Source organism: Streptomyces sp. Inha503 (genome assembly GCF_047215865.1).
In the GTDB taxonomy this organism is placed as follows: Bacteria; Actinomycetota; Actinomycetes; order Streptomycetales; family Streptomycetaceae; genus Streptomyces; species Streptomyces lycopersici.
The window spans coordinates 10,039,688-10,094,501 of record NZ_CP178360.1; the positions used below are offsets into that span (position 1 = coordinate 10,039,688).

A 54,814-nucleotide genomic window follows, 5' to 3' on the forward strand; every position below is an offset into this window, starting at 1 on the left:
GGTTTCGCGGGCGGCGGGGCGACATCGAGCATCGGTGGAGCGTAACCGACCGGGACCGGCGGACGCTGTGATGTCGTCGGGTTGTCGTCCGATTGTCGGCAGACCGTCGACGGAGGGTTCCGAACCCCGTTGAGAGAGGTTCCGAACCATCCGTCCCACCCACCCCGCACATACCGAAACGCACCGAAAACCATTCGACGCGGACCGAACACTGCGCGAAGATCACAGCATGTTCCGGCTCGCCTTCCTCACGCCGACGTCCGCGGTCGCGGACGCGCCGAAGGCTGCCGTCCCCTCTCTCGCTCCGGCCGCGGTCGCCGCCCTCACCACGGACCCGCCCGCCGCCGTTCCCGCCGCCTGCCTCGACGGCGCCCGAAGCTGACCCTCCTCGGACAACTCCGACGGATCCCCCAGGGGGAGGGTCGGCGAGGTTCTGGGGTCCGCGCTTCCCACCCCGCTGACGAGGAGAGACCGTCGCATGTCCAACATGTCCAAGCAGATCTATGTGCGCACCAAGCCGCATCTGAACATCGGCACCATGGGCCATGTCGACCACGGCAAGACCACGCTGACCGCCGCCATCACCAAGGTGCTGAGCGAGCGCGGCACCGGTGGCGCCTATGTGCCGGCCGACCGCATCGACCGGGCGCCGGAGGAGGCCGCGCGCGGCATCACCATCAACATCGCGCATGTCGAGTACGAGACCGACACCCGCCACTACGCGCATGTCGACATGCCCGGCCACGCCGACTTCATCAAGAACATGGTGACCGGCGCCGCCCAGATCGACGGGGCGATCCTCGTGGTCTCAGCGCTCGACGGCGTGATGCCGCAGACCGCCGAGCATGTGCTGCTGGCCCGCCAGGTCGGCGTCGACCACATCGTGGTGGCGCTCAACAAGGCCGACGCGGGCGACCCCGAGCTCACCGACCTCGTCGAGCTGGAGGTGCGTGAGCTGCTCTCCGCGCACGGCTACCCCGGCGACACCACGCCCGTCGTACGGGTCTCCGGGCTGCGGGCGCTGGAGGGCGACCCGCGCTGGACCGGGGCGATCGAGGCGCTGCTGGACGCCGTGGACATCTACGTACCGACGCCCGTGCGCCACACCGGGGCGCCGTTCCTGCTACCGGTGGAGAACGTGCTGACCATCACCGGCCGCGGCACGGTCGTCACCGGCGCCATCGAGCGCGGCACGGTACGGGTCGGCGACCGTGTCGAGGTGCCCGGCACCGATGTGGCCACGGTGGTCACCGGGGTGGAGACCTTCGGCAAGTCCATGGAGTCGGCCGAGGCGGGCGACAATGTGGCGCTGCTGCTGCGCGGAGTGGCGCGGGACGCGGTGCGCCGCGGCCATGTGGTGGCCGCGCCCGGCAGCGTCGTGCCGCGGCGGCGCTTCACCGCGCGGGTGTACATCCTCTCGGCGGCCGAGGGCGGTCGGCGGACCCCGGTGTCCACCGGCTACCGTCCGCAGTTCTACCTCCGTACGGCCGATGTGGTCGGCGCCGTGGACCTCGGGGCCGCCGCGGTGGCGCGCCCCGGTGACACGGTCACCATGACGGTCGAGCTCGGCCGTGCCGTACCGCTGGAGCCGGGCCTCGGCTTCGCGATCCGCGAGGGCGGCCGCACGGTGGGCGCGGGCACGGTGACCACCGTGCTGCCGTAGCCGTCACCGGCCCCGCTCGTCCGCCTCCCCCGTGCGGGGGTGGCGGACGAGCGGAGGCCACGGCGTGGGTGCGACGGCACAATGAGAGGGTGAACGAGCCGATACCCGTGAGCCGTGCCGTGGACGGCGGCACCGCCAAGCTGATGCCGGACCTGGACCGCCCGCGCGCCTGGCTGCTCACGGTGGACGGCGCCCCGCAGTCGTATGTCGACCTGGACGATCCGGGCCATCTCGAATTCGAGTACGCGCGGCGGATCGCCCATGTCCTGGACGCGGCCGCCGACCCCGGCACCCCGCTCGACGTACTGCACCTGGGGGGCGGGGCGCTGACGCTGCCTCGCTATCTGGCCGCCACCCGCCCCGGCTCCCGGCAGGTGGTGATCGAGGCCGACCGGGGGGTGCTGGAGCTGGTCGCCGAGCACCTTCCGCTGCCGTCCGGGGCGGGCGTCACGGTGCGGACCGAGGACGCCCGGACCGCGCTGGAGACCGCGCCCGAGGGGTCGGCCGATGTCATCGTGGCCGATGTCTTCGGCGGTTCGCGGGTGCCCGCGCATCTGACCTCCGTCGAGTACGCCCGCGCCGCGGCCCGGGCGCTGCGGCCGGGCGGGTGGTACGCCGCGAATCTGGCCGACGGGGCGCCGTTCACCTTCCTCCGCTCCCAACTGGCCACCTATCGCACCGCGTTCGCGCATCTCGCCCTGATCGCGGAGCCCTCGGTGCTGCGCGGCCGCCGGTTCGGCAACGCCGTGCTGGTGGCCTCCCAGGCCGAACCGCCGGTCGCCGTGCTGGCCCGCCGCACCGCGGCCGACGCCTTCCCGGCCAGGGTCGAGTACGGGGAGGCGCTGGAGCGGTTCATGGGTGGCGCGGCGCCGGTGCGGGACGAGGACGCCACGCCCTCGCCGGAGCCGCCGGACGGGGCGTTCAGCGTGGGCTGACCGGCTCCGCGGCGGCGTTCAGCGTGGACTGACCGGCTCCGGGGCGGTGTCCGTGGCGGCGGCCGGTCCGCCCTCGGCGACGGGCTTGGTCTCGTGCCGGCGCAGCCGCCGTACGTCCGGGACCGTCAGCACCGCCAGCGTCAGCGCCAGGATCAGCGCCGAGCAGCCCCACAGCGAGGCCGCCCGGCCGAACGCCTCCTCGGCCGGGCCCGCGAGCGCCATGGCCAGCGGCACCATGGCGACCGAGCCGAACCAGTCGTACGCCGAGACCCGCGACAACTTGTCCTCGGGGATCTCCTGGTGCAGCGCGGTCATCCAGGACACCCCGAACACCTCGACCGACACCCCGACCAGGAACATCACCACGGCCAGCGGCGCGATCGGCACCGGGACGGCGAGCGCGGCCGACGGCAGCGCGAGCGGCAGTACGCACAGGGAGCCCGCGAGCAGCATCCGGCGCGGCCGCCAGCGCACCATCAGCAGACAGCCCAGGACGGTGCCCGCGCCGAACGCCGCGAGCGCGAGCCCCCAGGGGCGCGCCCCGCCCAGATGGTCCTCGGCCACCAGCGGGCCGAACACCGACTCCGCCGCTCCCACCACCGCGTTGACGACGGAGAACTGGACGACGATCGACCACAGCCAGGGCCGGCCGACGAATTCGCGCCAACCTTCACGCAGATCCCGCAACATGCCGCCGCCGGGCTCCCGTTGGGCGACGGCACGCACGTCGAGCAGTGAGCGCAGCGCGCCCGCGACCGCGAACGCGGCGGCGTCGGCGGCCAGCACCCAGCCGGGGCCGACCACCGCGACCAGCGCGCCGCCGAGCGCGGCCCCGCCGATCTGCGCACCGTTCATGCCCATCCGGAACAGCGCGAAGGCACGGGCGGCCTGTTCGCCGTTGACGCTGGAGAGCAGCATGCCCTCGGCGGCGGGGGCGAAGAACGCCTGCCCGGTGCCGCCGAGCGCGGACAGCACGGCCATCTGCCACAGCCGCGCCTCGCCGGACAGGACGAGCACGGCGAAGACCGCCTGCGAGAGGCAGTTGAGGCCGTTGGCCGCCACCATCACCCGGTGGCGGGGCAGCCGGTCCGCCACCGCGCCGCCGATCAGCAGGAAGACGACCAGCGGAAGGGTGCGGGCCGCCGCCACGAGCCCGACGTCGCCGCCGTCCCCGCCCGCCTCCAGCACCGCGAACGCCGCCGCGATGAGGGCTCCGGCGTTCCCGAGGCCCGTCACCACGGCGGCGGTGGTCAGCAGTGTGTAGTTGCGGCCGGCCCACGCGGGTCGGCGCGGTCGGAGGCGCGGGGCCGGAGGAGTCGTCACATCCGGACTATCCCTGGGGGCGGGCCCCGGCGTCCAACCGAATTCCGGCCGCTACGATCGGAGCGGTCAGACGGTCAGGAGACCTCCGACTTCACCGGCCGCAGCGAGCTCATGATCTTCTTGATGGTGGAGTCCGGGACCTCTTCCTTGGTGCCCTTGACCGAGTACAGGACCCAGGTGGCGAAGTCGCCGTTGGTGTCCGTGTAGGTCACGGTGACCGACTTGCCGTCGGTGGTGCACTTGTCGGTCTTCTTCACCCCGGTGACGGTGGCCGACGCGGTGTAGCCCTCGAGGCCGTGGGCGCTCTTGAACTTCTTGGCGTCGGTGACCTTGCGGGTCCCGGTCTGCTTCTGGTCGAAGGCGGCGAAGACCCAGTTCTCGGCCTCGATCTTGGCGGCCGACGCCTCGCTCTTGGCGCCCTGGGCGCCCTTCGAACCCGCCCCGGCGGCGTGGCTCTTGTTGACGTAGCCGTCCTTGTCCTTGACCGAGCAGTAGTCCTTCTTGTACCTCGCCGGAGCGGACATGACCACGAGCGGCTTGCCCTTGTCGTCCTCGAATCCGGTACTCAGGCCCGGCGATTCGATCGTCCAGTTCGGGGGGACGTCGAAGGCGTTGTGCCGCTTGGGGCTGACCACCGGCTTCCAGCCGGGTATGACCGCCTTGACGTCGGTGGTGTCGCCGCCGGCGCGCGGGTTGTCCGCACCGCCGCCGCCCGGGTCCTCGGTCGGCTCCTCGGAGGCCGGGGCCGAGGTGGAGGCGGGCGTCTTGTCCTTCCCCTTCGACTCGTCACCGCCGTCGCTGTCGTCCTTGCCCAGGACGAGCACACCGGTGATGGCCGCGGCCGCGACGACCGCGATGGCCGCGACGATGGCGATGGTGGTCGTGCGCTTCTTGTTGTCGCGCGGCGGCCGCGGTGCGCCGGGCGGGCCGGACGGAGCGCCCCACTGCTGGCCGGGCGGACCCTGTGGCGGGCCGTAACCGGGCTGCTGCCCTGGCTGGCCGGGCTGCCCCGGCTGCTGCTGGGGCGGCTGCTGATAGGGATTCGGCTGTTGGTATCCCGGCTGCTGATACGGGTTGGGCTGATTGTATCCCGGCTGCTGGTACCCCGGTTGCTGATAGGGGTTCTGATCGTGCGGGTTGTTCTGCTCGCCCCCGGGCGGCTGCTGTCCTGGCCACATGGCCAGTAACGATAGAGGGGGCCGCCGACAGCTGCTACGGCTGCCCCTTGAACTGCCCCTTTCCCCGCTTGCTACTGGGTGGTAACTTCCGGGGCATGTCAGAAACCCTGCCCTCCGTCGGTGAGATGCTCGCCGCCACGGTGCCCATGGTGCGCACCCTGAACCTGGAGTTCCGCGAGGCGTCGCCCGAGCGCGCGGTGCTGTGCCTGCCCGACCAGTCCGACTTCCACAACCATGTCGGCGGCCCCCACGCGGGTGCGATGTTCACCCTGGCGGAGTCCGCGAGCGGCGCCATCGTGCTGGCGGCGTTCGGCGATCAGCTCGGCCGTGCCGTACCGCTGGCCGTGCGCGCCGAGATCGGCTACAAGAAGCTCGCCAAGGGACCCGTCACCGCGACCGCCACCCTCGGCCGGCCCGCCGCCGAGGTGGTCGCCGAGCTGGACGCGGGGGAGCGGCCCGAATTCCCGGTGAACGTCGCGATCACGCGCGAGGACGGGGCGGTTACGGGCGAAATGTCCATCGTGTGGACCCTGCGCCCCCAGTCCTGAGCCCGGCCCCTCCGGGCTCTGAGTCCGCCCTCCCCGGCCCCGAGCCCGGCCCCGGGTCCAGCCCCGGGTCGTCCTCCTCCCTTCGCCGGAGCCGACGCGAGCCGGAGCACGACTTGGGGATGATGGCGACCGCGCGCCGATTGAGTAGGCTTCCCGGCGTGCGCCGCGTCCCGTCCGGCGTACGCCGGGAAGCGGTCGCCACATGGGGAGGAACCGGCGTTGCATATCGAGGAATGGCTCGAGACCGTGCCCGCGGTCAGCGTGTATCTGCTCGTGGGTATCGTCATCGGCCTGGAGAGCCTGGGAATTCCGCTCCCCGGCGAGATCGTCCTCGTCAGCGCGACGCTGCTGGCGGCCTCCCAGGACCACATCAACCCCTACATCCTGGGGACGTGCGCCGTGGCGGGCGCGGTGATCGGCGACTCCATCGGCTATCTCATCGGCCGCAAGGGCGGACAGCCGCTGCTGGCCTGGCTGGGCCGCAAATTCCCCAAGCACTTCAGCGCCGAGCACGTGGCCACCGCCGAGCGCTCCTTCCAGAAGTGGGGCATGTGGGCGGTCTTCGTCGGCCGGTTCATCGCGCTGCTGCGCATCTTCGCGGGGCCGCTCGCGGGCGTGCTGCGCATGCCGTACTGGAAGTTCCTCATCGCCAATGTGCTCGGCGGCATCGTCTGGGCCGGTGGCACCACCGCGGTCATCTACTCCCTGGGCAAGGTCGCGGAGGACTGGCTGAAGCGCTTCTCCTGGCTCGGGCTGGTGCTGGCCCTGCTCTTCGGCCTCGGCTCGATGCTGGTCATGAAGTGGCGCTCCAAGAAGGCCAAGGCCGCGGCGGTCACGGCGGCCGATTCCGAGACCGCCGAGCCGGAGCCGGTCCCGGCCGGGGACTAGGGACGTCCGACGCCACGCGGCGGAGCCGCATATCGATGCTCGGGCTCTGCCGGGGCTACCGGCCGGGGCGCGGAACGTGAAGGGAACGACCAGGTGGGAGAGACGGTGCGCGCCTTGATCTTCGGCATCCACGGGAAGGAGCCGCGGATCGACCCCGACACGTTCGTGGCCCCCACCTCGGTGGTGATCGGCGATGTCGTGCTGGCGGCGGGATCCAGCGTCTGGTACCAGGCGGTGCTGCGGGGCGACGGCGGCCCCATCGTCCTCGGCGCCGACAGCAACATCCAGGACAACTGCACGGTGCACGTCGACCCCGGGTTCCCGGTCTCCATCGGCGAGCGGGTCTCGGTCGGGCACAACGCGGTCGTACACGGCTGTACGGTCGAGGACGACGTCCTGATCGGCATGGGGGCGACGGTCCTCAACGGCGCCCGGATCGGTGCGGGCTCGCTGGTCGCGGCCCAGGCCCTGGTGCCGCAGGGGATGGAGATACCGCCCGGGTCGCTGGTGGCGGGGGTGCCGGCGAGGGTGAAGCGCCCACTCACCGATGAGGAACGGGCAGGCATCAAGCTGAACGCCCAGGTGTACGCGGACCGGGCGAAGCAGTACCGGGAAGCGCTCAGCGGCGGCGAGTAGCTCGATGTGATCGGATGGTCGTCATGGACTGGGAAGCCTTCGCCGAGCGCATGGCCACCATGGCGCGGGATCTGCTGGCGCAGGAGTCCGTGGAGGCCACGCTGGAGCGGATCAGCGCGTGCGCGGTCGAGAACGTGGAGGGCTGTGACGCGGCCGGCATCCTGGTGCTCCACGGCAGCCGGGTGGAGTCCCTCGCCCCCACCGATGGGCTGGTGGTGCGGTCGGACCGGCTCCAGGCGCGGCTCCGCGAGGGGCCCTGCTTCGACGCCGCCCGTCGGCTGGACGGTGAGCGGGTGTTCCGGATCAAGGACTTCACCGAGCCCCGGGAGGGCTGGCCGGATTTCGTCAGGGAGGGCCGCGAGCTCGGCATCGGCAGCATGATGGGGTTCCTGCTCTACACCGAGCGGGAGAACCTCGGCGCCCTGAACCTCTACTCGCGGCGCCCCGCCGCCTTCACCAAGGCCAGCGAGACGGCCGGCTGGCTGCTCGCCTCGCACGCCGCGGTCGCCTTCTCCAGCGCCCGCACCGCCGATCAGCTCCAGCAGGCGCTCCAGACCCGGCACACCATCGGCGAGGCCATGGGCATCCTCATGGAACGCCTGAAGATCTCCGAGGACGACGCCTTCGCGCTGATCCGGCGGGTGTCCCAGGAGCGCAACGTCAAGCTGCGCGACATCGCCCGGCAGATCTGCGAGAGCGGCGGAATCGACGACTGAAGCGTCGGCCAGCGCCGACGCGTCAGCCGAAGCGGCTCTTCCGGCCCGCGGTCTGGACCGGAAGGGCCTGGCCACCGTGGTCCCCCGGGGGTCGCTGCGATGGCGTGACGCCCAGGTACCCCGTGGCCCCAGTGGTAACCCCACCGTCACCTGGATTTCCGCAGGGCCCGCGGGGCGCGGATCCCCTCCTTCGGCCGCCGCACCGGGCGTACCCGTGACCCGTGCGGGCTCCGGGGCGTCCTCACCGGCCGCCAGGTGGTGACGAGGGCCGCGGCCAGCAGGAGTTCGGCGAGGTCGCCGCCGTAGTACATGATCTCCGCACCGCCCCGGACCTCGGCGATCGGGGCGTGGACCTCGACCCAGAAGCCTCCGTACATCAACTGGGCGATGACGGCGTGGGCGGCGATGGCGACGCCGAGGACCACCAGCCGGGCCGGCACCCCCGGCCGTGCGGGCGCCGGATCGGGACTGGCGATGACATACGCGAACAGCCAGCCCGAGAGCAGGAAATGGGCGTGCGTCAGCCAGTGCCATCCGGGGTGGCTCATGGTGGCCTCGTAGACGGGGGTGAAGTACAGGAGCACCAGCCCGCCGGTGGTCAGCAGCAGGGCGGTGACGGGGTGGGCGAGCAGCCGCGCGGGGCGGGAGCGGAGCACGGCGGTCAGCCGTCGGCCGTGATCCGGGGGCAGGGCGCGCAGCAGCAGGGTGACCGGGGCCCCGAGCACCAGTGCCAGGGGCGCGTACATGCCGAGCAGCAGATGCTGGGCCATATGGCCGCGGAAGTCCTCATGGGCGAACGGCGCGAGCGGCGGCAGCAGCGCCACCGCCACCAGGACGAGCCCCGCCGCGAAGCTCAGCGACCGCGCGAGCGGCCGCACCGCGCCGCCACCCATCACACGCGCCCGGTGGCGCGCGGCGCCTCGGGGCCGGAGGGGGCCCCGCCGCGCTGGAGCAGATAGCCGCCGGCCACCAGAAGGGCGCCCAGGACGAGGAAGCCGGCGTCCCACCACGGCTGCTCCGGGCCGCCGTGGACATGGTGGATGCCGAGGATCTGGTGGTCCAGCACGCCCTCGACGAGGTTGAACAGGCCCCAGCCGACCAGCATCCAGCCCCACAGGACGCGGGAGCCCCACACCCGGCGCCGGTCGTGGGTGACCCGGGCGTAGAGGATGGCCAGCCCCAGCAGCACCGAGATCCAGCACACGGCGTGGAAGATGCCGTCCCACACGGTGTTCATCTGGAGACCGGAGACCGTGTGCGGGTTGTAGTACCTCACCCCGATGCGGTCGTGGTTGGTGCTGCTGAGCATGTGGTGCCACTGGAGCAGCTGGTGCAGCAGGATCCCGTCGAGGAATCCGCCGAGCCCCACCCCCAGCACGATCCCCGGCAGCCGGATGACGCGTGACGCGGGCAGACCGGCGCGGGCTTCCTCCGCCGTGGTGGCCATCACCGCTCTCCGTCCTGACGACAGCGTGGTCCCCCGAGCTCTCCGCCTCCACCGCTTCCCGGCCGGACCCGTTTCCTCACCTGTCCCTGTCGTCTTTACGCCATCTCGCCGAGCCGAGCCGTGGGCTGTCGGTCAGGGGCCGTGCCCTCAGGCCGCGGTGACGGTGAACAGCCCGCCGTCGGGGTCGCGCAGGATCGCCTCACGGCCCGTGGCGGAGGCATCCGGCGGGAGGGCGACCGTGCCACCGGCGGCGCGGGCCGCCGCCACGGCGGCCGGCACATCGGGGACGCGGAAGTGGACGTACCAGCGCGGCCGGATCCGAGGGTCGGGGGCCCGCTCGACGGCGCCGCCGTGGACCACCGTCAGCTTGCGGCCCTTCTCGCGCACGATCACCTCGTCGTTCTCGTACTCCACGGAGCAGTTGCCCTCCGGCGACGCCCAGCCGAAGACCTCGCCGTAGAAGAGGGCGGCCGCGAACGCGTCACGGGTCCGCAGCTCCAGCCAGGCTGGGGTGCCCTTCTCCGGACCTGCTGCCGGACCCGACGGCCAGCCGGGCAGCGCCTCTCCCGTCCAGAAGCCGAAGACGGCGCCGTCGGGGTCGGCTGCCAGCCCGGCGCGGCGGCCGGTGCCGAACGGGAGCGGGCCGACGCCGACGGTGCCGCCCCGCTCACGGATGTGTGCCGCGGTGGCGTCCGCGTCCGCCACGGCGAAGAACGGCGTCCAGGCGACCGCGCCCCTGAGGCTGTTCGCGAGCGCCCCCACCCCGGCCACCGGCGCCCCGCCGAACAGCGCCGTACGGAACTCCTCACCCAGCCCGGTGGGGCGCCAGGTCCACCCGAGCACCGCGGTGTAGAACTCCTGCGCCGCCTGGAGGCTGGGGGCGGCGAGACTCACCCAGCAGGGGAATCCCGGCCGTGCCTGGCCGATCGGCTTCATGGGCACCACTCCTCACAACTCCGCCCCGGCACCACCGCGGGGGACTGCACCGATGTACCCCGGCGGCCGGGTGCTATGCCCCGGCGGTGGCGCGGGGCCAGGCGTCCGGGGCGATGTCGTGCCAGATGTTCTGGGCCTGGATCAGCAGGGTGCCCAGGACGGCGGCGGTGCCGGGGGAGACGTAGCGCTCATCGGTGAGCTGTTTGTGCAGGGCGCCGTGGTGCCGTTCCACGGCCTCCAGCGCGTCGTCGAGTTGGCCGCGCGCGTCGTCGAGTTCGCCGCGCGCGCCGTTGGGAGCGGCGGGCTCGTAGATCATTTCGGCCCGTGCCTCGCAGGCCGCGGCCAGATCGGCGAGGAGGCGGCCGTAGTCGCGCAGCGGCTGCTGGTCGGGGGTGGGAATGGTGCGGTTCTCGTCGGCGATGTCGACCATCGTGCTCACCACCGCGCCCACCTCGGCGACGATCGCGCTCCACCGCTGGTCCTCGCTCTCGGGGGGAAGCGCCGGCGGCACCTTCTCGTGTGACTTCCACGGCAGCCCGGGATTGAGCCGAAGGCTCTCATGGCTCCACAGCCGGGCGGATCGCAGACTCTCCTGGCGCTGCTCGAGCTGGTCGGCCAGCCGTCGCCAGTCGGCCGGGGTGTCCTCGGACCAGTCCCCCTCGGCCAGCGCCTCGGCCACGCTCGCCAGTGTCTTCCGTGTCCCGTGCGCCAGACCGCTGAGGTTCTCCCGGACGCTCCGCAGATGGACCGGCGGCAGGATCAGCGCGTTGACCGCAATGCCGATCGCGGCGCCCAGCAGGGCTTGCAGCAGCCGGTGGGAGACGGTGAGGCTGGACACCGGGGCCGAGGTGAGGGTGAACAGCGCGGTGGTGGGACCGTAGATGCCCTGGTCGCCCAGGCGGGGCCAGTTGCTGAGCAGCATCACGACGGGCAGGACCAGGGCCACCGAGATCAGGGTGTTCCCCGTCAGGGCCTCGACCCCCGCCGCCAGCAGGGTGCCCACGGCGATGGCCACCAGCTGCTGCAACCCCTTGAACAGCGAGCGGTAGACGGTGGCCTGGACCAGGACCACCGCCACCCACGGCGCCATCAGCGCCACCGGGTCCTTCAGCCACCACCCCGAGACCGCCCAGGCGAGCGTGGCCGCCCCGGCCGCCTTCAGCGACTGCACGAGCAGGTCCCGTTCGCGCCCCGGCCCCCGCCATGCCCGCGCCGCGGCGTCCACGATCCCCCGGGCCTCGGCCCGCACCACGTACGGCTTCTCGTATCCGTGCCCCATGGCGTAGTGGGTTCCTGGAGCGCGTCGGCTTATGCATGGCCGGTTGCGCATGGCTGCTTATGCAATGGCCGGTTGTGCCTGGCCGGGCGGGGGCCGGGCCGCGGGCCGCTCAGCCCGTGGCCAGCAATAGCGTGCCCACCAGGGCGAGTCCGGCGCCCGTGGCCTGGACCACCCGCAGCCGCTCGCCGAGCAGTCCGCGGGCGGCGAGGGCGGTCACCACGGGGTAGAGGGAGGCGAGCACCGCGGCGACGGTGACCGGGCCGTGGTGCGCGGCGAGGTTGTACGTGCCGTTCGCGGCCACGTCGGCGAGGCCCACGAAGGCGAGCGCGGGCAGCGACGCCCACACCACGCCCCTCCCGCCCTCGGGCAGCCCGGGGTTGCCGCGCCGGACGGAGAGCAGCAGCGCGCCGCCGCCGACCGCCACATTGCACACCCGCTGCACGAACAGCGCGAGGAACAGCCCGGTCAGCGTGTTCGACGCCTCGGCGATCAGCGCCATCACCGAGCCGAACCCCAGCGCGGCCACCAGGGTGAGCAGCAGCGTCTGCCGCTGGACGGGTGCCCCGCCGGTCTGCGGACCGCTCGCCAGGACCACACCCGCGACCGCCACCACGACGCCCGAGACCTGGAGCAGGCCGGGCCGCTCGCCGAGCACCAGCGCGACGCCGAGCGGCACGATGACGCCGCCGAGCGCGCCGAGCGGGGAGACGACGCCCATCGGGCCGAGCGCGAGGGCCCGGTAGAAGCACAGCATCGCGGCCGGGCCGACCACACCGGCCGCCGCGGCGAACCACAGCTGCGGGCCCGCCTCGGACCATCCGCCGGTGGCCACCACGATGGCGCCGAGCACGGTGACCGCGATGATCTGGGAGACGACGACCACGGTGAGCGCGGGTGTGCGCCGGGTGAGCAACCCTCCGCCGAAGTCGGCCAGCCCCCAGAGCAGACTGGTGGCGAGAGCGAAGAGTGCGGACATGGTGAAACCTCGCCGTACAGTGTGGTGGACGTGGGAGTACAGCCCACAGTAGTTCACTGCACTCGACTATGCCATTCACTATTTTGGACGGATGGACGGACCGGAACGTGACGGACCTCGACCAGCTCACGCAGTCGCTCGCCCGCAATCTCAAACGGTGGCGCAACGAACGCGGCTACACCCTCGACGCCCTGGCGGCCCGCGCCGGGGTCAGCCGGGGCATGATCATCCAGATTGAGCAGGCCCGTACGAATCCGAGCGTGGGCACCACCGTCAAGCTCGCCGACGCGCTCGGCGTGAGCATCACCACACTGCTCGACTACGAGCAGGGGCCCCGGGTGACCTTCGTCCCGCCCGACCAGGCGGTGCGGATGTGGTCCACCGAGGCGGGCAGCTACACCGCGCTGCTCGTCGGCACCGAGGCGGACGGCCCGCTGGAGATGTGGCAGTGGCGGCTGATGCCCGGCGACGAGAGCAGTTCCGATCCGCATCCGTCCGGCACGGTCGAGCTGATCCATGTGACGGCCGGCGAACTCACCCTGGTGATCGGCGGCGAGACCCACACCGCCCCGGTCGGCACCTCCGTGGCGTTCGAGGCGAACACCCCGCACACCTACCGCAACGACGGTACGGAGCCGGTGGAGATGACCATGGCGGTGTCGGTGCCGCCCGCGCGCTGAGGCCGCCGGGCCCGGCCCGCGTGCCCTGCTCCGACTGCTAGTTTGGCGGCATGAGTACGCCGATGGATGCCTTCGACGAGGTCCGTCCCGCCGTCGAGTGCCTGGACCTGCTGACCGCTCCCGTCGCCGAGGCGCTGCGCACCTGGCGCGGCCCGGAGCCGGTGGAGCAGGTGCTCTTCGTGGACACGGACCCGGACAAGGCCGACACCGCCGTACTCGTCGAGAACTACGGCTCCTGGCTGCTGGAGCAGTCCGCCAACTGCGTGGTGGTCGCGGGCAAGCGGGGCGGCGAGACCACCCTGGCCGCCTGCCTGGTCCTGGCCCACACCCGCGCGGACGTCAACGGCGTGGTGCGCCGCCACCTCGGCGCCCGCAAGGCGTCGTTCGCCCCGATCGACACGGCGACGGGCGAGAGCGGCATGGAATTCGGCGGCATCACCCCGATCGGACTGCCAGCCGACTGGCCGCTCCTGGTGGACGCCGCCGTGGCCGACACCCCGCACGCCCTCATCGGCAGCGGCAGCCGACGCGGCAAGCTCATCGTGCCGGGCAAGCTGCTCGCCGGCCTCCCGGGCGCGGTGGTTCTGGAGGGCCTGGGCGCCTGACGCCGCCTGAGGCGCTCAGCCCAGCCGGGGGATCTCGATGGCCGGGCAGCGGTCCATGACCATGGCGAGCCCGGCGGCGCGGGTGCGGTCGTACGCCTCCGGGTCGATGACGCCGAGCTGGAACCAGACGGCCTTGGCGCCGATGGCGACGGCCTCGTCGGCGACCGGGCCCGCCAGGTCGCTGTTGACGAAGACATCGACCACATCGACCGGGAACGGGATCTCGGCGAGCGAGCCGTAGCCGCGCTCGCCGTGCACCGTCTCGGCCTTGGGGTGTACGGGCACGACGCGCTTGCCGAAGCGCTGGAGGACGCCGGCGACGCCGTATGCCGCGCGCTGCTGGTTCGTCGACAGGCCCACGATGGCCCAGGTGTCGCCCAGCTCGGTGAGGATCGTGCGGACCGTCGCCGGGTCGCCGTACATGCCTGCCTCCTGTGGGGTCGCGATGCGGTCTCTTCGCAGCAGAACCGGCCGGGTGCCCCGGAGATTCCCGGGGGCGCGCCGGGGTGTCAACCCCGACGATGGTCAGGGGTCTGACCTGGCCGTTTGCCAGAGGTGGCGGGCCGTCGCCGTTTCTACCGTCACTGGCCATGGATTCAAGGACGCGATACGGCTTCGGCCGTCGACTGCTGGTCTCGGCGGCGCTGTGTGCCGCCGGGGCGGGAGCGGTGATGTGGCTGTCGCCCGGTGGGCTGGGCGACGCGGAGCGGGTGGAGGTCACGGGCGGCGCCTCGGTGTCGGTGTACCGGGCGGTGGCCGAGGCGGCGGCGGGAGCGCCCTCATGGGCCGGGTCGCTGCTGGAGATGGCCACCGAGGGCACGCTGGTGGCGCTGGGGCTGCTTCTGCTGTGGACGGGGTGGTCGGCCCTCCGGCGCGGGGACGCCTCCGGCGTGGCCGGGGCCGTGCTCACCGGGATCGGCAGCGTGGCCGGCTATGCGGTGAGCGAGGCGGTGAAGCTCGTGGTGGACGAGGAGCGGCCGTGCCGGGCGGTACGGGGGGCCGTGGCGGTGGCGGAGTGTCCCGAGCCGGGGGACTGGTCGTTTCCGAGCAACCACGCCACCCTCGCCACCGGGATCGCGGTGGGGCTGACGCTGCTCAGGCCCCGTCTCGCCGCCGTGGCGCTGCCGTTGGCGGGGGTGGCGGCGCTGCTGCGGGTGGCGGTGGGGGTGCACTATCCGCACGATGTGGCCGCCGGTGCGCTGCTGGGCGCCGCGGTGGTGGCGGCGACGCGGGTCGTCGCGGGCCCTCCGGCCGTACGGGCGGTATCAGCGCTGTTCGGGCGCGCGGGGCGGAAGGATCCCGGCCTCGTGGGCGACCACGGCGGCGGCCGCCCGGTTCTCCACGCCCAGCCGGGCCAGGATCGAGCTCACATGGGCCTTGACCGTCCCCTCGACGACATGCAGCCGACGGGCGATCTGACCGTTGGACAGCCCACCGCCGAGCAGGGCCAGCACCTCCCGCTCCCGGGCGGTCAGGGCCTCGACCCGGGCGCGGGCGGCGGTGCGGCGGTCGGCCAGGGCCCCCGCGCCACCGGACGCCAGATGCGCCACGACGCGGGCCGCGACCTTCGGTGACAGATAGGCGGCGCCGTCGGCCACCGCGCGCACCCCCGCGATCAGCTCCTCCGGTTCACCGGACTTGATGAGGAAGCCCATGGCGCCGCCGCCCAGCGCCTGGAGGATGTAGTCGTCCTCGCCGAAGGTGGTCAGCATGATGACACCGGTGTCCGGCGCCGTCCGGTGGATCTTCCGGGCGGCCTCGATACCGCCGGTGCCGGGCATCCGGATGTCCAGCACCGCCACCCGGGGCCGGTGGCGGTGCACCAGCTCCACCGCCTGGTGGCCGTCGCCCGCCTCCGCTACCACGGTGATGTCCGGATCGGTGGCGAGCACGGCCCGGATCCCCGCGCGGATCATCGGCTCGTCGTCGGCGATCAGGACCCGGATCTCCGGACGCCCTTCCCGCTGCGGGATCATCGGACGCCCTTCCCGCTGCGGGATCATCGGACGCCCTTCCCGGTGAAGGCGTCGGCGGACACCAGGGTGGAGTGGCGGAAGCACAGCCGGTAGACGTCCCCGGAGCGGTCGTCGAAGGGGTCGGCCGTCATCGCGTAGTACTCACAGACGATGTCCGTCCCCCTCGGTTCGGCGGCCGTCGGCCGGTGGCCGGTCTGGCGCCCCGGCAGATACCGCGCGATCCGGTCGCGGTCCTGTCCGATACGCAGCCGGGCGTAGTCGTCCGGGGCCAGCACCGACTCCCGGGCCTTCAGTGTGTCCCACACCCGCACCACCCCGATCAGCAGGGCCCCCGCGACCAGGGGCACCATCAGGGCCGCGAGCAGGGTGCGGCCGAGCCGGCGGCGGGCGCGCCGATGGTCATCCGCCACCGCGGCATCCGCAACATCCGGGGCGTCCGGGGCGTGGGGCGCCTCCGGCCGCCGGGTGGTGGTACGGGGAAACGTGGCGCGGACGGCGAAACCGCCCTCCTCGGGGCCGTATCCGAAGCTGCCCCCGGCCAGTGCGACGCGCTCGTCCAGCCCGATCAGGCCGAAGCCCTCGCCGCCGGAGCGGGCGGGAGCGGCGGCGGACGCGGGGCCGTTCACCACCCGGACCCCGGTCTCCTCGGCCGTATGCCGGACGTGGACGGTCGCCTCCGCACCCGGCGCGTGCTTGGCCACGTTGGTCAGCGCCTCCTGCACCACACGGCGCACGGCCCGCCCCACGTCCGGCGGCAGCTCACCGGGCTCGCCGTCGATCCGCAGCCGGACCGCGAGCCCCGACGCCGACGCCCGCTCGACCAGCTCCGCCACATCCGCGCCGCCCGGCTCCGGTGGCGCTCCATCCGGCTCCTGGCGCAGGACGCCGATCACCTCGCCGAGGCGGTCCACGGCGGCCGCCGCCCTGGCCCTGATGTCCCGGGCGGCCTCCCGGTGGCCGTCCGGCAGCCCGGGTGCCAGCTTGAGGGCCCCGGCCGAGAGGGCGATCAGGCTGAGCTCATGGCCGAGCACATCGTGCATGTCCTGCGCGATACGGGCCCGCTCCCGCAGCCGGGCCTGCTCGGCGATCAGCCGCCGCTCGCGCTCCAGCCGCGCGGCCCGCTCCCACCCCGCCCGGACCAACTCCCGGTACTGACGGCAGAACCGCCCCACGAACCACGGCAGGACGCCGGCCCCCGCCACCACCGCCACGAAGCGGTCGGCCCAGGTGATCCAGGACGGCACCGCGGCGACGGCCACCACGGCGCCCGCCACCACCCCGATCAGCCCCACCGCCGTGAACCACGTCCGCCCCGTCCGCCACCCCGCCGCGAACGCGCACAGCGCCGTGGGCACCACCCACCACAGGCTGACCACGCTCAGCCCGGCGGCGGCGATGGTGGCCGCCGGCGGCAGGTGTCCGGCCCAGGACGCCCATGGACGGGCGCCGGATCCGGTCGTGTGTGTCCGTGTCGTCATGTCCCCCACCCGCGTGATCGGCCGGCTCGCAGGGGTGACCTTACGAAGCCGGGGGACGGGTGGACACTGCCGAAAGACCAATCCCGCGCATCGCGCACATCGCGCGGCATCCGGTCGACGCCCAGGAGACGCATGCTGGTTATAGGGGAGAGAACGGGGGGAACCCGACTGATGCGGTCGGCGATCACCAGCTGTCGGCCGCGACCGACCGAGGGGGGAAGGAGAGGAAGCGACCATGCCCGCAGGATCCAGCCGTAAGCGTGAACGGCAGTACGAGCACATCAAGGAAGGCGCCGAGCAGCGTGGCGCGTCCACCGGCCGGGCGAAGGAAATGGCCTCCCGTACGGTCAACAAGGAGCGCGCACGCGCGGGCGAGTCCAGGACCGCCAGCAAGACCTCGACCCGGGACCCGAAGTCCGCGCCGCAGCGTGGCGGCCAGCGCTCCGGCAACCGGACGGGTCCCAAGGGCCCGACCCGCGACCAGCTGTACAACGAGGCCAAGCAGCGCGGCATCGAGGGCCGCTCCAACATGACCAAGGACCAGCTGGCCAAGGCCCTGGGCCGCTGACCGGGACGCCGCGGCACTTCCCTGGCGGGACGCCGCCCTCCCCGCCGAGCAGCGGGGCCGGGCGGCGTCCGTGCGACCGGGGGAGGGCGGTGGATTGGCGGCGTCGGCCACGGGTACTCAAGGGCGATCGTGCCAGGCACGACACTCCCCACCTATACCGCTCTGCACCAGCTCGTGGAGTTGATCGAGCAGGGGCCTCCGGTCTTCGTCCGCTGGTCCCGGGGGCCCGAGGCGGACCTGGAGGGCAGCGCGATCAGCCGGGACGGGCTCACCGGCACGAAGATGCCGGGCCTGTCGGCCAACTTTCTGGTTTTCGAGGAGTGGGCGAAGGACCTGCCCACGACCGTGGCGCGTGGGGCCCTTGCGCAGGCCGTCCCGGTTCGACCGTGGCGGAAGCGGCGGAGAGGGATGAGCGGGGGCAGCCCCGCAACGCCGTGGGTTGCCGCCCAAGCGGCGCGTACGCGTGACCACCGCCCGGGAGCCGGGACATAAGGTGGCCTGATGCAGGAGCGGTACCGGACGGTCGCGCGCGAAGGCGTGCACGAGATCGAGATCAACAGATCGCGCTTCCTCTGCACGCTCGCGCCCGCCGCGACCGAGCAGGAGGCGCAGGACGTCATCCAGCGGGTCAGGAAGGAGCACCCCACCGCCACCCACAACTGCTTCGCCTATGTCATCGGCGCGGACGGCGGTGTGCAGAAGGCGAGCGACGACGGGGAGCCGGGCGGCACGGCCGGGGTGCCGATGCTCCAGATGCTGCTGCGCCGCGAGATCCGGTACTCGGTGGCCGTCGTCACCCGCTACTACGGAGGCGTGAAGCTCGGCGCGGGCGGTCTGATCCGGGCCTACGGCGGCGCGGTCGGCGAGGCGCTCGACGCGCTGGGCACCGTCACCCGGCAGCGGTTCCGGCTGGTGACCGTCACCGTGGACCACCAGCGGGCCGGAAAGCTGGAGAACGACCTGCGGGCGACGGGGCGTGCGGTCCGCGAGGTGCGCTACGCCGAGGCCGTGACGATCGAACTCGGGCTGCCCGACGCGGATGTGGACGCCTTCCGCGATTGGCTGGCCGACACCACCGCGGGCACCGCCGCACTGGAGCTCGGCGGCGAGGCGTACCAGGACGCGTAAGGACGGCCTGGGCACAGCCTGGGCACCGCCTGGGCCTACGCCGATGAGCGCACCGAGGGCGGGGACGGGGCGGACCCTGGTGTGCTCCGGTCGCTCCGGACTCTCCGGGGCAGGCCGATTCTGGACGGGCGGCCCTGGGGCGGGCGGCCCTGGGCCGCGCGGGACGCGGGCCGCAGCCGGATCGTGGCGTCGAGGCCGCCACCGGGCGCCCGGGCCAAGGCGGCCTCCCCTCCGCTCGCATGGGCGAGCCGCTGCACCAGCGACAGACCCAGCCCGGTGCCGCCCTTCGGGGCGCCGGGGGCGCGCCAGAAGCGGTCGAAGGCGCGGCGGCGCTGGTCGGCGGTCATCCCGGGCCCTTCGTCGATGACATGCAGTTCGATCCAGGCGGGCCGCGCGGGAAGATGGCGGCGGTCGGCGGCCGAACAGCGCAGCACCATGGTGACGGTGGAGCCCAGGGGCGTGGCACGCAGCGCGTTGGAGAGCAGATTGTCCAGGATCTGCTCGATGGCTCCGGGCACCGCGAGCGCCTGGCCGACCCGGTCGCCGAGCAGGGCGAGATGGGCCTTGTGCCGGTCGAAGAGCGGACTCCAGGTGCGCAGGCGCTCGGCACACACCTGGTCCAGGTCGACCGGTTCGGGGGTGACGGCGCTCTCCTCCAGCCGCGCCATCGCCAGCAGCCCCTCGACCATCCGGGCCAGCCGGTCGGTCTCGGTTATCGCCGCGCCGAGACCGTCCCGGGCGTGCCCCGCCATCTCCGCCTCCAGATTGTCCAGCCGCAGCCGCAGCGCCGCCAGCGGCGTCTTGAGCTGGTGGGACGCCTCGGCGGCGAACGCGCGCTGGGAGGCCAGCAGATGCTCCAGCCGGGCGGCGGTCTGGTTGAAGGTGGCGGCGAGGCTGCGCACCTCGGGCGGGCCGGAGGTCACGGGCGCGGGCGTGGTGAACCGGCCGTCGGCCAGGCGGTGCGCGAACCGCTCCAGCTCCAGGATGGGGCGGCTCGCCCAGCGGGCGAAGACCAACCCCACGGCGGCCACGGCCGTGAGGATCGCGAGCCCGCCCACGGCCAGCAGCAGCCAGATCCGGTGGACCCGGGCCTCCACCGCGTGGGTGGGCACCGTGAGCCGCACCGCGCCCTGCAACTCGTCGCCGTGGGCGACGGGGGCGGCGACCGAGAGATAGCGGACGCCGCCGATGGTGGAGGTCCGGACGTCGATCGCGTCCCGGCCGCGCAGCGCGGCGGCGATCTCGGGGCGCGACACCAGGTTCCGCGACTCCGTGGCGGACAGCGGATGCGAGGTCGCCAGCAGCCGGCCGTCGTCGCCGACGATGACCACCCTGCCCCGGATGCGCTCGGCACAGTGCCGCGCCCGGTTCGGCAGTTCGCGCTGCTCCCGGCCCGCCATGATGGACAGCGAGGCGAACGCGGATACCGACTCGGCCTCGTCCTCCGCCAAGGAGATGATCTGCTCCCGCTCGGCTCTGCCGTAGACATAGCCGAGCGGTATGCCGAGGCTCAGCAGGGTCAGTACGGCGAGGCTCAGATACCCGAGCAGCAGACGTCGGGTCACGGCCGGGCGCCCTCCGGGATCCCCGAAGAGGCCCCCGCCGGGACTCCCGAATGGACGGCCAGACGGAAGCCGACCCCGCGCAGGGTCTGGATCCAGGCCGGATCGCCCAGCTTGCGGCGCAGAGTGGCGATGTGCACGTCCAGGGTCTTGGTCGGCCCGTGGAAGTGGGGGTCCCAGACGCGGTCGAGAATCTGCTGGCGCGAGTACACGGCGCCGGGATCCTCGGTGAGCAGGGCCAGCAGCTCGAACTCCTTGGGGGTGAGGCTGACGGGCGCGCCGCCCACCCAGACCTGACGCGTCCGGCGGTCCACGACCAGCGGCTCCTGCTCCCGGAAGGGCGGCGGGGCGGCGGCCTGAGCGGCTTGGACGGCGGTCTCGGCGGCGGTATGGGTAGCGGTCGCGGCAGTGTGGGGAGCGGTCGCGGCGGCAGTGTGGGTGGCGGTCGCGGCAGTGTGGGGAGCGGTCGGCACGGTGGCATAGGCGCCGGTCGGTGCCTCGGCCGGGCCCGGTGTGGGGGCGGCGGCGGGGGCCGTCGTGGAGCCGGTGGCCGCCGGTGCGGCGGCGGCCGTGCGCTGCGAACGCCGGGTCACCGCGCGGATCCGGGCGATCAGCTCCCGCATGCTGAACGGTTTCGCCAAGTAGTCGTCCGCGCCCAGCTCCAGCCCCAGGACCCGGTCGGCCTCCTCGCCCCGCGCGGTGAGCATGATGATCGGCACATCGGACACCTGCCGGATACCGCGGCAGACATCGATGCCGTCCATGTCCGGCAGTCCCAGGTCCAGCAGAACGATGTCCCCGTACGGCCCTTCCAGTCCGGCAGCGCCCGTGCCGACATGACCGACCATCAGTCCATACCGCCCCAGCCCCTCGACGAGGGGCTCCGCGATCGTCTCGTCATCCTCGATGAGTAGCGCTCGTACGGTCATGGGGACCTGTGTACCGTAATGGCGGCCGGCATTTCTGGTTTTTGTAATGTTGCGAGTGCGGATCCGAATATTGGCGAAGAACTTGTCATGCTCTAGTGTTCGTTTAGCCTTCGTCTGGCAGAGCCCTCCCTACGGTGAATCGCATCTGGTCCAACCACCCGTCAGGGAGGCATGATGAGGACTCTGCTCGAACACGCCCGCTCGTTCCGGCGCCGGGCCGATTTCAACCACGATGAATACCGGAAACTGGCCGAGGGGCAATTTCCGGAGGCACTCTTCATTACCTGCTCGGATTCCCGGGTGATTCCCGCACTCATCACCGGTGCCCGCCCCGGCGAGATATTCGAGCTGCGCAACGCGGGCAACATCGTGCCGCCGCACGGGATGCATCTGATCTCCGGTGAGGCCGCCACCATCGAGTACGCGCTGGAGGTGCTCGGCGTCTCAGACATCGTCATCTGCGGCCACTCCCACTGTGGCGCGATGGGCGCGCTGGCCTCCGGGGCGGACCTGTCCCGGCTGCCCGGTGTGGGCGCCTGGCTCTCGGTCATCCGCTCGGGGCTGGCCCCCGCCCTCGACCGGGCAGCCGATGACCCGTCGCTGCGGGAGGTGGCGCAGCTCAATGTCCGGAATCAGCTGGCCGCGCTGGAGGAGTACCCGGCGGCGCGGCGTCGCCTGGAGACGGGCCGGCTGCGGCTGCACGGCTGGTTCTACCAGCTGGACAGCGCCGAGCTGTGGGAGCTCGATACTGACGGTGACTTCCGGGTGCACCCATGACGAGCGGCCGACACGCCCGGGGCCGGACACAGCCGGATCCACCGCCGTCCTACGACATCGACGAGGTCTTCCCGCCGATCGGGAGGATCGACGGGATCGACGGGGTCAACGGGATCGACGGGTACGACACCGGGGCGACGCGGCCGATGCCCGCCTACCCGGCCGCTGACACGACCGTAGGGGGAAGGGCCGAAGCCCCCGGAGCCCATAAGGCGGGTGGCCGGGCGAGCGCCAGGGCCAACGGCCGGACGAACGCCAACGCCGACGGCGGGCCGAACGGCATGGCCTGGGCGAAGAACAGGGCCAAGGGCAAGGCCGGTGGGACCGGCCGGGGCATCGACCTCGGCACCGAGATCAGCGCCTCGCTGGTCGTCTTCCTCGTCGCGCTGCCGCTGTGCATCGGCGTCGCCGTCGCCTCCGGAGCCCCCGCCGAACTCGGCATCATCACCGGTGTCGTCGGCGGCCTCGTCATCGGCATGACCCCGGGCAGCACCCTCCAGGTCAGCGGTCCCGCCGCCGGACTCGCCGCGCTGGTCGCGGAGACGGTGGAGGCCCAGGGCATCGCCGCGCTCGGGGTGATCGTGCTGGGCTCCGGCATCCTCCAGATCCTCTTGGGGCTGATCCGGCTCGGCCGGATGTTCCAGGCCACCTCGATCGCCGTGGTGCAGGGCATGCTCGCCGGTATCGGCCTGCCGCTGATGTTCAGCCAGTCCTATCCGCTGGCCGACAACCAGGCCGCCGGCACGCCCATCGAGAACATGCTCGGCTTCCCCGGGCTGATCGCCGAGACCCTGGCGAACCCGCAGGCGGCCATCGCCGCCGGGCTCGGCATCGCCACGGTCGTCCTCAGCTTCGTATGGAAGAAGGTGCGGGGGCCGGTCGGGAAGATCCCCGCCGCGCTGGTGGCCGTCGGTGTCGGCATCGTGGTCGCCGCCCTGCCCGGGGTCGAGGTGAAGACGCTCCAGGTGGGCAATTTGCTGTCCGCCGTCCAGGTCCCGGGGCCCGAACAGTTCGCCGGGCTGGCCGACCCCGCGATCCTCACCGCCATCGTCACCTTCACCATCATCGCGTCGGCGGAGAGCCTGTTCACGGCCGCCGCGGTCGACCGGATGCACGACGGCAAGCGCACCCGCTTCAACAGTGAGCTCATCGCCCAGGGCGCCGGAAACACCCTCTGCGGCATCCTCGGCTCGCTCCCCATGACCGCCGTAGTCGCCCGCAGCTCGGCCAACGTCCAGTCCGGCGCCAAGACCCGTATCTCCCGGACCCTGCACGGCCTGTGGCTGCTGGCCTTCGCGCTGCTGCTGCCGAACGTCCTCGCCCTGATCCCGATCTCGGTGCTGGCCGGTGTGCTCGTCCACAGCGGCTGGAAGCTGTTCGCCCCCGAGCAGTTCCCGAAGATGTGGCACCAGGACCGGGGCGAGTTCGCGGTCATGACCCTCACCACGGTCGCCATCGTCGCCACCGCGCTGCTGGAAGGGGTGCTGATCGGCCTTGCCGCGGGCATCGTGCTGGCCGCGCTGCGGATGTCGCAGACCTCCGTCGAGCACCGCGTCGAGGGAGACACCGCGAAGCTGGTCGTGGCCGGTAACGCCACCTTCCTGCGGCTGCCCAAGCTCATCGACGCGCTGGAGGCGGTGGGCTCCGCGGGCACACCGCGGATCCGGCTGGATCTGATGAAGGTCACCCATCTGGACCACGCTTGCCGCAATCAGATCGAGGAGTTCGTCACCCAGAAGCGGGCCGTGCCCGGGGCACGGGTCGAGCTCCTCATGCCGGACGGGCTGGGGGCACCGAAGAAGCCGAAGAAGCCGAAGAAGGCGAAGCCGCCGGAGCAGTCGGAGGCGTCGAAGCCGGACCATGGCCCCCGGTTCGCCGAACCGTCCGCCGGTCCCGACCCGACGGCGGACCCCGGCGCCGTACCGGGCCCGACCGCGGAGTGGTACTACCTCGACCCCCACCCGCTGGATGCCCACCGGGACCCCGGCCCCTACGACGGCCACCCCGATATCCCCGGCATCCCCGACGGCCTCGACGCGTTCGACGACTCCCGATGGAGGGAGACGCCCAGGTAACACGGGGACGAAAGCGAGGTCCGTGAGGTCCCGGGCACCGATCGCGGCTACCGTGGTCGGTGCCCGTACCGCTGATCCGGTGCGGGCACCGTTATGGGCCAACAGGGGCGGAGAAAGGGCGAACGTGCGGGTCGGAGTCGATACGTGAGAATTCTGCACACCTCCGACTGGCACCTCGGGCGGTCCTTTCACCGGGTCAGCCTCCTTGCCGCGCAGCGGGAGTTCATCGACCACCTCGTCGCCACCGTGCGCGAGCGGCACATCGACGCGGTGGTCGTCGCGGGCGACGTCTACGACCGCGCCGTGCCGCCGCTCGCCGCCGTCGAGCTCTTCGACGACGCCCTGCACCGGCTCGCTGACCTCGAGGTGCCGACGGTCATGATCTCCGGCAACCATGACTCGGCCCGCCGCCTCGGCGTCGGCGCCGGGCTGATCGACCGGGCCGGGATCCATCTGCGTACCGACCCCGCCGGCTGCGCCACGCCCGTCGTCCTCACCGACGACCACGGCGAGGTGGCCTTCTACGGTCTGCCGTATCTCGAACCGGGTCTGGTGCGGGAGGAGTTGGGCGCCCCGGCGGCCGGTCATACGGCGGTGCTGGGCGCCGCCATGGACCGGGTGCGCGCCGACCTCGCCACCCGGCCGTTCGGCACCCGGTCCGTCGTCCTCGCGCACGCCTTCGTCACCGGTGGCGCGGTCAGCGACAGCGAGCGGGACATCACGGTCGGCGGGGTCGCCTCCGTACCCGCCGAGGTCTTCGGCGGCGTCGACTACGCCGCACTCGGCCATCTGCACGGCTGTCAGACCATCACCGAGCGCATCCGCTACTCGGGCTCCCCGCTCGCGTACTCCTTCTCCGAGGCGGCGCACCGCAAGTCCATGTGGGTGGTGGAGCTGGGGGCGGCGGGTGAGGCGCCGTCGTGCGAACGGGTGGAGTGCCCGGTGCCGCGGCCGCTGGCCCGGATCCGCGGCCGGATCGAGGAGTTGCTGGCCGATCCGGACCTCGAACGCCATGAGGAGGCGTGGGTCGAGGCCACGCTGACCGACGCGGTGCGGCCGCATGAGCCGATGGCCCGGCTGACGCGGCGCTTCCCCCATGCGCTCACGCTGGTCTTCGACCCCGAGCGGTCCCCCGAGGATCCGCTCGCCTCGTACGCACAGCGGCTGCGCGGCCGCTCGGACCGGCAGATCGCCGAGGACTTCGTGGCCCATGTGCGGGGCGGCCGCGGCCCGGACGAGGCGGAGCGCGCGCTGCTCGGCGACGCGCTGGAGACGGTGCGGAGCGAGGCACACGAGGGCGCCGTGCCGGGCGGCGGGAACGGCGCGGGGGCGACGACGGCGGGTGCCGTGACCGCGGGGGCGACCGCGGGGACGACCGCGGGGGAGGCGGCGCGATGAGGCTGCACCGGCTGGCCGTCACGGCCTTCGGCCCGTTCGGCGCCACCCAGGAGATCGACTTCGATGAGCTGTCCGCCGCCGGGCTCTTCCTGCTGCACGGGCCGACCGGCGCCGGTAAGACGTCCGTCCTGGACGCGGTCTGCTACGCGCTGTACGGCCAGGTGCCCGGCGCCCGCCAGGGCGGTGGCCTCTCGCTCCGCAGCGACCACGCAGAGCCGCTGACCCCGACCGAGGTCGTGCTCGAATTCACCGTCGGGGAGCGGCGCCTGGAGATCACCCGGCGCCCCGAGCAGCCGCGCCCCAAGAAGCGGGGCACGGGGATGACGCGGGAGAAGGCGCAGACCCTGCTGCGCGAGTACGCCCCGCCGACGTCCTCGAACAGCGCGGGGGCGGGGAAGTGGAGGGCCCTCAGCCGCTCGCACCAGGAGATCGGCGAGGAGATCGCGCAGCTGCTCGGCATGAGCCGGGAGCAGTTCTGCCAGGTGGTGCTGTTGCCGCAGGGCGACTTCGCCCGCTTTCTGCGCGCTGACGAGCTGGCGCGCGGCAAGCTGCTGGGCAAGCTGTTCGACACCGGCCGCTTCGCCGCCGTCGAGGAACGGCTGGCGGAGCAGCGGCGGGCGGCGGAGAAGCGGGTCGCGGCCGGGGACGAGCGGCTGCTCGCGCTCGCCCACCGCATGGCGCAGGCGGCGGGCCGCACCACGGAGCTCGACGGGCATCCGCTGCCCGAGCCGGCCCCCGGTGAGCCGGGGCTGGCCGACGCCGTCCTGGAGTGGGCCGCCATCGCGCGCGCGGGCGCGCGCGAGCGGCAGGACATCGCGCTCTCCGCCGTACGGGCAGCGGAGGCGGCCCACGACGCCGCCCAGCGGACCGCCGACGCGACCCGCGAACGGGCCGAACTCCAGCGCCGCCACGCCGAGGCCCGCCGCCGGGCGGACGACCTCGAAGCGCGGCGACCCGACCACGACCGCCTGCGTGAGCTGCTGGAACGCGCCCGCGCCGCCGACGCGGTGGTCCCCGCACTCGACCTCCGCACCGCCGCCGCCCGCGACCACCACACCGCCGAATCCACCGAACACCAGGCCCGCACCCGCCTGGCGGCCGAGCCCGACCTGGCGGCCATGACCCTCGCGCGGATCCCGGACATCCCCGACCAACGCACACCTCCCGGCCCGGCCGCATCGCCCGACGCACCTCTGCCCGCACAGGCCGCCGCGTCCCCGGAGGAGCCCGCCCCGCCGCACGCGGTCGCGGAAGGTGCGTGGGCCGGGCCGGCCCCCGATGAGGACACCGCGGATGACGCGCCGCGCCGGGCGCCGTCCGGTGAGGCGGGGACGACGGCCTCCGGCGAACCCGGCCCGCGGGGGCGCCTCATGGCGCAGGCGGTCGGGGAGGGTGGTACCGGAACGGGCGCGCCGGGCCAGGAGGCGCCCGTCCGGGCGGAGGGCGCCGTCGTGGGCCTGCCGGATCAGGCGCAGGGGGCGTGGGCCTCCGGCCGGGGCTCGGCCGCCGAGGTGGGGGCGGCAGGTGGGCAGGTCGGTTCCGGGGCAGGCGTGTCGCGCCGGGCGCCGGTCGGCGACGAAGCCGCCGCCTCGGGGGCGCGGAGTGCGGGCGCGTCGCACCCCGACGCGGCGAGGCAGGCCGTACCCCAGACGGGTCCCGCGGTCCGTGAGGGGGACGGGCCCTACGGCGAGCGGGACGCCGGTTCGCGGGGCGCGGGTGTGGCCGTGGCGCTCGCCGAAGCCGATGCCGAGTGGCTGGGACAGGTTGAGCGGCGGGTGCGCGAGGAGCTCGGGGCGTTGGGGGCCGCGCGGCGGGGGGAGGTCCGGGCGGAGGCCGTCGTCCGTGAGATCGCCGCGCTCGAGCGGGAGGCTCGCGCCGACGACGAGGCGATCGAGGAGGCCGCCGAATGGCTCGCCGGGTGGGAGGAGACCCACCGGGCGCATCAGCGGCGGGTCGAGGCGGCGCAGGAGGCCGTCGCCCGGGCCGAGCAGCTCGGCGGGCGGATCGAGCCCGCCGAGCGGCGGCTGGAGGCCGCCCGGCGGCGGGACCGGCTCGCCGGGCAGGAGGAGCGGGCCCGGGAGGAGCTGTTGCGGGCGCGGGAAGGGGCCGCCGCCGCACGGCAGAACTGGCTCGACCTCAAAGAGGCCCGGCTGCGCGGTATCGCCGCCGAGCTCGCGGCCGGGCTGCGCGCCGGAGAGCCCTGCGCGGTGTGCGGGGCGACCGATCACCCGAGCCCGGCCCGGCCCGGGGCCGGACATGTGGACCGTACGGCGGAGGAGGCCGCGCTGGCGGACTACCAGCGCGCCGAGGAGGTCCGCGAGGAGGCCGAGCGGGCGCGGAACGCGCTGCGGGAGGCCCGCGCGGGCGCCGAGGCCACGGCGGAGGGCGAGGACGCGGCCGAACTCGACCGGGCCCTGGCCGAGTTGCGCACCGCGTACGCCGAGGCCCGGAACGCGGCGGCCGACGCACACCCCGCCCGCGAGGCCCTGGACCGGGCCGAGGGCGAGCACACCCGCCGTACGCGACAGCGGCAGGAGGCCGAGCGGCGGGCGGCCGCCCGCACCTCGCACCGCGAGGCCCTGGCCCGGGAGCGGGCCGCGCTGCTGGCCGAGCTGGAGCGGGCGCGCGGCACGGACGCCACGGTCGCGCGCCGCGCGGCGCGGCTCGAGCGGCAGGCGGCGCTGCTGGCCGACGCCGCCGAGGCGGCGCGGGCCGCCGACGCGGCCGCGAACCGGCTGAAGGAGGCCGATGCCCGGCTCGCCGACGCCGCCTACCGGGCCGGGTTCGAGACCCCGGAGCAGGCCGCCGAGGCCGTACTGCACCCGGACCGGCAGCGCGAGGCGCGCCGCCGTCTGGACGCCTGGCAGTCGGAGTCGGCGGCGGTCGCGGCCGAGCTGTCCGACCCGAGGGTGCTCGCGGCCGCGCAGGAGCCGCCCGCCGACCCCGCGGTGGCGCAGACCGCGGCCGACGTGGCCACCCGCGCGCTGCGCGAGGTCTCGGCCGCGGACGCCGCGGCCCGCACCCGCTGCGAGGAGCTCGACGCGCTCTCCGCGCAGGCCGTCGCCGACGCCCGCCGGCTCGCCCCGCTGCGCGCGGAGCACGACCGGATCGCCCGCCTCGCCTCGCTCGCGGCGGGCACCTCCGCGGACAACGAGCGCAGGATGCGGCTGGAGGCGTATGTGCTGGCGGCCCGCCTGGAGCAGGTCGCGGCGGCGGCGAGCGTACGGCTGCGCCACATGTCCTCCGGGCGCTACACCCTGGTGCACTCCGACGCCCGCTCCGGCGGGCGCGGCCGCTCCGGTCTCGGACTGCATGTCGTCGACGCCTGGACGGGCAGCGAGCGCGACACCGCCACCCTCTCCGGCGGCGAGACCTTCTCCGCGTCGCTCGCCCTCGCGCTGGGTCTGGCCGATGTGGTCACCGACGAGGCGGGCGGGGTCCGCCTGGACACCCTCTTCATCGACGAGGGGTTCGGCAGCCTCGACGAGCAGACCCTGGACGAGGTCATGGACGTGCTGGACTCGCTGCGCGAACGGGACCGTGCGGTCGGCATCGTCAGCCATGTCGCCGATCTGCGCCGGCGGATCCCCGCCCAGCTGGAGGTCGTCAAGGGCCGCCAGGGCTCGGCCGTACGGCATGGGATGGCCGCCGCGCGCTAGGGGGTCCGGCGGTACGCGCACGCCTGCGGCGGGCTGTTCCCCTCCCCGCCCCTTCCCGAAACTGGGGCTCCGCCCCAGGCCCCGGGGGGCGGGGCTGCGCCCCAGACTCCGGGCTGGGGCTGTGCCCCAGGCCCCCGACCGGGGCTCCTCCCCAGACCCCGGGGTCCAGGGGCGGAGCCCCCGCATGGTCCGCCGTACACCCTGTAGCGGGACGAGCTCAGAGCGCCGACAGCTCCTCCACCAGGTCGTCAAGACCCAGCGACCCCTGCGAAAGCGCCGCCATGTGCCACTTCTTCGCGTCGAAGGCGTCGCCGTGCGCCTTACGGGCCGCCTCCCGACCCGTCAGCCAGGCCCGCTCGCCCAGCTTGTAGCCGATGGCCTGGCCCGGCATGCCCAGGTAGCGCACCAGCTCACTGTCGAGGAACTCCGCCGGACGGCCGCAGTGCAGCCCGAAGAACTCGCGCGCCAGCTCCGGGGTCCACCGCTCACCGGGGTGGAAGGGCGAATCGGCGGGGATCTCCAGCTCCAGGTGCATCCCGATGTCCACGATCACCCGCAGCGCCCGCATCATCTGCGCGTCCAGATAGCCCAGCCGCCGCTCCGGGTCCGACAGATAGCCCAGCTCGTCCATGAGCCGCTCCGCGTACAGCGCCCAGCCCTCCGCGTTGGCGCTGACCATGCCCACCGTGGCCTGGTAGCGGGAGAGCTGGTCGGAGACGTGCGCCCACTGGGCGAGCTGGAGATGGTGGCCGGGCACGCCCTCGTGGTACCAGGTGGAGACCAGGTCGTAGACCGGGAAGCGGGTCTCGCCCATCGTGGGCAGCCAGGTCCGGCCGGGGCGGGAGAAGTCCACCGACGGCTGGGTGTAGTACGGCGCCGCCGCGCTGCCCGGCGGGGCGATCATCGACTCGACCCGCTTGACCCGTTCGGCCAGGTCGAAGTGGGTGCCGTCCAGCTGCTCGATGGCCTCGTCCATCAGCTCCTGAAGCCACACCCGGGTCTCCTCGACGCCCTCGATATGGGCACCGTGGGCGTCGAGGTGGCGCAGAGCCTCCCACGGGTTGGCGCCGGGCAGGATCTTCTCCGCCTCGGTGCGCATCTCGGCGTGGATCCGGTGGAATTCCGACCAGCCGTACGCGTACGCCTCGTCCAGGTTCAGGTCCGTGCCGTTCCACATCCGGGCCCAGCGGCGGTAGCGCTCACGCCCCACCACATCGGGGGCGCCCTCGATGGCCGGGGCGTAGGTGTCGCGCAGCCAGTCGCGGAGCGTGGCCAGCGCGCCCGTGGCCGCCGCGGCCGCCTCGTCCAGCTCACCGCGCAGCGCGTCGGGGCCCTCGGAGGTGAAGTCCGCGAACCAGCCGCCGTCCGTGCCGATCCACTCCGCCAGCTGCTCGAGGACCGTGGCCACCTGCCGGGGGCCGGCCGGGAGGTTCCGCCGCAGCCCCTCGGCGAGCGAGGCGCGGTACCCCTCAAGCGCGGCCGGTACGGCGCGCAACCGGGCCGCGACCGCCGACCAGTCCTCCTCGCTCTCGGTGGGCATCACGGTGAAGATGCCGCGCACCGAGTGCAGCGGGGAGCTCAGATTGCTGACCGCGCGCAGGTGCTCATCGGCCTTGTGCACATCGAGTTCGGCGGTCAGCCGCTCCCGCAGCAGCCGGGCGCAGCGGCGCTCGGCGTCACTGTCCGCGCCGGGGCGCGCCTCGGCCTCGGCCAGCCGGTCCAATGTGGTGCGGTCCAGGTCGGCGATGGCCTTCGCCCCCTCGGGGGAGAAGTCCGGCAGACGCCGGGAACTCTCGGGAACGCCCAGGTAGGTGCCGGTGATCGGGTCGAGTTCGATGAGGGCGTCGACATAGCTGTCGGCGACCTGACGGGGCAGCGGAGCGTTCTTGGTATCGGACATGCGGCCCATCCTCGTACGTTCCGGGGTGTGGCGTCAGCACCACGGGGGTGTGACGCATGGGAACAGGGGTGTGCTACGAGGTCGCCGAGCCGTCCCGGGCGGGCGGCAGCAGCGGGCCGCAGCTCCACTGCTGGAAGATCAGCCGAGTCTCGACCCGGGCCACCTCGCGGCGCGAGGTGAACTCGTCCAGCACCAGCCGCTGGAGATCGGCGGTGTCGGCCACCGCCACGTGCACCAGATAGTCGTCCGGCCCGGCCAGGTGGAACAGCGCCCGGGACTCGGGCAGCGCCCGTATCCGCTCCACGAACGGGCCGACCAGCTCCCGGCGGTGGGGCCGCAGCTGCACCGAGAGCAGGGCCTCGAGACCGCGCCCCAGCTTGACGGGGTCCAGGCGGAGCTCATGGCCGAGAATCACCCCGGAGCGGCGCAGCCTGGCCACCCGGTCCAGACAGGTCGAGGGCGCCACACCGACCTGGGCGGCCAGATCGCGGTACGTGGTCCGGGCGTCGTTCTGGAGCAGCCGCAGAATCTGAAGATCCACCGGATCGAGAGCGACGGTTTCGGCCATCGGCCGAACGTAGCACGGACATCGACCGCGAGCGCCCGGTGGTTGTTCACCCTTCACGCATGGACATCAGGCAGAACACGGAGAGCACCGGGAGCACCGGGAGTACGGCAACCATACGGAGTACGGAGACCGCGCCGGGCACTCAGGGCCCGCACGGCGACGTCGCCGCACGGCACGCGTTCGCCACCGAGGCCGTCCACGCCGGGCGCGAGGACCTCCCGGGCATGGGTCTGCACGCCGTACCCCTGGATCTGTCGACCACCTACCCCTCGTACGACAGCCGCCAGGAGGCCGCCAGGATCGACGCGTTCGCCGCCACCGGCGCCCGGCCGGACGGCCCGCCCGTCTACGCCCGCCTGGACAACCCCACCGTGGCCCGCTTCGAGACCGCCCTGGCCCGGCTGGAGGGCACCGAGAGCGCGGTCGCGTTCGCCAGTGGTATGGCGGCGCTCAGCGCGTGTCTGCTGGCGCGCGGGGCCCAGGGGCCGCGGCATGTGGTGGCGGTCCGCCCGCTGTACGGATGCAGCGACCATCTGCTGGACACCGGGCTGCTGGGCACCGAGGTCACCTGGGTCGACCCGGCCGGGATCGCGGACGCGATCCGCCCCGACACCGGCCTGGTCATGGTGGAGACCCCGGCCAATCCGACGCTGGCCGAACTCGATCTGCGGGCCGTCGCCCACTCCTGTGGCACGGTCCCGCTGCTCGCGGACAACACCTTCGCCACACCGGTGCTCCAGCGCCCGGCCGAGCGGGGTGCGAGCCTCGTCCTGCACAGCGCCACCAAGTACCTCGGCGGACACGGCGATGTGATGGGCGGCGTGGTCGCCTGCGACGAGGAGTTCGCCCGGGTGCTGCGCCGGGTGCGGTTCGCCACCGGCGGGGTGCTGCACCCGCTCGCCGGGTATCTGCTGCTGCGCGGGCTGTCCACACTGCCGGTACGGATGCGCGCCGCGTCGGCGACCGCGGCCGAGCTGGCCCGGCGGCTGGCCGACGATCCACGGGTGGCCCGCGTCCACTATCCCCGGATCGGCGGGGCGATGGTGGCCTTCGAGCCCCACGGCGATCCGCACGCGGTGATCGGCGGGGTGCGGCTGATCACTCCGGCGGTGAGCCTGGGCAGCGTGGACACCCTCATCCAGCACCCGGCCTCCATCAGCCACCGGATCGTGGCCGAGGGGGACCGCCGCTCCTCGGGGATCGGCGACCGGCTGCTGCGGATGTCGGTCGGGCTCGAGGACGTGACGGACCTGTGGCGCGATCTGGACCGGGCGCTGGGGTCCTTCTGACGGCGGCCCGGTGGCCCGGCGGCCCGGCGGGGCGCGACGCCCGCCGGGCGGGGCACGGGGCCCCGGTCGGGCTCAGCGCGCCTGCGGCGGGACCGGCAGCGGAAGGGCCGACTCGGGTGCCGGTGCCGGTGCCGGTGCCTGTGCCGGGTCGAGGCGGGCGCTGATCACCAGCGTGCCCTGCTCGATCTGGTAGTCCAGCGGCAGTTCGAGGGCGCGCATCGCGGCGACCATGCCGGTGTTGGCCGACTGGGTGACGGCGTAGACGCTTTCGCAGCCGGTCCCGGCGGCCATCGCCACCAGCCGCCGCAGCAGCTCCCCGCCGACGCCGCGGCGCTGCCACTCGTCCTCGACGATCAGCGCGAGCTCGGTCTCGTCCCCGTCCCACAGCAGATGGCCGAGGGCCACCAGCCGCCCGGAGGCGGTGTACGCGGCCAGGGTGCGGCCGAAGCGGGGGCTCAGCAGATGGGCGAGGTAGCGGTCGGCGTCGCCGACCGGCCCGTGGTAGCGCAGCCCGAGCGTGGTGGAGGAGCAGCGGGCGTGCATCTCGCGGGCGGCGGCCAGGTCGCCGGTGTCGGCGCGGCGCACGGTGATGGCGTTGCCCTCGGGCAGCGTCAGCACGGCGCCGTCGTGCGGGATCCGCGGGCCGAGCCGGGCGTCCAGCTCGACCAGCGCGCGGGCCCGGGCGAACTCGGTCGGGGTGAACGGCAGATACGGCCGCTCGATGATGATCGCGCCGCCGGACGGGTCGCGCAGCCGCATCACGGTCTCCTCCAGGACACCTTCGGCGGGCGGTGTGCTGTCCAGCGACCGCCCGCTGAGGGACTTGGCGGGAACCGAGTGGATGGTGCAGCGGCCGAACAACTGGCGCAGGGCGAGCGGGAGTTCGGCGGCGTCCAGGGCGGTGCGGGTGGCCAGGGTCAGCGCCCGGGTCGGCGCGTCCACCAGGTCGTGGGTGTCGGCCCGCTCGACCCAGGTGTCGCTGCCGCCCGCGGCGGCGACGGCGTCGGTCAGCCCGTTGGACGGCAGGGCCTCGGGGGCGCGCAGCAGGAACTCGTCCACCGTGCCGTCCGTCAGCGGATGGGTCTGGAGGGCCAGGATGTCGACCCGGTGCCCGGCCAGCGCCGCGCACAGCGCGGCGAGGGTGCCCGGCTCGTCCCGTACGGTCGTGCGCATCCGCCACAGCGTGGTGGCCTCGGGGGCCGTGGTCTCCGGGGCCGTGGTCTCCGGGGCGCCCGCGGCGTGGGCGTCGGCCGCGGGCGAGCGTGAGGTTCCCGGCGGCGCGTGGCCCTGACGCCGCGACCACCATGCGACCAGATCGTGCCGCCAGCGGGGGCGGTGCCGGTGAGGGGGCTCGGGGGTCGCTCGAAATGTCATGCAAACACCCTCGCGCAGAGGTGTTGCGTGATCACGAACAGACTGTGACCTAAGGGTTAAGGGCGCATCTGGTTACAGAAGCTTATTTTGTCCGAAATCAAAAGGTTGAAGCCTGAGGTTCCATCACCCTACCGCCCACCTGCGCAGTACGCTGCCGCACCGCCGTGCGTACGCCCGCTGGAAGAGCGGCACCAGCGGCCCTCCGGCCCGGCCGAACCAGGACTCCGAGCGGCTGAACGCCGTCACCGTCAGTACCACCGAGCCATCCGGCTCCAGCTCCACCACGAACGACTCCTCGCCCCGTTCCGGATGGCCGGGCAGCGTGCCGTACGCGAAGCCGGTCCGCGACTCCTCCGCGACCGTCCACACCACCTGGCACGGCGCGCGCAGCCGCAGCCGCCCGACCCCCAGGCCCACCACTACCGGCCGCCCCGGGGCGGCGACCGGATCCGCGGTGCGGATCGACACCCCCACCGCCCGGTGCATCCGCCAGTCCATCACCGCCCGCCCGGCCGCCTCGAACGTGCCCCGCCCGTGGCCGACCCGGGTCCGCACCCGCAGATGGCGATAGCCGGAGGGCAGCGGCCACCGCCGGGTGGCGCCCACCTCCGGATAGGTGAGCCGGGAGGCCGGGCCGGGGGCGTCGCTGGATCCCATGCCCGTACGGTACGCGGCGGCTTTACGGTGCGCGCCACGGGAACGCTGCGGCCTTACGGTGCGCGCCACGGGAACACGGCGGCCTTACGGTGCGCGCGGCCCCGTCGGCGTACCGTACGGGGCCGCGCACCGCACACCGACCGCGGCTACTGGCCGACCAGACCCGGCCGCAACACCTTGGTGAACAAAACCTTCCCCCCGTCCTCGCGCAGCCGGACCGTCATCTCGGCGCTGTCGCCGTCGATGTCCACCTCGCCGTAGAACTGGAACCCCTCGGCGGGCGAGACGTTCGCCACCGTCGGCGCCTTGACGAAGGGCTGCTCGGGGCCGAACGTGCCGTCCAGCTTCACTGCCGGGAAGGCACCCGCGTTCAGCGGACCGGAGACGAACTCCCAGAACGGCGCGAAGTCCTTGAACGCCGCCCGCGACGGGTCGTAGTGCTGCGCCGAGGTGTAGTGGACGTCCGCCGTCAGCCACACCGTGCCGGTGATCTTCTGGTGCTTGATGTGCCGCAGCAGCTCGGCCATCTGGAGCTCACGGCCGAGCGGGGCGCCCGGATCGCCCTGCGCGACGGCCTCGAAGTCGGTGTTCCCGTCCGGGACCACCAGGCCCAGCGGCATGTCGCAGGCGATGACCTTCCACACCGCGCGCGACCGCGACAGCTCGCGCTTGAGCCACGCCAACTGCTCCGCGCCGAGGATGCCCTGGGCGTCCTCCGGCTGACGGTTCGGCGAGTTGCGGTCGCGGTACGTACGGCAGTCCAGTACGAAGACGTCCAGCAGCGGGCCCTGGTGCTGGGCCCGGTAGACCCGGCCGCTCGCGTCCGGGCGCAGCGTGCTGATCGGGAAGTACTCGGCGAACGCCTGGCGCGCGCGGGCGGCCAGCACGTCGACGTTCTTCTCGGTGTAGCGGTCGTCGGCCAGGATCTCGCCCGGGTACCAGTTGTTGAGCACCTCGTGGTCGTCCCACTGGGTGATGGTCGGCACCTCGGCGTGGAACCGGCGCAGGGCGGGGTCGAGCAGGTTGTACCGGAAGTTGCCGCGGTACTCGTCCAGCGTCTCGGCGACCTTGGTCTTCTCCGGCGTGATGAGGTTGCGCCAGGTGGAGCCGTCGGGCAGCTTGACGGTCTCCGTCATCGGGCCGTCGGCGTAGATGTTGTCGCCGCTGCACAGGAAGAAGTCCGGCTCCCGGCGGCGCATCTCCTCGAAGACGCGGTATCCGCCGTGGTCGGGGTTGATGCCCCAGCCCTGGCCCGCCAGATCGCCCGACCAGACGAAACGCACGCCCTTACGGCGCTCGGGAACCGTGCGGAACGTGCCGTGCACCGGCTCACCGGTGCGGCGCGGGTCCTCCGGGTCGGCCAGCAGCACCCGGTAGTGCACCTGGCTCCCGGCGGGCAGGCCGTGCAGCGCGGTGCGCCCGGTGAAGTCGGTGCCGGGGCCGACCAGCGGGCCGTGCCAGCGCTTGGCCCGCGCGAAGGACTCGGTCGCGGACGTCTCCACGATCATCCGGGCCGGACGGTCGGAGCGGACCCACACCAGCCCCGACGACGTCGTCACATCGCCCACCTGAACGCCCCACTGGGCGCTCGGACGCCCCGACAGCGCCTGAGCGGGCGCGCCGGACGCGGCCGACGCGGCGGCCGACGCCACGGTGGGCACCGCGAGTGCCGCCGAGGCGGCCGCCGATCCCTGCAATACCGTGCGCCGCCCGATCCCTCTGCCCGATTCCCGCCCCATGGTGCCCTCCGTCGCTCGTAGAACCGCTGTGCTGTTTGTTATCGGTGCAAGGTGCCGCCCTTGCGAACGCCCAGTGAATAACGGTGCGGCCGCCCGGAGTAAAGACCCCGGCCGCCGGCGGTGCGGAGGTCGATGTAACGAAAGGCGCCTGGACCGTCAGCGGCTGCCGTCCAGGATGACGCGGGCGACGAGCGCGGGATCGTCGTTCATGGGCACGTGCCCGCAGCCGGGGAGGCGGACCAGCCGGGCGCCGGGGATCACCCGCTTGGCACGGACGCCCTGGCGGCGCGGCATCACCCGGTCGCGCGAGCCCCAGGCGATGGTGACCGGGACATCGGGGATGTCGTGCGTGAACAGCCCGGAGCTTCCGGCGGCCAGCGTGGCGCCGAAGCCGACCGCCTCGCGCATCGCCCGCGTCTCGGCGACGACGGCGTCCGGTGAACGCCGCGCGGGCCGGGCGTAGATGGCGCCGGTCAGCGCGGCCCGTCCGGCCGCGCCCCGGGCCAGCCACGCCACCATCGGCGGCGGCAGCGCCCGCGCCCCGGCCCGCATCGCGGCCAGCACGCCGAAGGCGTAGCGGCGCTCGGCCTCGGTCCAGAACCGGGCGGGGGACAGCGCGGTGACGGACCGTACGAGTCCGAGCCGGCCCAGCTCCAGGGCGATCAGCCCGCCGAGCGAGTTCCCGGCCACGTCGGGGCGGGTGACGCCAAGCGCCTCGAAGAGCGCGTCGAGCACGGGTATGACGCCGTCGAGGTCGTACGGGATGCCGTCCGGCAGCGCGTCCGACGCCCCGAAGCCGGGCAGGTCCACGGCGATCACATCGCGGTCGACCGCGAGGATGTCCAGCACCGGCTCCCATGCCTGCCAGTGGTGGCCGATGCCATGCAGCAGCACCAACGGCCGCCCCGCGCCGCGCCGTTCGTGGACGACCCGGGCGGTGCGGGGGCCGCCGGGGGTGGCGACGGAGAAGGAGAGGGACGCGGGCATCGGGTGGCTCCTCACGATCGGCGTTCCGGCAGGCGCACGCGGCGTATGAGACAGCATGTCAGCAAGAGTTACCGGAGGGTAGACCCGATGGCCGATACCGAGGGCGGAGGACCGACAAACGACGGCCCGGACAGCGCACGCCGCCGAACGTGAGCGGACGCGGCCGCCGAGCGTGGGCGAACGCGACCGCCGAGCGTGAGCAAACGAACGCGGCCGCTGGGTGGGGCGAACGCCGCCGCCGCTACAGTCCGCCCGCGACCCGCAGCACCGCGCCCGTCGTGTACGACGCCTCCGGCGACAGCAGCCACGCCACCGCGCCCGCGATCTCCTCCGGCTCGCCCGGCCGTCCCATCGGCACCCGCCCCTGGACGCGCCACGGCCGCTCGGGGTCGCCCATCCGCTCGTGGATGTCGGTCAGCGTCATCCCGGGCTGGACCGAGTTGACCCGGATCCCCTCCGCCGCCAGCTCCTTCGACAGCCCGACCGTCATCGCGTCGACCGCCGCCTTGCTGGCCGCGTAGTGCACATACTCCCCGGGGCTGCCGGTCGTCGCCGCGCCCGAGGAGATGTTGACGATGGCGCCGCCCTGCCCGCCGTGGCGCGTGGACATCTCGCGCGCCGCGCGCCGGGCGCACAGCAGGGCCCCGGTCACATTGACGTCCACGACGCGCCGCATCACCTCCGGTGAGGTCTCGGTGAAACGGCCCAACGGGCCCGTGATCCCGGCGTTGTTGACCAGACCGGTGATCGGGCCCAGCTCCTCCCGCACCCGGTCGAACATCGCCTCGACCTGGTCCGCGTCGCTGGTGTCGGCCTGGACGGTCATCGACCGCACACCCTCCGCGCGCACCGCCGCCGCCCACCGCTCCGCCGCGTCCCGGGCGTGTTCGTAGCCGATCGCGACGCCGTGCCCGGCGCGCGCGAGCCGCACCGCCACCGCCGCGCCGATGCCGCGACTGCCCCCTGTGACCACCGTGACCTGGTCCATGCCCATCAGCTCAGCTCCCGCCCCGTGACGCATCCCGCTCCGACGGTCACCGACGATAACCGGTCAGGGATTGGTCTTGACCAAGTACGTGCGCCGCCTTATGGTCGCATTGATACTGCAACAACCTTTAATAAAGAAGCGCGCATAACTGTGAAGGCGCGCGGGACTGTCGGCCATCGAAACCAAGGGGGACAGGGTGGGGACCAAGCAGCTGGAATCGGTGCCAGAGCCCAAGTACTGGCATCTGAAGACCGTGCTCAGCGACGCACTCGACTCGGAGTTCGCGGTCGGCGAGATCCTGCCCAACGAGCGCGAGCTGGCCGCCCGCTTCGGCGTCGCCCGCGCCACCCTCCGACAGGCGCTCGAACAGCTCGAGCTGGAAGGCAGGCTCCAGCGCCGCCGTGGCGTCGGCACCACCGTCGCCCCGCCCCGCGTCGGCGTGGCCGTCGGGGACTACGCCCACGGCTGGACCGACGCCTCCGGCGAGAACACCTGGCAGACCGTCGACAGCACCGAGGTGGCCCCGCCCGCCGAGGTCGCCCGGCTGCTGGAGATCGACCCCGAAACCCCGGTCCACCGGGTGCGCCGCACCCGGATGAGCCACGGCCAGCCGCTCGCCGCCGAGCTGCTGTACGTACCGGCCGAGTCCGTCCCCGGCCTCGCCGCCATCGACACCCCCAGCGGGCTGGCCCGCGCCCGCGCCGTGCTGCGCGAGCTGCGCCGGCTGGAGCTGGAGGGCCGTGAGCAGACCGTGGAGCTCGGCTCGGCCCGCGCGGACGACGCCAAGGAGCTCGACCGGCTGCCCGGCGCCCCCGTCCTCCTCGTGACCACCCGCTATGTGTCCCAGGGCCGCACCGCGGCCGTCGCCGTGGCCACCTACCGGGCCGACACCTGCCGGCTCACCTTCGGCGACGCGGGCGAGGAGCTGCTGGCGGGCTGATCCCGGCCCGCCCCGCGCCCCACCGCCCCGCCCCCACCGCTCCGTACGCCACCGCTGTGTACGCCACCGCTGTGTACGCCACCGTTCCGTACGCCTCCCGAAACGGCCCCGTGCGACCCGCGTCAGCGGCTCGCGCGGCGGGTCGTCACCGTGCTGTCGACCGCGAACAGCTCCTGCTCCACATGGTCCAGGGCCAGCCGCAGCGCCCCCGTGGTCACCGCCGCCTCGCCCAGCAGCGAGAGCGCGACCTGCGGGGGCCGCAGACAGTAGCGCGACAGCTCATCGCGCAGCGGGGCCAGCACCCCGTCAAGACCTGCGGCCCAGCCGCCCACCACCACGACTTCCGGGTCCAGCGCCAGCACCAGGGCCGCGGTGTCGTGAACCAGCCTGCGGACGAAGCGGTCCACGGCCGCCCGCGCCCGTTCGTCGCCGTCCCTGGCCAGCGCGAAGACATGCGCCACCTGCGCCTCGTCCAGCGGGTTCAGCGGCTCCCCGGTCGTGGACAGCACCTCCTCCGGGGCGGCCTCCCGGCCCAGCAGATGCAGCGCCCCGATCTCCCCGGCGGCGCCGCCGAAGCCGCGGTGGAGCCGCCCGCCGATCAACGACCCGGCCCCCGGGCTCAACCCGGCCAGAACGAAGACCACATCGTCCGAACCGGCCGCGGCCCCCTTCCAGTGCTCGGCCACCGCGGCCGTGTTCGCGTCGTTCTCCACCAGCACCGGACAGCGGAAGGACCGCCGCAGCCGCTCGCCCAGGGGCAGTCCGGTCCAGCCGGGGAGCGCGGTGCACAGATGGACGGTGCCGTCGGCCTCGACGACGCCGGGGCTGCCCACCCCGACCGCGCGCAGCGAGAACCGGGCCACCCCGGCACGCCGCAGCAGATCCGCGACGGTGGTGCGCACCCGCTCCAGCCGCTCGTCCGCGGACGCCTTCTCCGACACCTCGCGCACGATCGAGCCCAGCGCGTGTCCGTCGAGGTCCGACAGGAGCGCGGCCACCCGGTGCGGCCCTATCTCTATGCCCAGCAGATGCCCGGCCTCGGCCCGGAAGCGGAAGCGGCGCGCGGGGCGTCCCTGGCGGCGGACACCGCCCTCCTCGGCGGGCACCTCGACCACCAGACCGCTGTCGGCCAGCCCGTCGATAACCCCCTCGACGGTGGGCCGGGACAGCCCGGTCACCCGGGTCAGATCGGTGAGGCTCGCGCTCCCGGCGCAGCCCCCCGCCTCGTCCTGGCCACCACCGTCGGCGGCGCCGGACGCGGTCGCCGCGCGCAGCGCGTGCAGGACCACGGCGGAGTTGATGCGTCGCAGCAGAGACGGATCCCCGCCGGTGAGCCGCCCCAACGTCGGCCTCCCTCCCAGTGCGTATCTGCCGGATCGTATCCGCTGGGCGCGGAGGCGGCGAGTGCCTACTCCCGGCTCGGACCACCCGGCCCTCGCGCGGCCCATCTGACGGGCGGCCAGATGTCCGACCTACGCGGTTTACTGACAGCATGACCAGTACGGCGGACCATGTGGCCACGATCGATCAGCTGCGCGTGCGGGACTTCCCCACGCAGCGGACCGCCGACGGACGGGTGGAAAGCGGTCCCGGCTTCCATGTCGCCGACCTCCGGGTCAGCGAGGACTTCTGGGACGCGGATCTGAGCCGGGTCGAGGAGGTGCTGGAGGAGTTCGAGGCCGAGCTGGGCGCGCTGGAGCAGGTGCTGACCTTACGGTGGGGCACCCCCGACGTCCTCGACCTCGGCGACTCCCTGGAGCGCTCGGCGATGGGCGAGCCGGTCCCGCCCCCGCTGGATACCCTGTGCGGTTACGTCCCCGAGCTGCGCGTCTGGCGCGTCGACGGCCGCTGGGTCGGGCTGGGCGTCGGGCAGGGCGACCGCGAGCTGCCGTTCCAGCTGCTGGTGGCGATAGGGGAGGAGGGCACGATATGACGCACCTCCGGCGCTGGGCGCGACGGGGCGATGTCCGGCCTGGTCCGGGGCGTGGAACGACCGGGGCGTCCTGATCGCATAGGCATCGCATAGGCTCGGCGGATGGCGAAGTATTACGATGTCCACCCCGAGAATCCACAGCAGCGCACCATCGGCAATGTGGCTGACATGATCCGCTCCGGCGGCCTCATCGCCTATCCGACGGACTCCTGCTTCGCACTGGGATGCCGACTGGGCAATCGTGACGGCATCGACCGGATCCGGTCGATCCGGAACCTCGATGAGCGTCACCACTTCACGCTGGTGTGCCAGAACTTCGCGCAGCTGGGCCAGTTCGTGCACGTCGACAAGGACGTGTTCCGCGTGATCAAGGCAGCGACGCCCGGCAGTTACACCTTCATCCTCCCGGCGACGAAGGAGGTGCCGCGGCAGCTGCTGCACCCGAAGAAGAAGACGGTCGGAGTCCGGATTCCCGACCATGCCACCACTCAGGCCTTGCTGGCCGACCTCGGTGAGCCGCTGCTCTCCAGCACCCTGCTCCTGCCCGATGAGGACGAGCCGATGACGCAGGGCTGGGAGATCAAAGAACGGCTCGACCATGTGGTGGACGCCGTGGTGGACTCGGGTGACTGCGGCACCGAGCCGACCACGGTCATCGACTTGTCCGGCGGCGAAGCCGAAATCGTACGTCGGGGGGCGGGCGACACGGCACGGTTCGAGTGACCGCGCCGACGGCATCACCTCATGTCTCAGGTGTCCGGGCGTAACCGCGGGCGCGGCGGGCCCCGGCGTCCGGCTAGCCGTCCGCCTCGGCGGCAGTGCGCAGCCGGCCGTACTCCTCCGCCATGGCGGGCAGCGTCCAGTGCGCGTTGAGGCCGCTGGGATTGGGCAGGGCCCAGATGCGGGTCTCACCTATGGTCCGCGTCTGCGGCCCGATCTTCGCCTTCTTGTCGCCGAACGCCACCCGGTAGGCGGTGACCCCCGCCACCGCCAGCCAGCGCGGCCGCAGCCGGAGCACCTTCTCCTCCAGGATCCGGCCGCCCTCCCGGTACTCCTCGTCGCTCAGCTCATCGGCCCGGGCGCTGGCGCGCGCCACCACATTGGTGATGCCGAGCCCATAGCGCACCAGCTCCGACTGCTCGGACGGATCGAGCCGACGGGGGGTGAACCCCGAGGCGTGGAGGGCGGGCCAGAAGCGGTTGCCGGGGCGGGCGAAGTGGTGGCCGGTGGCGGCCGTCATCAGCCCCGGGTTGATACCGCAGAAGAGGACGCGCAGACCGTCCGCGACCACGTCGGGGACGAGGCGGTCGCGGGCGGCCTCCAGTTCGGCGGGGGTCATCGCGGGCGTCATCGCCGGTGTCAGAGGATCGAGCCGGGAGCGTAGGCGGCGGCCTCCGGGCGCTCCTTGACGATCTCCTCGATCCGGGCGACCACCGCGCCCACCTGGTCCGCGGCCGCGCCCGTGAAGGAGAGCTTGTCGTCCATCAGGGCGCCCAACGCGGCCCGGTCCAGCGGGATCCGCTCGTCGGAGGCGAGCGAGTCGAGCAGCTCATTGCGCTCGGCGCCCCGCTCGCGCATCGCCAGCGCCGCGCCCACCGCGTGCTCCTTGATCGCCTCATGGGCGACCTCGCGGCCCACCCCGGCCCGTACGGCGCCCATCAGCACCTTCGTGGTGGCGAGGAAGGGGAGGTAGCGGTCCAGTTCACGGGCGATGACGGCGGGGAAGGCGCCGAACTCGTCGAGCACGGTCAGGAAGGTCTCCAGCAGCCCGTCGAAGGCGAAGAAGGCGTCCGGCAGTGCGACCCGGCGCACCACCGAGCAGGAGACATCGCCCTCGTTCCACTGGTCGCCCGCCAGCTCCCCGGCCATCGAGGCGTAGCCGCGCAGGATCACCGCGAGGCCGTTCACGCGCTCGCAGGAGCGGGTGTTCATCTTGTGCGGCATCGCGGACGAGCCGACCTGGCCGGGCTTGAAGCCCTCGGTCACCAGCTCGTGCCCGGCCATCAGCCGGATGGTCTTGGCCAGCGAGGACGGGGCCCCGGCCAGCTGCACCAGCGTGGTGACGACGTCGTAGTCCAGCGAGCGCGGATAGACCTGGCCGACGGAGGTGAACGCCTGGCCGAAGCCGAGGTGGGTGGCGATCCGCCGCTCCAGCTCGGCCAGCTTCGCCGCGTCGCCGCCGAGCAGGTCCAGCATGTCCTGCGCGGTGCCGACCGGGCCCTTGATGCCCCGCAGCGGATAGCGGCCCAGCAGGTTCTCCAGCCGCTCGTACGCCACCAGCAGTTCGTCCGCCGCGGTGGCGAACCGCTTGCCGAGCGTGGTGGCCTGCGCCGCGACATTGTGCGACCGGCCCGCCATCACCAGCTCGGCGTGGTCGGCGGCCAGCTTGCCGAGCCGGGCCAGCACCGCGACCGTACGGTCCCGCACCAGCTCAAGGGAGAGCCGGATCTGGAGCTGCTCCACGTTCTCGGTGAGGTCGCGGGAGGTCATGCCCTTGTGGACGTGCTCATGGCCGGCGAGGGCGTTGAACTCCTCGATGCGGGCCTTCACATCGTGGCGGGTGACCTTCTCGCGCTCGGCGATCGAGGCCAGGTCGACGGTCTCCAGGACCCGCTCGTAGTCGGCGAGGGCGGCGTCCGGCACCTCGATTCCGAGGTCCTTCTGGGCGCGGAGCACGGCGAGCCACAGCCGCCGCTCCAGCGTCACCTTGTACTCGGGGGACCACAGGACGGCCAGCTCCGTGGAGGCGTAGCGGTTGGCCAGGACGTTCGGGATGCGCGGCTTACCAGTCACGTGCACAGATTCTACTGGCCGTCCTCGCAGGCCAGACCGGTGGCCGAGGGAGGCCGCCGAACGGCCCGGGGCCCAGGCTTCATCTGGGCCTCGCGGATCAGCCCTCGTACGGCAGCAGCTCGGCGCGCTTGGGGGCCCGCCCGTCGCCCGAGGAGCGGCCGGTCAGCCGCCTGCCGATCCACGGCCCGAGGTGCTGGCGGGCGAACCGCACATCCGAGGTGCGGCGGGCCAGCCATCCGACGGGCACCGCGGGCGGCAGGGGCGCGTTCCAGTCCTCCTCCGGCTCGAGGCCCAGCGCCTGCCATACGGCCTCGGCGACCCGCCGGTGCCCCTCGGCGTTCAGATGCAGCCGGTCCTCGTGCCACATCCGGGGGTCCCCGACGGACTCGGAGGCGTACAGGTCCACGACGGTCGCGTCATGCCGCGCGCCGAGCTCGTCGATGAAGGCGAACAGCCGCTCCATCCGGGGCAGGAACCGCTCCAGCACCGGTCCGCGCCGTCCCGGGCTGCGCATCAGCACCAGCCGCTTGCAGCTGGGCGCCAGCCGCTCGACGGCCTCCTCCAGCAGTCCGCACACCCGGCCCACGTCGCATTTCGGCCGCAGCACATCGTTCAGCCCGCCGACCAGGGTCACCAGGTCGGCGCCCATGGCCGCCGCCGGGCCCGTCTGCTCCTCGACGATCTGCCCGATGAGCTTGCCCCGTACGGCGAGGTTGGCGTAGCGGAAACCGGGGTCGCGGGCCGCGAGCCGCCCGGCGAGCAGATCCGCCCAGCCTCGGTAGGTGCCGTCGGGAAGCGCGTCCGACATGCCCTCGGTGAAGGAGTCGCCGACCGCGACGAAGCTGCTGTAGGTGATGTTCTTCTGCATGGCTCGGGAGATCTTATCCCGGCGCGTGGGCTGCGTGGGCCGCCGAGCGCGAGCATGATGAGCCGCATGGCGATGACCCACATCTACTTCGAGGGCGGAGCGCGGAACGGGACGACCGCCAGCTGGAATGTGGAGCCCGGCGCGGACATCTACGACGACAACATCTTCCGGCCACCCGAGCTGTACCGGCGGACGAACCGCACCAAGGTCATCGGACGCGTCGAGTACGTGATCTTCCGCTACGACCCGATGGGCACCCGGCCCGGTCCCGGCCCCGGTTCCGGCCCCCGCCGCTGAGCCCCGCGCGGCCGTCCGGCCGGGGCCGCGGTCGGACCGGTTGGACCGGTTGGACCGCCCGGGGTTCCGCGCGCCGCGCGGCGGGGCAGTCTGGTCGGCGTGGATGCCTTCGAATGCGACCGTACGACCATGGCCATCGTCGCCGCCGCGCTCGCCGACGACGGGGAGGGCGCCGCCGCCCTCCTGGAGCCGCTGGAGACGCGCGATGTGTGCCGGGTCGCGGTGCGGCTCGCCGCGATGGCCGCCCATGCGCTGGTGGCGGTGGCCGAGGAGGGCGGTGGCGGCCGGGAGGAGGCGCTGGCCCACTGGCAGGCGTGCATCATCGCCCATGAGTCCAGACAGACGGAGGAATGATCGGGCACGGGCCGGCTGGAGCGCTCAGACGACCAGCTCGCGCAGTACGTCCTCCATGGTCACCAGCCCCTCCAGCCGTCCGTCCGCGGCGATGACCGCCGCGAGATGGGTACGGCTGTCGCGCATCGCGGTGAGCACGTCGTCCAGCGGTGTGAGGGACCGCACCCGGGGGATCGGGCGCAGCTGATCCGGGCGGAACGGCACATCCCGGGGCCGTGCGTCCAGCGCGTCCTTCACATGCAGATAGCCCAGGATCCGCCCGGAGTCGTCCACCACCGGGAACCGTGAGAAGCCGGTCCGCGCCGACAGCCGCTCCAGCTCATCGGGGGTCACCCCGAGCCGCGCCCTGACCACCCGGCCCATGGGCAGCACCACGTCCCGCACCCGTCGCCGGCCCAGCTCCAGCGCGTCCCGCAGCCGCTCGGTGGCGCGGTCGTCCAGCAGCCCGGCCTCGCTGGAGTCCGAGACCATCCGGGCCAGCTCATCGTCGGAGAAGGTGGCCGCGACCTCGCCCTTGGGCTCCACGCGCAACAGCTTCAGCACCCCGTTCGCCAGGGCGTTCACGCCGAAGATCACCGGGCGCAGGGCGCGGGCGAGGGCGACCAGGGGCGGGCCGAGCAGCAGCACGGTGCGCACCGGCTCGGCCAGCGCCACGTTCTTCGGCACCATCTCGCCGAACAGCATGTGCAGATACGTGGCCAGGCTCAGCGCGATCACGAACGAGACCGGATGCACCAGACCCAGCGGCAGACCCACCACATGGAACAGGGGCTCCAGCAGATGCGCGATGGCCGGTTCCGCCACGGCGCCCAGCACCAGCGTGCACAGGGTGATCCCGAGCTGGGCGGCGGCCAGCAGCGCGGAGAGGTGCTCCAGGCCCCACAGTACGGCCCGTGCCCGCCGGTCGCCCTGCTGGGCATGCGGTTCGATCTGGCTGCGGCGCACCGAGATCAGGGCGAACTCCGCGCCCACGAAGAAGGCGTTGAGGACCAGCGTCAACAGGCCGATCAGGAGTTGGAGGACGGTCATCGGCCCGTCGCCCCCTCGGCCCCGTGCACACCGCCGGCCCCGTCGCCTCCGCCCCGATCGCCCCCGTCGCCCCCGGTCCCGCCACCCGCGGGGCCGCGCAGTGGCGCCCGCAGCCGGACCCGGGCCGCCCGGTGGCTCGACACCTTCCGCACCTCCACCGACCAGCCCGCCGGCTCGACGGTGTCGCCGACGGCCGGGATCCGGCCAAGCTCGGTGGCGATCAGCCCGGCCAGCGTCTCGTACGGGCCCGGGGGCACCCGCAGCCCGATGCGCTCCAGCTGGTCGACGCGGGCCGCGCCGTCCGCGTCGTATAGCGTATGGCCCCCGGGGTCCCGGCCCATCGGGATCAGCTGGGCGGTCTCATGCGGATCGTGCTCGTCGCGTACCTCGCCGACCACCTCCTCGACGATGTCCTCCAGGGTGACGACCCCCGCCGTACCGCCGTACTCGTCGATCACCACGGCCATGCTGCGCTGGGCCGAGAGCCGGTCCAGCAGCCGGTCCACGGTGAGCGGCTCCGGGACGAACACCGCCTCGCGCATCACCTCCGACACCGGGCGCCGGGGCCGCTCCTCGGCGGGGACCGCCAGCACGTCCTTGATGTGGACGAGCCCGGCGACGGTGTCCAGGCTGCCCCGGTAGACGGGGAAGCGGGACAGCCCGGTGGCGCGGGTCGCGTTGGCCACGTCCTCGGCGGTGGCCCGTACGTCCAGCGCCACCACCCGCACCCTCGGGGTCATCACGTTCTCCGCGGTGAGCCCGGAGAGGTTGAGGGTGCGGACGAACAGCTCGGCGGTGTCCTTCTCCAGCGCGCCCTCCTTGGCGGAGTGCCGGGCGAGGGCGATCAGCTCCTGCGGACCGCGCGCGGAGGCCAGCTCCTCGGCGGGCTCCAGGCCCAGCCGGCGCACGGTGCGGTTGGCGGTGTTGTTGAGATGGGAGATCAGCGGGCGGAAGACGGAGCTGAAGACGCGCTGCGGAGTGGCCACGGCCTTGGCGACCGGCAGCGGCCGGGAGATCGCCCAGTTCTTGGGCACCAGCTCGCCGACGACCATCAGTACGACGGTCGACAGGAAGGTGCCGAGCACCAGCGCGGTCGAGTGGACGGCCGACGGGGGCACGCCGATCGCGGTGAGCGGCCCGGCCAGCAGGGCCGCGACGGACGGCTCGGCCAGCATGCCGACGACCAGATTGGTCACGGTGATGCCCAGCTGCGCGCCCGAGAGCTGGTAGGTGAGGCTCCGTACGGCCTTCAGCGCCCCGGCCGCACCGCGCTCCCGGCGCGCGGCCGCGAGTTCCAGCTCGCCGCGCTCGACCGTGGTCAGCGAGAACTCCGCCGCGACGAAGGCGCCACAGGCCACCGCCAGGAGGAGCGCCACGGCCAGGAGGAGGACTTCGGTCATCGGTTCACCTCCGTCCCATGCTAAAAGGACGCGCACGGCGGTGCCGCGCCCGGGAGGGCCGCGGGGGTCAGGGGCGCAGCGGTTTGACCCAGCGGCTCCACTGCGGCTGCGGCGCATAGCCCGCCGCGCTCCACGCGTGGTGGGCGAGCTCGTTCTCGTTCAGCACCATCGCGTCACCGCGCCGTCCGCCCAGGGCCGCGAACCGCTCCTCGGCCGCCGCCAGGAGGGCCGTCGCCACGCCCCGGCGGCGGTGCCCGGGGTGGACGGCCAGCCGGTACAGATGGCAGCGCCAGCCGTCGAAACCGGCGATCACGGTCCCGGCGAGCTCACCGTCCCGCTCGGCCAGCAGCAGCGACTCCGGGTCGCGGTCGAGCAGCCGGGCCACCCCGTCCCGGTCGTCGCTGATGCTGGTGCCCTCCGCCGCCTCCTTCCAGAAGGTGAGCACGGTGTCGAGGTCGGCGGGGGCCGCGGCCCGTATCCGGAGATCGTCCATGCCCGTATCCCACCATCGGGCGGACCGCGGCGTCGACGGGATTCCGCCGGGTCAGCTGCCGTGCAGCTCCTCGATCACCGGCGCGAACGCCTCCATGTTGTGCTCCAGCACGGTGAAGTACGAGAAGCCGAACCGCTCGCGGTGGGCCCGCAACTGCTCCGCCATCTCCTTGGCGCCGCCCAGCAGCAGCGCCGGGTGCTCCAGTAGCTGGTCCTCGGTGAGGTCCGGTGCGTACGGGGCCAGCTCGCGCGCCTTGGCGCTCCGGTCGTCGGTGGGGCCGACCATCTGGATGAGGTAGTTCAGCTCGATGGTGTCATCGCTTTCGTCGGCCCCCTTGGTCCTCCCCGCCTCGGCGGCGAAGCGGCGGAAGGCGGCGACCCGGCCCTCCAGCGCCTCGGGGCTGATCAGCTGGAGGGTGCCCTGGGGCTTGCCCGCAGGCTGCACCGCGCCGGTGAAGGCGGCGATGTCCGCGTGGCGCGCGGCCAGCCGCAGCAGCCGGTCGCCGTTGCCGCCGAGCAGCAGCGGCGGGCGCGGGGACTGGGTGGACCGCGGCCGGTGCTCGGAATCGGTCAGCAGCCGCTCCAACTCGGCCACGGTGTGCACCAGATGGTCCACCCGCTCCCGCGGCGAACCGAACGGCAGCCCGGCGCTGTCGTGCTCGGCCTTGACATAGCCGGCGCCGAGGCCGAGCTCCAGCCGGCCGTCGGTGAGCGCGTCGCAGGTGGCCACCTCCCTGGCGAGCAGTGCGGGGTTCCAGAAGCCGGCGTTGAGTACGAAGGTGCCCAGCCGGGGGCGCTCGGTCGCCTCGGCGGCGGTGGCCAGTGCCGGGAACGGGGCGGGGTTGCCGAGGTGGTCGGGGGCCAGCAGCACGTCATAGCCGAGCTGCTCGGCGTGGCGGCACTTTCCCCGCCATGCCTCGGCCGATTCAAGGGTGAGCAGATTGACTCCGAAACGGAACGGCCTTGCCATGAGCCCTCCTTGATCGCGGATACCGCGAACGTATCCGAGTTCGGCTCCGTTCGGGGCGGCTCGCCCTCATTCGGCGTCCCGGCCGATCGGGCACCGGCCCGGGGCCCGGCGCTCAGTTCAGCGGATCGGGGTCCGGGGCGGGCCCGGTTGGCGCGGCGGCGGCGAAGATGTGCATCCGCTCCAGCACCGCCTCGGCCGTGGGCCGCTCCATCCGGTCCACGATCCGGCCGTCGGCGAGGAAGAGCACCAGATCGGAGTGGGCGGCGGCGGTCGGGTCGTGGGTGACCATGACGACCGTCTGGCCCAGTTCGTCCACGGCCTCCCGAAGGAAGCGCAGCACCTCGAGGCCCGCCCGTGAGTCCAGGTTGCCGGTCGGCTCGTCCGCGAAGATCAGCTCGGGGCGGGAGGCGAGCGCCCGCGCGCACGCCACCCGCTGCTGCTGCCCGCCGGACAGCTGGGCGGGCCGGTGCCGCAGCCGGTCCCGCAGCCCGAGGGTGTCGATGACCCGGTTCACCCACTCCTGGTCGGGTTTGTGGCCCGCGATGTCCATGGGCAGGGTGATGTTCTCGGCCGCGTTGAGCGTGGGCAGCAGATTGAACGACTGGAACATAAAGCCGATCCGGTCGCGGCGGAGCTGGGTCAGCTCCTTGTCGCCCAGGCCGGTGATCTCGGTGTCGCCCAGCCAGGCCCGGCCCGACGAGACCGTGTCGAGACCCGCCAGACAGTGCATCAGGGTGGACTTGCCGGAGCCGGACGGGCCCATCACCGCGGTGAACCTGCCCCGTTCGATCTCCACGTCCACCGCGTCCAGCGCGAGCACGGCCGTCTCGCCGCTGCCGTACGCCTTGGTCAGGGCACGGGCACGGGCCGCCGCACGGCCGCCGCCGTCCGCGAACCCGTCCGTCTTCGTTGCCGCCGGTGTGGACATGATGCCTCCCCGTATCGGAACGTCGTGCCCTCGATGGTAGGGACCCGGCCGCCGGTACGCGCGCCTGTGGACGGGGCGTACGGGAATGCGGACGACGGCGGGAAGGCGACGGCGGGAAGGCGATCAGGGACCGGAAGGGGCGGACGGGCGGCGGGCGGCGCCGAGCACGCACGGGGACGTCGGCAGCGCCGGGCCCCGGTCCGGGATGCGCAGCCGGCGGTGGCCGAGCGGTTCGAAGCCCGCGGCCGCGATCTCCGACCGCGCCTCACGCGCCGTATGGCAGCCGCCGAACATCAGCGGCCACACGGTGCGGTCCAGCGCCCGCTGGGTCGTCGCCAGGACCCGCCCCTCGGCGCGGCCGTGCTCGAGGAAGCGCAGCTCACCGCCGGGCCGCAGTACCCGCAGCAGCTCGGCGAGCGCGCGCCGCACATCGCGCACCGAACACAGCACCAGACAGGCCACCGCCGCGTCGAACCCCTCGCTCTTGACCGGCAGCGCCTCGGCGACGCCCGGCACCACGTCCACCGGCACCCCGGCGCGCAGCCCCGCCCGGGCGGCCAGCCGCCGCAGATGGCGCTCGGGCTCGATGGCGACGACCTCGGAGACGGTCTCGGGGTAGTGCGGGAAGTTCAGCCCGTTGCCCGCGCCGATCTCGATGACCCGGCCGGAGAGCCCGGCCAGCAGCTCGCCGCGCAGCTCACCCAGGCCCGCCCGCTCGTCGGCCAGCGGGCTCAGTCTGGCGTAGCAGCGGGCGAAGAGCGGATGGTGGACGGCGTCACGCGGGGGTGTGCGACGGCATACGGGCATGGGAGCTCCCCCTTGTCCCAGGTATGGGCGGTTTGTTCCGGGTGTCCCAGGGATGGACGATGACCGGTACCGGGATTCTGCCCAGGCGGGGGGTGTCGCTACGCGGCCAGCCGCGCCGGGTCCCAGGTGCCGTCCAGCCGGGGCGCCAGCCAACCGGGGGCCTGGGCGCGGAACTCGGCGGGCGGCAGGGCGGGGGCGCCCTGGGGGACGGCGCCCAGCAGCGGGACACCGGAGGACTCCGGCAGATCGGCCACATTGCAGCGGGAGGCGAGATCCGCGGCGGCGGGCCAGCTGCCGATGACGACGCCGGGGCACTCCAGCCCGCGGGCGCGCAGCGCCTCGGTGGTCAGGGTGGTCGCGTTGAGCGTGCCGAGACCCGCGTGGGCGACGACGAGGACGGGCGCGCCGAGCAGCCGGGCCGCGTCGGCGAGCGTCGCCCCCGTCTCGTCGAACCGTACGAGCAGCCCGCCCGCGCCCTCGACCAGCACCAGATCGTGCTCGGTGGCCAGCTTCTCGGCCGCGTCGGCCACCTCGTGCGGCCGCACCGGAGGCCGTCCGGCGCGGCGGGCGGCGGTGGCGGGGGCCAGCGGCTCGGGGTAGCGGGCGAGTTCGCGCAGGGTCACCGCCCCGGCGAGGCGGGCCACCTCCGCGGTGTCGCCCGGCTCGTCCTCCGCGACACCGGTCTGGGCGGGCTTGAGCACCGCCACCGAGCGGCCGTGCGCGAGCGCCGCGGCGGCGACGGCCGCCGTGCTGACGGTCTTTCCGATCTCGGTGCCCGTACCGGTGACGACCAGGACTGTCATCTTTGTTTCCGCTGCCTTTCGCTTTCGTTTGTGCTCCCGGCGGCGTGCCCCGGGCTGACCCTCGCATGCCCCGGCCCGCGGTCGGTCTCTTTCCCCGGGGAAAGTCGATTCCCTGGAGAGAGCCGATTCCCTGGGGAGAGCCGACCGCGAGCGGGGCGGGCGGTCAGACGGCCGCCGCGGCGGCCGCCCGGACCGCCGCGCAGATCCGGGCCAGATCGTGGTCCCCGGTGATGTACGGCGGCATGGTGTACAGCAGATCGCGGAACGGGCGCAGCCATACGCCCTCGCGCACCGCGGCCCGCGTCGCCGCCGCCATCGCCGCGTCGTCCATCGGACGGTCCAGCTGGACGACGCCGATCGCGCCGAGCACCCGTACGTCCCGGACGCCCGGCACGGCGGCGGCCTCCGCGAGACCGTCCCGCAGCCCGGTCTCGATCCGCTTGACCTCCTGCCGCCAGTCGTAGGAGAGCAGCAGGTCGATCGAGGCGCAGGCGACGGCCGTAGCCAGCGGATTGCCCATGAAGGTCGGGCCGTGGGCGAGCACCGGCACCTCGCCGCGCGAGATGCCCTCCGCCACCCGCGGGGTGCACAGCGTGGCGGCGAGGGTCAGATAACCCCCGGTCAGCGCCTTGCCCAAACACATCACATCGGGGCACACCCCCGCGTGCTCGGCCGCGAAGAGCGCGCCCGAGCGGCCGAAGCCCGTGGCGATCTCGTCGAACACCAGCAGGACGTCGTGCTCGTCGCACGCCTCGCGCAGCACCCGCAGCAGCGCGGGGGAGTGGAAGCGCATCCCGCCCGCGCCCTGCACCACCGGCTCCACGATCACCGCGGCCAGCTCATGGGCGTGACGCGCCACCAGCTCACGGACGTGGCGCTCGTACGCCGGGTCGGGGTCCGCGTCGAAGCCGGGCGGCGGCGCGTCCGCGAAGATCTGCTCGGGCAGCACACCGGACCACAGCCGGTGCATGCCCCCCTCCGGGTCGCACACCGCCATCGGCTGCCAGGTGTCGCCGTGGTAGCCGCCGCGCCAGGTCAGCAGCCGCCGCTTGGCGGGGCGGCCCAGGGAGCGCCAGTACTGGAGGCACATCTTCACCGCGACCTCGACCGATACCGAACCGGAGTCGGCGAGGAAGACGTGCCGCAGCGGCTCGGGCGTGATCTCCACCAGGCGGGTGGCCAGCCGGACGGCGGGCTCATGGGTGAGCCCGCCGAACATCACATGGCTCATCCGGTCCAGCTGACCGCGCGCGGCGTCGTTGAGCGCCGGGTGGTTGTAGCCGTGGATGGCGGACCACCACGACGACATCCCGTCCACCAGCTCGCGGACGCCCTCCACCGGCTCGGCCAGCCGCAGCCGGACCCCGGCCGCGGACTCCACGACCAGCGGGTCCTGGCGGCCGGGCATCGGGCCGTACGGATGCCAGACGTGCTGCCGGTCCAGCTCCCGCAGCTCGGCCGGGGTCAGCGGCTCAGGCATTGGGCGGCAGATCCGTGCCCGCGCCGCGCCGGCGCACCGCGACCAGGCCGGCGTGGGACTCCTGCGCGCCCGCCGCGGCGGCCACCGTCGCACCGGCCGTCGCCTGGGCCGGTACGGCATCGGCGGGTACGGCGTCGGCGGGCGCGGCGTCGGCGGGTGCCGCGTCACCGCACGGGCCGCAGCCGCCGCCCTCCGCGCCGTGCCCGCCGCAGCCGGAACCGGCGGCGGCGAGGGCGTCCGCGCGGTGCGCGGGCAGCGTCGTCGTATCGGTGCCCTCCACCTCGAAGCCCGCGTCGGCGATCATCGCCAGATCGTCCTTGCCCGCCTGGCCCTCGGTGGTCAGATAGTCGCCGAGGAAGATCGAGTTCGCCAGGTTCAGGGCCAGCGGCTGGAGCGTCCGCAGATGGATCTCGCGGCCGCCCGCGAGCCGCACCTCGACGTCCGGGCAGACGAACCGCACCATGGCCAGGATCCGCAGACAGCGCTGCGGGGTGAGGTTCCAGTCCCCGGCCAGCGGGGTGCCCTCGATCGGGATGAGGAAGTTGACCGGCACCGAGTCCGGGTCCAGCTCGCGCAGCGAGAAGACCACGTCCACCAGGTCCGCGTCCGACTCGCCCATGCCCGCGATCAGCCCGGAGCAGGCGGACATCCCCGCCGCCTGGGCCTGCTGCACGGTCGAGACCCGGTCGGCGTAGGTGTGGGTGGTGGTGATGTCGCCGTACGTCGCCTCGGAGGTGTTGAGGTTGTGGTTGTACGCGTTCGCCCCCGCGTCCTTCAGCCGCTCCGCCTGGCCGTCGGACAGCAGCCCCAGACAGGCGCAGATCTCGACGTCCTGGTGCTCCTCCTTGATGGCGGCGA

At 73.3% G+C, this 54,814-nt stretch carries 55 protein-coding genes and 1 pseudogene (2 of these 56 cut by a window edge); 23 read left to right on the forward strand and 33 right to left on the reverse strand.

All coding sequences use genetic code 11. The features are described 5' to 3' along the window. Positions 1-32: the beginning of a TVP38/TMEM64 family protein gene (locus ACJX2R_RS42085; RefSeq protein WP_413104359.1), read on the reverse strand. 709 nt of this gene lie to the left of the window's left edge; only the first 32 of its 741 coding nucleotides appear in the window; it begins with the start codon at positions 30-32; its stop codon lies beyond the left edge, outside the window. A gap of 197 nt (positions 33-229) precedes the next feature. On the opposite strand from ACJX2R_RS42085, the gene ACJX2R_RS42090 reads away from it, so the two are divergent. From ACJX2R_RS42090 to ACJX2R_RS42100, 3 genes are all read left to right on the forward strand, one after another. After that, on the forward strand, positions 230-382 hold the full coding sequence (locus ACJX2R_RS42090; protein ID WP_198278272.1) for a hypothetical protein: 153 nt from the start codon (positions 230-232) through the stop codon (positions 380-382). Positions 383-487: 105 nt separating this feature from the next. Beyond that, complete coding sequence (gene tuf / locus ACJX2R_RS42095; RefSeq protein ID WP_413106089.1) at positions 488-1,663, forward strand: elongation factor Tu; 1,176 nt, start codon at positions 488-490, stop codon at positions 1,661-1,663. A gap of 89 nt (positions 1,664-1,752) precedes the next feature. Further along, a complete protein-coding gene (locus ACJX2R_RS42100) occupies positions 1,753-2,598 on the forward strand; it encodes a spermidine synthase (protein WP_413104360.1) in 846 nt (281 codons plus the stop codon). Positions 2,599-2,616: 18 nt separating this feature from the next. On the opposite strand, the gene ACJX2R_RS42105 is transcribed toward ACJX2R_RS42100, so the two are convergent. Beyond that, entirely contained in the window at positions 2,617-3,921 is a 1,305-nt protein-coding gene (locus tag ACJX2R_RS42105; protein ID WP_413104361.1) for an MFS transporter, read from the reverse strand. Between the two features lie 74 nt (positions 3,922-3,995). Then, a complete protein-coding gene (locus ACJX2R_RS42110) occupies positions 3,996-5,099 on the reverse strand; it encodes a hypothetical protein (RefSeq protein ID WP_262702468.1) in 1,104 nt (367 codons plus the stop codon). A gap of 95 nt (positions 5,100-5,194) precedes the next feature. On the opposite strand from ACJX2R_RS42110, the gene ACJX2R_RS42115 reads away from it, so the two are divergent. The 4 genes from ACJX2R_RS42115 (at position 5,195) to ACJX2R_RS42130 (ending at position 7,887) form a co-directional block, all read left to right on the forward strand. Beyond that, on the forward strand, positions 5,195-5,647 hold the full coding sequence (locus ACJX2R_RS42115) for a DUF4442 domain-containing protein (protein ID WP_044568204.1): 453 nt from the start codon (positions 5,195-5,197) through the stop codon (positions 5,645-5,647). Between the two features lie 219 nt (positions 5,648-5,866). After that, on the forward strand, positions 5,867-6,535 hold the full coding sequence (locus tag ACJX2R_RS42120; RefSeq protein WP_138916321.1) for a DedA family protein: 669 nt from the start codon (positions 5,867-5,869) through the stop codon (positions 6,533-6,535). A gap of 93 nt (positions 6,536-6,628) precedes the next feature. Further along, complete coding sequence (locus ACJX2R_RS42125; RefSeq protein ID WP_413104362.1) at positions 6,629-7,171, forward strand: gamma carbonic anhydrase family protein; 543 nt, start codon at positions 6,629-6,631, stop codon at positions 7,169-7,171. Between the two features lie 23 nt (positions 7,172-7,194). Beyond that, entirely contained in the window at positions 7,195-7,887 is a 693-nt protein-coding gene (locus tag ACJX2R_RS42130; protein ID WP_413104363.1) for a GAF and ANTAR domain-containing protein, read from the forward strand. 146 nt (positions 7,888-8,033) lie between these two features. Here ACJX2R_RS42130 and ACJX2R_RS42135 read toward each other — a convergent pair whose 3' ends face one another. The 5 genes from ACJX2R_RS42135 to ACJX2R_RS42155 all read right to left on the reverse strand — a co-directional run bounded on the left by ACJX2R_RS42135 (position 8,034) and on the right by ACJX2R_RS42155 (position 12,525). Next, positions 8,034-8,780: a cytochrome c oxidase assembly protein gene (locus ACJX2R_RS42135; RefSeq protein WP_413104364.1), complete on the reverse strand. Its 747-nt coding sequence runs from the start codon at positions 8,778-8,780 to the stop codon at positions 8,034-8,036. Continuing rightward, entirely contained in the window at positions 8,780-9,334 is a 555-nt protein-coding gene (locus ACJX2R_RS42140) for a DUF2243 domain-containing protein (RefSeq protein WP_413104365.1), read from the reverse strand. The genes ACJX2R_RS42135 and ACJX2R_RS42140 overlap by 1 nt, the downstream gene beginning before the upstream one ends. Before the next feature lie 147 nt (positions 9,335-9,481). Next, entirely contained in the window at positions 9,482-10,270 is a 789-nt protein-coding gene (locus tag ACJX2R_RS42145; RefSeq protein WP_413104366.1) for a VOC family protein, read from the reverse strand. Positions 10,271-10,343: 73 nt separating this feature from the next. Next, positions 10,344-11,549: an FUSC family protein gene (locus ACJX2R_RS42150; protein WP_413104367.1), complete on the reverse strand. Its 1,206-nt coding sequence runs from the start codon at positions 11,547-11,549 to the stop codon at positions 10,344-10,346. A gap of 109 nt (positions 11,550-11,658) precedes the next feature. Then, entirely contained in the window at positions 11,659-12,525 is an 867-nt protein-coding gene (locus ACJX2R_RS42155) for an EamA family transporter (RefSeq protein WP_413104368.1), read from the reverse strand. A gap of 107 nt (positions 12,526-12,632) precedes the next feature. Between ACJX2R_RS42155 and ACJX2R_RS42160 the strand changes: the two genes are divergently transcribed. Next, positions 12,633-13,205 (forward strand): helix-turn-helix domain-containing protein, encoded by a 573-nt coding sequence (locus tag ACJX2R_RS42160; protein ID WP_262702458.1) that lies wholly within the window; start codon positions 12,633-12,635, stop codon positions 13,203-13,205. Between the two features lie 50 nt (positions 13,206-13,255). Further along, positions 13,256-13,810 carry a YbaK/EbsC family protein gene (locus ACJX2R_RS42165; protein ID WP_413104369.1) on the forward strand — a complete coding sequence of 185 codons (555 nt, stop codon included), beginning with the start codon at positions 13,256-13,258 and terminating at the stop codon, positions 13,808-13,810. Positions 13,811-13,825: 15 nt separating this feature from the next. On the opposite strand, the gene ACJX2R_RS42170 is transcribed toward ACJX2R_RS42165, so the two are convergent. After that, positions 13,826-14,233, reverse strand: a complete 408-nt coding sequence (locus ACJX2R_RS42170) for a CoA-binding protein (RefSeq protein WP_262702456.1) — start codon at positions 14,231-14,233, stop codon at positions 13,826-13,828. 380 nt (positions 14,234-14,613) lie between these two features. Here ACJX2R_RS42170 and ACJX2R_RS42175 point away from each other — a divergent pair. Then, a pseudogene (locus ACJX2R_RS42175) lies at positions 14,614-14,982 on the forward strand (phosphatase PAP2 family protein); the annotation flags it as partial. Positions 14,983-15,075: 93 nt separating this feature from the next. Here the strand turns inward: ACJX2R_RS42175 and ACJX2R_RS42180 are convergent. Continuing rightward, a complete protein-coding gene (locus ACJX2R_RS42180; protein WP_413106090.1) occupies positions 15,076-15,786 on the reverse strand; it encodes a response regulator in 711 nt (236 codons plus the stop codon). A gap of 23 nt (positions 15,787-15,809) precedes the next feature. After that, positions 15,810-17,264 carry a sensor histidine kinase gene (locus tag ACJX2R_RS42185; protein WP_413104370.1) on the reverse strand — a complete coding sequence of 485 codons (1,455 nt, stop codon included), beginning with the start codon at positions 17,262-17,264 and terminating at the stop codon, positions 15,810-15,812. A 235-nt stretch (positions 17,265-17,499) separates the two neighbouring features. Here ACJX2R_RS42185 and ACJX2R_RS42190 point away from each other — a divergent pair, with 235 nt between their 5' ends. The 3 genes from ACJX2R_RS42190 (at position 17,500) to ACJX2R_RS42200 (ending at position 18,960) form a co-directional block, all read left to right on the forward strand. Then, positions 17,500-17,832, forward strand: coding sequence for a plasmid stabilization protein (locus ACJX2R_RS42190; protein WP_413104371.1), 333 nt, complete (start codon positions 17,500-17,502; stop codon positions 17,830-17,832). A gap of 129 nt (positions 17,833-17,961) precedes the next feature. Further along, on the forward strand, positions 17,962-18,324 hold the full coding sequence (locus ACJX2R_RS42195; protein ID WP_413104372.1) for a DUF6098 family protein: 363 nt from the start codon (positions 17,962-17,964) through the stop codon (positions 18,322-18,324). Between the two features lie 9 nt (positions 18,325-18,333). Further along, positions 18,334-18,960 (forward strand): YigZ family protein, encoded by a 627-nt coding sequence (locus tag ACJX2R_RS42200; RefSeq protein WP_413104373.1) that lies wholly within the window; start codon positions 18,334-18,336, stop codon positions 18,958-18,960. A gap of 35 nt (positions 18,961-18,995) precedes the next feature. Here the strand turns inward: ACJX2R_RS42200 and ACJX2R_RS42205 are convergent, their stop codons facing one another. Both ACJX2R_RS42205 and ACJX2R_RS42210 read right to left on the reverse strand, forming a co-directional pair. After that, positions 18,996-20,525: a sensor histidine kinase gene (locus ACJX2R_RS42205; protein ID WP_413104374.1), complete on the reverse strand. Its 1,530-nt coding sequence runs from the start codon at positions 20,523-20,525 to the stop codon at positions 18,996-18,998. Then, on the reverse strand, positions 20,522-21,451 hold the full coding sequence (locus tag ACJX2R_RS42210; RefSeq protein ID WP_413104375.1) for a response regulator transcription factor: 930 nt from the start codon (positions 21,449-21,451) through the stop codon (positions 20,522-20,524). Before ACJX2R_RS42210 ends, ACJX2R_RS42205 begins: the two co-directional genes overlap by 4 nt. Before the next feature lie 174 nt (positions 21,452-21,625). On the opposite strand from ACJX2R_RS42210, the gene ACJX2R_RS42215 reads away from it, so the two are divergent. From ACJX2R_RS42215 to ACJX2R_RS42230, 4 genes are all read left to right on the forward strand, one after another. Next, positions 21,626-22,228, forward strand: coding sequence for a carbonic anhydrase (locus ACJX2R_RS42215; protein WP_413106091.1), 603 nt, complete (start codon positions 21,626-21,628; stop codon positions 22,226-22,228). 281 nt (positions 22,229-22,509) lie between these two features. Continuing rightward, positions 22,510-24,303: a SulP family inorganic anion transporter gene (locus ACJX2R_RS42220; protein ID WP_413106092.1), complete on the forward strand. Its 1,794-nt coding sequence runs from the start codon at positions 22,510-22,512 to the stop codon at positions 24,301-24,303. 144 nt (positions 24,304-24,447) lie between these two features. Continuing rightward, positions 24,448-25,701: an exonuclease SbcCD subunit D gene (locus ACJX2R_RS42225; RefSeq protein ID WP_413104376.1), complete on the forward strand. Its 1,254-nt coding sequence runs from the start codon at positions 24,448-24,450 to the stop codon at positions 25,699-25,701. Continuing rightward, on the forward strand, positions 25,698-29,360 hold the full coding sequence (locus tag ACJX2R_RS42230) for an AAA family ATPase (RefSeq protein WP_413104377.1): 3,663 nt from the start codon (positions 25,698-25,700) through the stop codon (positions 29,358-29,360). Before ACJX2R_RS42225 ends, ACJX2R_RS42230 begins: the two co-directional genes overlap by 4 nt. Positions 29,361-29,577: 217 nt before the next feature. Here ACJX2R_RS42230 and ACJX2R_RS42235 read toward each other — a convergent pair whose 3' ends face one another. Together ACJX2R_RS42235 and ACJX2R_RS42240 are read right to left on the reverse strand one after the other, a co-directional pair. Then, on the reverse strand, positions 29,578-31,260 hold the full coding sequence (locus ACJX2R_RS42235; RefSeq protein WP_413104378.1) for a DUF885 domain-containing protein: 1,683 nt from the start codon (positions 31,258-31,260) through the stop codon (positions 29,578-29,580). A 73-nt stretch (positions 31,261-31,333) separates the two neighbouring features. Further along, a complete protein-coding gene (locus tag ACJX2R_RS42240; RefSeq protein WP_413104379.1) occupies positions 31,334-31,828 on the reverse strand; it encodes an Lrp/AsnC family transcriptional regulator in 495 nt (164 codons plus the stop codon). Between the two features lie 59 nt (positions 31,829-31,887). Here ACJX2R_RS42240 and ACJX2R_RS42245 point away from each other — a divergent pair, with 59 nt between their 5' ends. Then, entirely contained in the window at positions 31,888-33,117 is a 1,230-nt protein-coding gene (locus ACJX2R_RS42245; RefSeq protein ID WP_413104380.1) for a trans-sulfuration enzyme family protein, read from the forward strand. 72 nt (positions 33,118-33,189) lie between these two features. Here the strand turns inward: ACJX2R_RS42245 and ACJX2R_RS42250 are convergent, their stop codons facing one another. The 5 genes from ACJX2R_RS42250 to ACJX2R_RS42270 form a co-directional block, all read right to left on the reverse strand. Continuing rightward, positions 33,190-34,491, reverse strand: a complete 1,302-nt coding sequence (locus ACJX2R_RS42250; RefSeq protein WP_413104381.1) for an N-acetyltransferase family protein — start codon at positions 34,489-34,491, stop codon at positions 33,190-33,192. A gap of 123 nt (positions 34,492-34,614) precedes the next feature. After that, positions 34,615-35,148, reverse strand: a complete 534-nt coding sequence (locus ACJX2R_RS42255; RefSeq protein ID WP_413104382.1) for a DUF1990 family protein — start codon at positions 35,146-35,148, stop codon at positions 34,615-34,617. 146 nt (positions 35,149-35,294) lie between these two features. Then, positions 35,295-36,887: an alkaline phosphatase D family protein gene (locus tag ACJX2R_RS42260; protein ID WP_413104383.1), complete on the reverse strand. Its 1,593-nt coding sequence runs from the start codon at positions 36,885-36,887 to the stop codon at positions 35,295-35,297. A 156-nt stretch (positions 36,888-37,043) separates the two neighbouring features. After that, entirely contained in the window at positions 37,044-37,874 is an 831-nt protein-coding gene (locus ACJX2R_RS42265) for an alpha/beta fold hydrolase (protein WP_413104384.1), read from the reverse strand. Between the two features lie 241 nt (positions 37,875-38,115). Next, the gene (locus tag ACJX2R_RS42270) at positions 38,116-38,862 is read right to left on the reverse strand and encodes an SDR family oxidoreductase (RefSeq protein ID WP_413104385.1); all 747 of its coding nucleotides are present in this window, start codon (positions 38,860-38,862) and stop codon (positions 38,116-38,118) included. A 196-nt stretch (positions 38,863-39,058) separates the two neighbouring features. On the opposite strand from ACJX2R_RS42270, the gene ACJX2R_RS42275 reads away from it, so the two are divergent. Continuing rightward, positions 39,059-39,802, forward strand: coding sequence for a GntR family transcriptional regulator (locus ACJX2R_RS42275; RefSeq protein ID WP_413104386.1), 744 nt, complete (start codon positions 39,059-39,061; stop codon positions 39,800-39,802). A gap of 122 nt (positions 39,803-39,924) precedes the next feature. On the opposite strand, the gene ACJX2R_RS42280 is transcribed toward ACJX2R_RS42275, so the two are convergent. After that, positions 39,925-41,145, reverse strand: coding sequence for an ROK family protein (locus tag ACJX2R_RS42280; protein WP_413104387.1), 1,221 nt, complete (start codon positions 41,143-41,145; stop codon positions 39,925-39,927). A 149-nt stretch (positions 41,146-41,294) separates the two neighbouring features. Between ACJX2R_RS42280 and ACJX2R_RS42285 the strand changes: the two genes are divergently transcribed. Together ACJX2R_RS42285 and ACJX2R_RS42290 are read left to right on the forward strand one after the other, a co-directional pair. Further along, positions 41,295-41,735, forward strand: a complete 441-nt coding sequence (locus ACJX2R_RS42285) for a hypothetical protein (RefSeq protein WP_413104388.1) — start codon at positions 41,295-41,297, stop codon at positions 41,733-41,735. Between the two features lie 102 nt (positions 41,736-41,837). After that, positions 41,838-42,458 (forward strand): L-threonylcarbamoyladenylate synthase, encoded by a 621-nt coding sequence (locus tag ACJX2R_RS42290; RefSeq protein WP_413104389.1) that lies wholly within the window; start codon positions 41,838-41,840, stop codon positions 42,456-42,458. 73 nt (positions 42,459-42,531) lie between these two features. Here ACJX2R_RS42290 and mug read toward each other — a convergent pair whose 3' ends face one another. The 3 genes from mug to ACJX2R_RS42305 form a co-directional block, all read right to left on the reverse strand. Beyond that, positions 42,532-43,074: a G/U mismatch-specific DNA glycosylase gene (gene mug, locus ACJX2R_RS42295; protein WP_413104390.1), complete on the reverse strand. Its 543-nt coding sequence runs from the start codon at positions 43,072-43,074 to the stop codon at positions 42,532-42,534. Between the two features lie 20 nt (positions 43,075-43,094). Beyond that, entirely contained in the window at positions 43,095-44,528 is a 1,434-nt protein-coding gene (gene purB / locus ACJX2R_RS42300; RefSeq protein WP_413104391.1) for an adenylosuccinate lyase, read from the reverse strand. 97 nt (positions 44,529-44,625) lie between these two features. Continuing rightward, positions 44,626-45,396 (reverse strand): SGNH/GDSL hydrolase family protein, encoded by a 771-nt coding sequence (locus ACJX2R_RS42305; RefSeq protein ID WP_413104392.1) that lies wholly within the window; start codon positions 45,394-45,396, stop codon positions 44,626-44,628. 66 nt (positions 45,397-45,462) lie between these two features. On the opposite strand from ACJX2R_RS42305, the gene ACJX2R_RS42310 reads away from it, so the two are divergent. Further along, positions 45,463-45,693 carry a hypothetical protein gene (locus ACJX2R_RS42310; protein ID WP_244202572.1) on the forward strand — a complete coding sequence of 77 codons (231 nt, stop codon included), beginning with the start codon at positions 45,463-45,465 and terminating at the stop codon, positions 45,691-45,693. 99 nt (positions 45,694-45,792) lie between these two features. Next, positions 45,793-46,047, forward strand: coding sequence for a hypothetical protein (locus ACJX2R_RS42315; RefSeq protein WP_371106041.1), 255 nt, complete (start codon positions 45,793-45,795; stop codon positions 46,045-46,047). A 24-nt stretch (positions 46,048-46,071) separates the two neighbouring features. On the opposite strand, the gene ACJX2R_RS42320 is transcribed toward ACJX2R_RS42315, so the two are convergent. From ACJX2R_RS42320 to bioB, 9 genes are all read right to left on the reverse strand, one after another. Continuing rightward, positions 46,072-47,076: a hemolysin family protein gene (locus ACJX2R_RS42320; RefSeq protein WP_413104393.1), complete on the reverse strand. Its 1,005-nt coding sequence runs from the start codon at positions 47,074-47,076 to the stop codon at positions 46,072-46,074. Beyond that, complete coding sequence (locus tag ACJX2R_RS42325; RefSeq protein ID WP_413104394.1) at positions 47,073-48,476, reverse strand: hemolysin family protein; 1,404 nt, start codon at positions 48,474-48,476, stop codon at positions 47,073-47,075. The genes ACJX2R_RS42320 and ACJX2R_RS42325 overlap by 4 nt, the downstream gene beginning before the upstream one ends. A 67-nt stretch (positions 48,477-48,543) precedes the next feature. Then, positions 48,544-49,011, reverse strand: a complete 468-nt coding sequence (locus ACJX2R_RS42330; RefSeq protein WP_413106093.1) for a GNAT family N-acetyltransferase — start codon at positions 49,009-49,011, stop codon at positions 48,544-48,546. 9 nt (positions 49,012-49,020) lie between these two features. Beyond that, positions 49,021-49,938, reverse strand: a complete 918-nt coding sequence (locus ACJX2R_RS42335) for an LLM class F420-dependent oxidoreductase (RefSeq protein WP_413104395.1) — start codon at positions 49,936-49,938, stop codon at positions 49,021-49,023. Between the two features lie 112 nt (positions 49,939-50,050). Further along, positions 50,051-50,866: an ABC transporter ATP-binding protein gene (locus tag ACJX2R_RS42340; protein ID WP_413104396.1), complete on the reverse strand. Its 816-nt coding sequence runs from the start codon at positions 50,864-50,866 to the stop codon at positions 50,051-50,053. A gap of 123 nt (positions 50,867-50,989) precedes the next feature. After that, positions 50,990-51,673 (reverse strand): class I SAM-dependent methyltransferase, encoded by a 684-nt coding sequence (locus tag ACJX2R_RS42345; protein ID WP_262701360.1) that lies wholly within the window; start codon positions 51,671-51,673, stop codon positions 50,990-50,992. A gap of 98 nt (positions 51,674-51,771) precedes the next feature. Further along, positions 51,772-52,476: a dethiobiotin synthase gene (bioD, locus tag ACJX2R_RS42350; RefSeq protein ID WP_413104397.1), complete on the reverse strand. Its 705-nt coding sequence runs from the start codon at positions 52,474-52,476 to the stop codon at positions 51,772-51,774. A gap of 163 nt (positions 52,477-52,639) precedes the next feature. Next, complete coding sequence (locus ACJX2R_RS42355; protein WP_413104398.1) at positions 52,640-53,956, reverse strand: adenosylmethionine--8-amino-7-oxononanoate transaminase; 1,317 nt, start codon at positions 53,954-53,956, stop codon at positions 52,640-52,642. Continuing rightward, positions 53,949-54,814: the 3' portion of a biotin synthase BioB gene (bioB, locus tag ACJX2R_RS42360; protein ID WP_413104399.1), read on the reverse strand. Its footprint extends 385 nt past the window's final position; 866 of the gene's 1,251 nt are visible here — the last part of the coding sequence; its start codon lies beyond the right edge, outside the window; it ends in the stop codon at positions 53,949-53,951. The genes ACJX2R_RS42355 and bioB overlap by 8 nt, the downstream gene beginning before the upstream one ends.

Bases quoted from the DNA above. Each gene is read 5' to 3' on its own strand.
- ACJX2R_RS42090 (WP_198278272.1), top strand. From the start codon at position 230: ATGTTCCGGCTCGCCTTCCTCACGCCGACGTCCGCGGTCGCGGACGCG.
- tuf (WP_413106089.1), top strand. From the start codon at position 488: ATGTCCAAGCAGATCTATGTGCGCACCAAGCCGCATCTGAACATCGGC.
- ACJX2R_RS42110 (WP_262702468.1), bottom strand. From the start codon at position 5,099: ATGTGGCCAGGACAGCAGCCGCCCGGGGGCGAGCAGAACAACCCGCAC.
- ACJX2R_RS42115 (WP_044568204.1), top strand. From the start codon at position 5,195: ATGTCAGAAACCCTGCCCTCCGTCGGTGAGATGCTCGCCGCCACGGTG.
- ACJX2R_RS42130 (WP_413104363.1), top strand. From the start codon at position 7,195: ATGGACTGGGAAGCCTTCGCCGAGCGCATGGCCACCATGGCGCGGGAT.
- ACJX2R_RS42135 (WP_413104364.1), bottom strand. From the start codon at position 8,780: ATGGGTGGCGGCGCGGTGCGGCCGCTCGCGCGGTCGCTGAGCTTCGCG.
- ACJX2R_RS42140 (WP_413104365.1), bottom strand. From the start codon at position 9,334: ATGGCCACCACGGCGGAGGAAGCCCGCGCCGGTCTGCCCGCGTCACGC.
- ACJX2R_RS42145 (WP_413104366.1), bottom strand. From the start codon at position 10,270: ATGAAGCCGATCGGCCAGGCACGGCCGGGATTCCCCTGCTGGGTGAGT.
- ACJX2R_RS42150 (WP_413104367.1), bottom strand. From the start codon at position 11,549: ATGGGGCACGGATACGAGAAGCCGTACGTGGTGCGGGCCGAGGCCCGG.
- ACJX2R_RS42155 (WP_413104368.1), bottom strand. From the start codon at position 12,525: ATGTCCGCACTCTTCGCTCTCGCCACCAGTCTGCTCTGGGGGCTGGCC.
- ACJX2R_RS42165 (WP_413104369.1), top strand. From the start codon at position 13,256: ATGAGTACGCCGATGGATGCCTTCGACGAGGTCCGTCCCGCCGTCGAG.
- ACJX2R_RS42170 (WP_262702456.1), bottom strand. From the start codon at position 14,233: ATGTACGGCGACCCGGCGACGGTCCGCACGATCCTCACCGAGCTGGGC.
- ACJX2R_RS42180 (WP_413106090.1), bottom strand. From the start codon at position 15,786: ATGATCCCGCAGCGGGAAGGGCGTCCGGAGATCCGGGTCCTGATCGCC.
- ACJX2R_RS42185 (WP_413104370.1), bottom strand. From the start codon at position 17,264: ATGACGACACGGACACACACGACCGGATCCGGCGCCCGTCCATGGGCG.
- ACJX2R_RS42190 (WP_413104371.1), top strand. From the start codon at position 17,500: ATGCCCGCAGGATCCAGCCGTAAGCGTGAACGGCAGTACGAGCACATC.
- ACJX2R_RS42200 (WP_413104373.1), top strand. From the start codon at position 18,334: ATGCAGGAGCGGTACCGGACGGTCGCGCGCGAAGGCGTGCACGAGATC.
- ACJX2R_RS42210 (WP_413104375.1), bottom strand. From the start codon at position 21,451: ATGACCGTACGAGCGCTACTCATCGAGGATGACGAGACGATCGCGGAG.
- ACJX2R_RS42215 (WP_413106091.1), top strand. From the start codon at position 21,626: ATGAGGACTCTGCTCGAACACGCCCGCTCGTTCCGGCGCCGGGCCGAT.
- ACJX2R_RS42220 (WP_413106092.1), top strand. From the start codon at position 22,510: ATGGCCTGGGCGAAGAACAGGGCCAAGGGCAAGGCCGGTGGGACCGGC.
- ACJX2R_RS42230 (WP_413104377.1), top strand. From the start codon at position 25,698: ATGAGGCTGCACCGGCTGGCCGTCACGGCCTTCGGCCCGTTCGGCGCC.
- ACJX2R_RS42235 (WP_413104378.1), bottom strand. From the start codon at position 31,260: ATGTCCGATACCAAGAACGCTCCGCTGCCCCGTCAGGTCGCCGACAGC.
- ACJX2R_RS42240 (WP_413104379.1), bottom strand. From the start codon at position 31,828: ATGGCCGAAACCGTCGCTCTCGATCCGGTGGATCTTCAGATTCTGCGG.
- ACJX2R_RS42245 (WP_413104380.1), top strand. From the start codon at position 31,888: ATGGACATCAGGCAGAACACGGAGAGCACCGGGAGCACCGGGAGTACG.
- ACJX2R_RS42250 (WP_413104381.1), bottom strand. From the start codon at position 34,491: ATGACATTTCGAGCGACCCCCGAGCCCCCTCACCGGCACCGCCCCCGC.
- ACJX2R_RS42255 (WP_413104382.1), bottom strand. From the start codon at position 35,148: ATGGGATCCAGCGACGCCCCCGGCCCGGCCTCCCGGCTCACCTATCCG.
- ACJX2R_RS42260 (WP_413104383.1), bottom strand. From the start codon at position 36,887: ATGGGGCGGGAATCGGGCAGAGGGATCGGGCGGCGCACGGTATTGCAG.
- ACJX2R_RS42265 (WP_413104384.1), bottom strand. From the start codon at position 37,874: ATGCCCGCGTCCCTCTCCTTCTCCGTCGCCACCCCCGGCGGCCCCCGC.
- ACJX2R_RS42270 (WP_413104385.1), bottom strand. From the start codon at position 38,862: ATGGACCAGGTCACGGTGGTCACAGGGGGCAGTCGCGGCATCGGCGCG.
- ACJX2R_RS42285 (WP_413104388.1), top strand. From the start codon at position 41,295: ATGACCAGTACGGCGGACCATGTGGCCACGATCGATCAGCTGCGCGTG.
- ACJX2R_RS42290 (WP_413104389.1), top strand. From the start codon at position 41,838: ATGGCGAAGTATTACGATGTCCACCCCGAGAATCCACAGCAGCGCACC.
- mug (WP_413104390.1), bottom strand. From the start codon at position 43,074: ATGACCCCCGCCGAACTGGAGGCCGCCCGCGACCGCCTCGTCCCCGAC.
- ACJX2R_RS42305 (WP_413104392.1), bottom strand. From the start codon at position 45,396: ATGCAGAAGAACATCACCTACAGCAGCTTCGTCGCGGTCGGCGACTCC.
- ACJX2R_RS42310 (WP_244202572.1), top strand. From the start codon at position 45,463: ATGGCGATGACCCACATCTACTTCGAGGGCGGAGCGCGGAACGGGACG.
- ACJX2R_RS42320 (WP_413104393.1), bottom strand. From the start codon at position 47,076: ATGACCGTCCTCCAACTCCTGATCGGCCTGTTGACGCTGGTCCTCAAC.
- ACJX2R_RS42325 (WP_413104394.1), bottom strand. From the start codon at position 48,476: ATGACCGAAGTCCTCCTCCTGGCCGTGGCGCTCCTCCTGGCGGTGGCC.
- ACJX2R_RS42335 (WP_413104395.1), bottom strand. From the start codon at position 49,938: ATGGCAAGGCCGTTCCGTTTCGGAGTCAATCTGCTCACCCTTGAATCG.
- ACJX2R_RS42340 (WP_413104396.1), bottom strand. From the start codon at position 50,866: ATGTCCACACCGGCGGCAACGAAGACGGACGGGTTCGCGGACGGCGGC.
- ACJX2R_RS42345 (WP_262701360.1), bottom strand. From the start codon at position 51,673: ATGCCCGTATGCCGTCGCACACCCCCGCGTGACGCCGTCCACCATCCG.
- bioD (WP_413104397.1), bottom strand. From the start codon at position 52,476: ATGACAGTCCTGGTCGTCACCGGTACGGGCACCGAGATCGGAAAGACC.
- ACJX2R_RS42355 (WP_413104398.1), bottom strand. From the start codon at position 53,956: ATGCCTGAGCCGCTGACCCCGGCCGAGCTGCGGGAGCTGGACCGGCAG.